Source organism: Argonema antarcticum A004/B2 (assembly GCF_023333585.1).
Taxonomy (GTDB): Bacteria; Cyanobacteriota; Cyanobacteriia; order Cyanobacteriales; family Aerosakkonemataceae; genus Argonema; species Argonema antarcticum.
In genome coordinates, this window is the sequence record NZ_JAIQZN010000065.1 from 1 (window position 1) to 41,713 (window position 41,713).

The 41,713-nt window shown below is 43.7% G+C and carries 29 protein-coding genes and 2 pseudogenes; 18 read left to right on the forward strand and 13 right to left on the reverse strand.

Features of this window, described 5'->3' with window-relative positions:
• The first annotated feature begins 176 nt into the window (after positions 1-176).
• Together LAY57_RS23845 and LAY57_RS23850 are read left to right on the forward strand one after the other, a co-directional pair.
• Positions 177-1,298, forward strand: a complete 1,122-nt coding sequence (locus LAY57_RS23845) for a glycoside hydrolase family protein (protein WP_249069594.1) — start codon at positions 177-179, stop codon at positions 1,296-1,298.
• 36 nt (positions 1,299-1,334) lie between these two features.
• The gene (locus LAY57_RS23850) at positions 1,335-2,789 is read left to right on the forward strand and encodes an ADP-ribosylglycohydrolase family protein (RefSeq protein ID WP_249069595.1); all 1,455 of its coding nucleotides are present in this window, start codon (positions 1,335-1,337) and stop codon (positions 2,787-2,789) included.
• Positions 2,790-2,842: 53 nt separating this feature from the next.
• On the opposite strand, the gene LAY57_RS23855 is transcribed toward LAY57_RS23850, so the two are convergent.
• On the reverse strand, positions 2,843-3,565 hold the full coding sequence (locus tag LAY57_RS23855; RefSeq protein ID WP_249069596.1) for a pentapeptide repeat-containing protein: 723 nt from the start codon (positions 3,563-3,565) through the stop codon (positions 2,843-2,845).
• A 221-nt stretch (positions 3,566-3,786) separates the two neighbouring features.
• Here LAY57_RS23855 and galT point away from each other — a divergent pair, with 221 nt between their 5' ends.
• The 7 genes from galT to LAY57_RS23890 all read left to right on the forward strand — a co-directional run bounded on the left by galT (position 3,787) and on the right by LAY57_RS23890 (position 13,781).
• Positions 3,787-4,917, forward strand: coding sequence for a galactose-1-phosphate uridylyltransferase (gene galT / locus LAY57_RS23860; protein ID WP_249069597.1), 1,131 nt, complete (start codon positions 3,787-3,789; stop codon positions 4,915-4,917).
• A 23-nt stretch (positions 4,918-4,940) separates the two neighbouring features.
• Positions 4,941-6,065 (forward strand): M24 family metallopeptidase, encoded by a 1,125-nt coding sequence (locus tag LAY57_RS23865; protein ID WP_249069598.1) that lies wholly within the window; start codon positions 4,941-4,943, stop codon positions 6,063-6,065.
• A 7-nt stretch (positions 6,066-6,072) separates the two neighbouring features.
• Positions 6,073-7,143, forward strand: coding sequence for a galactokinase (gene galK, locus LAY57_RS23870; protein ID WP_249069599.1), 1,071 nt, complete (start codon positions 6,073-6,075; stop codon positions 7,141-7,143).
• 963 nt (positions 7,144-8,106) lie between these two features.
• Positions 8,107-10,752: an alanine--tRNA ligase gene (gene alaS, locus LAY57_RS23875; RefSeq protein ID WP_249069600.1), complete on the forward strand. Its 2,646-nt coding sequence runs from the start codon at positions 8,107-8,109 to the stop codon at positions 10,750-10,752.
• Positions 10,753-10,914: 162 nt separating this feature from the next.
• Entirely contained in the window at positions 10,915-12,681 is a 1,767-nt protein-coding gene (locus LAY57_RS23880; RefSeq protein WP_249069601.1) for an adenylate/guanylate cyclase domain-containing protein, read from the forward strand.
• A gap of 270 nt (positions 12,682-12,951) precedes the next feature.
• The gene (locus tag LAY57_RS23885) at positions 12,952-13,365 is read left to right on the forward strand and encodes a VanZ family protein (RefSeq protein WP_249069602.1); all 414 of its coding nucleotides are present in this window, start codon (positions 12,952-12,954) and stop codon (positions 13,363-13,365) included.
• Positions 13,362-13,781, forward strand: a complete 420-nt coding sequence (locus LAY57_RS23890; protein ID WP_249069603.1) for a TFIIB-type zinc ribbon-containing protein — start codon at positions 13,362-13,364, stop codon at positions 13,779-13,781. Before LAY57_RS23885 ends, LAY57_RS23890 begins: the two co-directional genes overlap by 4 nt.
• A 126-nt stretch (positions 13,782-13,907) precedes the next feature.
• Here the strand turns inward: LAY57_RS23890 and LAY57_RS36610 are convergent.
• Positions 13,908-14,042: pseudogene (locus LAY57_RS36610) on the reverse strand (IS982 family transposase); the annotation flags it as partial.
• Between the two features lie 413 nt (positions 14,043-14,455).
• Positions 14,456-15,025 carry a Uma2 family endonuclease gene (locus LAY57_RS23895; protein ID WP_249069604.1) on the reverse strand — a complete coding sequence of 190 codons (570 nt, stop codon included), beginning with the start codon at positions 15,023-15,025 and terminating at the stop codon, positions 14,456-14,458.
• 347 nt (positions 15,026-15,372) lie between these two features.
• Here LAY57_RS23895 and cobJ point away from each other — a divergent pair, with 347 nt between their 5' ends.
• The 5 genes from cobJ (at position 15,373) to LAY57_RS23920 (ending at position 25,653) form a co-directional block, all read left to right on the forward strand.
• A complete protein-coding gene (gene cobJ / locus LAY57_RS23900) occupies positions 15,373-17,298 on the forward strand; it encodes a precorrin-3B C(17)-methyltransferase (RefSeq protein WP_249069605.1) in 1,926 nt (641 codons plus the stop codon).
• A 364-nt stretch (positions 17,299-17,662) separates the two neighbouring features.
• Positions 17,663-21,622 (forward strand): PAS domain S-box protein, encoded by a 3,960-nt coding sequence (locus tag LAY57_RS23905; RefSeq protein WP_249069606.1) that lies wholly within the window; start codon positions 17,663-17,665, stop codon positions 21,620-21,622.
• A 173-nt stretch (positions 21,623-21,795) separates the two neighbouring features.
• Positions 21,796-22,689: a PhnD/SsuA/transferrin family substrate-binding protein gene (locus LAY57_RS23910; protein WP_249069607.1), complete on the forward strand. Its 894-nt coding sequence runs from the start codon at positions 21,796-21,798 to the stop codon at positions 22,687-22,689.
• A 312-nt stretch (positions 22,690-23,001) separates the two neighbouring features.
• Complete coding sequence (locus LAY57_RS23915; RefSeq protein ID WP_249069608.1) at positions 23,002-24,891, forward strand: sensor histidine kinase; 1,890 nt, start codon at positions 23,002-23,004, stop codon at positions 24,889-24,891.
• Between the two features lie 114 nt (positions 24,892-25,005).
• Positions 25,006-25,653 (forward strand): type I restriction endonuclease, encoded by a 648-nt coding sequence (locus LAY57_RS23920; RefSeq protein WP_249069609.1) that lies wholly within the window; start codon positions 25,006-25,008, stop codon positions 25,651-25,653.
• 104 nt (positions 25,654-25,757) lie between these two features.
• Here LAY57_RS23920 and LAY57_RS23925 read toward each other — a convergent pair whose 3' ends face one another.
• Genes LAY57_RS23925 through LAY57_RS23935 form a run of 3 tightly spaced genes read right to left on the reverse strand, consistent with a single transcriptional unit; the run spans position 25,758 to position 29,373 of the window.
• Positions 25,758-27,971: a Piwi domain-containing protein gene (locus tag LAY57_RS23925; RefSeq protein WP_249069610.1), complete on the reverse strand. Its 2,214-nt coding sequence runs from the start codon at positions 27,969-27,971 to the stop codon at positions 25,758-25,760.
• An 8-nt stretch (positions 27,972-27,979) separates the two neighbouring features.
• Positions 27,980-28,789 (reverse strand): PD-(D/E)XK nuclease family protein, encoded by an 810-nt coding sequence (locus tag LAY57_RS23930; protein ID WP_249069611.1) that lies wholly within the window; start codon positions 28,787-28,789, stop codon positions 27,980-27,982.
• Positions 28,786-29,373, reverse strand: coding sequence for a methylmalonic aciduria and homocystinuria type D protein (locus tag LAY57_RS23935; RefSeq protein ID WP_249069612.1), 588 nt, complete (start codon positions 29,371-29,373; stop codon positions 28,786-28,788). Before LAY57_RS23935 ends, LAY57_RS23930 begins: the two co-directional genes overlap by 4 nt.
• Positions 29,374-29,537: 164 nt before the next feature.
• Here LAY57_RS23935 and LAY57_RS23940 point away from each other — a divergent pair, with 164 nt between their 5' ends.
• Together LAY57_RS23940 and LAY57_RS23945 are read left to right on the forward strand one after the other, a co-directional pair.
• The gene (locus LAY57_RS23940) at positions 29,538-29,897 is read left to right on the forward strand and encodes a helix-turn-helix domain-containing protein (RefSeq protein ID WP_249069613.1); all 360 of its coding nucleotides are present in this window, start codon (positions 29,538-29,540) and stop codon (positions 29,895-29,897) included.
• Positions 29,894-30,559, forward strand: a pseudogene (locus tag LAY57_RS23945) (ImmA/IrrE family metallo-endopeptidase); the annotation flags it as partial. The gene LAY57_RS23940 and the pseudogene LAY57_RS23945, both read left to right, overlap by 4 nt.
• 339 nt (positions 30,560-30,898) lie before the next feature.
• Here the strand turns inward: LAY57_RS23945 and LAY57_RS23950 are convergent.
• From LAY57_RS23950 to LAY57_RS23975, 6 genes are all read right to left on the reverse strand, one after another.
• Entirely contained in the window at positions 30,899-32,557 is a 1,659-nt protein-coding gene (locus LAY57_RS23950) for an ABC1 kinase family protein (protein WP_249069614.1), read from the reverse strand.
• Between the two features lie 77 nt (positions 32,558-32,634).
• The gene (yidD, locus tag LAY57_RS23955) at positions 32,635-32,937 is read right to left on the reverse strand and encodes a membrane protein insertion efficiency factor YidD (RefSeq protein ID WP_338022475.1); all 303 of its coding nucleotides are present in this window, start codon (positions 32,935-32,937) and stop codon (positions 32,635-32,637) included.
• A 76-nt stretch (positions 32,938-33,013) separates the two neighbouring features.
• On the reverse strand, positions 33,014-34,075 hold the full coding sequence (locus LAY57_RS23960; protein ID WP_249069616.1) for a mannose-1-phosphate guanylyltransferase: 1,062 nt from the start codon (positions 34,073-34,075) through the stop codon (positions 33,014-33,016).
• 48 nt (positions 34,076-34,123) lie between these two features.
• Positions 34,124-34,861: a CHAT domain-containing protein gene (locus LAY57_RS23965; RefSeq protein WP_249069617.1), complete on the reverse strand. Its 738-nt coding sequence runs from the start codon at positions 34,859-34,861 to the stop codon at positions 34,124-34,126.
• Positions 34,862-34,912: 51 nt separating this feature from the next.
• Positions 34,913-38,062 carry an Ig-like domain-containing protein gene (locus tag LAY57_RS23970; RefSeq protein ID WP_249069618.1) on the reverse strand — a complete coding sequence of 1,050 codons (3,150 nt, stop codon included), beginning with the start codon at positions 38,060-38,062 and terminating at the stop codon, positions 34,913-34,915.
• Positions 38,063-38,085: 23 nt separating this feature from the next.
• Positions 38,086-38,346, reverse strand: a complete 261-nt coding sequence (locus tag LAY57_RS23975) for a hypothetical protein (protein WP_249069619.1) — start codon at positions 38,344-38,346, stop codon at positions 38,086-38,088.
• A 303-nt stretch (positions 38,347-38,649) separates the two neighbouring features.
• Here LAY57_RS23975 and LAY57_RS23980 point away from each other — a divergent pair, with 303 nt between their 5' ends.
• A complete protein-coding gene (locus LAY57_RS23980; protein ID WP_249069620.1) occupies positions 38,650-40,059 on the forward strand; it encodes an LCP family protein in 1,410 nt (469 codons plus the stop codon).
• 91 nt (positions 40,060-40,150) lie between these two features.
• On the opposite strand, the gene LAY57_RS23985 is transcribed toward LAY57_RS23980, so the two are convergent.
• Positions 40,151-40,957: a Uma2 family endonuclease gene (locus tag LAY57_RS23985; protein ID WP_249069621.1), complete on the reverse strand. Its 807-nt coding sequence runs from the start codon at positions 40,955-40,957 to the stop codon at positions 40,151-40,153.
• 102 nt (positions 40,958-41,059) lie between these two features.
• Between LAY57_RS23985 and LAY57_RS23990 the strand changes: the two genes are divergently transcribed.
• Positions 41,060-41,593 carry a pentapeptide repeat-containing protein gene (locus LAY57_RS23990; protein WP_249069622.1) on the forward strand — a complete coding sequence of 178 codons (534 nt, stop codon included), beginning with the start codon at positions 41,060-41,062 and terminating at the stop codon, positions 41,591-41,593.
• Positions 41,594-41,713 lie beyond the last annotated feature (120 nt).

Sequence of the window (41,713 nt, forward strand, 5' to 3'; positions counted from 1 at the left end):
GCTATGGTTTTCACACCAAGTAAGCTTTAGCAACCCGCACCAATCAAGCGTTTCTCTAGCTTATCATGATTGCCGCGTTCTCCAGTCAAAACTTGAAAAATCTAGATAATTCTAGATTTTTAGGCTACTGCTTTAAACCCCTGACCGATTTACCAATTACCAATTACCAATTACCAATGAGCATTTTTAAGAGTTTCTTTATAGGTGGGTTTGAATGTTCCACCCATCGCTTGCGTAACGGAAAACGTCTCGACCTAGTTGCAGCTACCGAACACGATCGGTTTCTTGCTGCTGACTACAAACGCTTGCAAGAACAAGGCATATTAACTGTTCGCGAAGGCATTCGTTGGCACCTGATCGAGCCCATACCAGGAAAATACGACTTTTCCAGCGTGCTGCCCACAATCCGCACAGCGCGGGACATGGGTATGCAGGTAATCTGGGATCTCTTCCACTACGGATGGCCTGACGATCTTGATATTTTCAGTCCAGCTTTTATCGAACGTTTTGAACGTATGGTGCTTGCCTTTATGCAAGTGCTAAGTAGCGAAACTGACACAGTACCTTTTATTTGCCCTGTCAACGAGATTTCCTTCGTTTCTTGGGCAGGTGGCGATGCAGCTTATATCAATCCGTTTTGTAAAGGACGGGGAGATGAACTGAAAGCACAATTGGTGCGATCGGCGATCGCAGCCATAGAAGCAGTCTGGCATATTAATCCTAGAGCCAGAATTGTCCATATTGACCCGGCAATCAATATTATTGCCGATCCCAAAAAATTGAAAGATCGTATTCTGGCGGAGGACTACCGCTTATCGCAGTACCAAGGATGGGATATGCTGGCTGGGCGTCAACGACCCGAACTGGGCGGCAAGGAAAAATATCTGGATATTATTGGGGTGAATTATTACGATCGCAACCAGTGGATTCACAATCAAGACCCCATGAAGCTGGACGACCCCCTGTATACCCCCTTCAGGTATATGTTACAGGAGGTTTACGAACGTTACGAACGCCCTCTGTTCATAGCTGAAACGGGGACTGAGGATGATTTTCGTCCTACCTGGTTTAACTATGTATGCAGTGAGGTAGTCGCCGCCATTCAGATGGGTATTCCCATTGATGGCCTGTGTTTGTATCCGATTGTTAACCATCCGGGTTGGGATGACGATCGCCACTGCCACAATGGGCTTTGGGATTATCCTAACGAGGTAGGCGATCGCGAAATCTATGAACCTTTAGCTATTGAGTTGCAATACCAAAGACAGCAAATTGAGCCAATGCTGAGCAAGAGTTAGGACAAACCCTTAAAAAACTCGATGGATGCAGTTATCATGACGGAGTTCATAGTTGTTTTGGAAGATTACGAAGGGCGCATAGCACCAATGCGCGATCGCCTCAACGAGTCTTTCTCAAAATGGTCGCACGTATTCTTCGACAATGCCCCGGATATGATAGAGTGGCTCTCAAACCACTTGCACGACTGCATCCTCATCAGTCTCGATCACGATCTAGGCCCCAACAGAAAACATAATGGGGAAGTATTTGACCCTGGAATTGGTCGTGATGTAGTAGATTATTTAGCATCAAAACCTGCACAATGCCCTGTAATTATTCACTCTTCCAACAGTATTGCTGCCATTGGGATGGAAATGGCTCTCAGTTACGGCCATTGGACAGCTGAAAGAGTGATTCCCTTCCATAACTTGGAATGGATTGACAGCGATTGGGCTTTTGCGATCGCCAGATTATTGGAAACCAAAGATAGAGAAAATCTGAATGAACTGGATATTTTAAATTTGATGGGTACAGCGAGCGCTGACAAAATTCGTGGTATTATTTACGGTCAAGCAATTGGCGATGCTTTGGGTTTAGGGACAGAAGGTTTATCAAAATCCCAAGTTGGAGAATATTATCCAAATGGATTAAGGCGGTATAGTGAAATTGTGCGCGATCGGTATCGTTCGGCGTGGGTAGTAGGCGATTGGACAGATGATACCGATCAAATGTTGTGTATTCTAGATAGTCTTGTGGAAAAACAGCAAGTCGATGTCTTAGATATCGGACTGCGTTTTTATAAATGGGCATCCGCCGCTAATCCCGGCATTGGGAGAACAACTTACGAAGTGCTTTTTTCCCGCCATTTTTTCCAACCTGATGTTTATCGAAACTATTATATAGCCGCCCAAAAATTCTGGGAAGATTCCGAGCAACAAGCAGCTGCCAATGGTGGCGTAATGAGAACATCTGTATTAGGAATTTGGGAATATCCTTTTCCCGAAAAAGTGAAACAAAATGCAGAGCAAGTTTGCCAAATAACTCACTATGACCCCCGCTGCGTTGGCTCATCTGTTGCGGTTAGTTTAGCAATTAGTTACCTATTGCGCGGCGATCTTAATATTGAAGATATGATTCAAGAAATAGCACTAGAAGTAGCACCCTATTCTCCTCTAATTCAGGAGTATTTTGACAAAGCAGCAACAGAATCATTGGATGCACTTGAACTAGGGGAAGCAAACAAAATGGGGTATACTCTCAAAACAATGGCAGCAGGATTTTGGGCGCTGTCTCACGCCGCTTCTTATGAAGATGGGGTGCTGCAAATTATCCATGAAGGCGGAGACGCAGACACCAATGCAGCCGTTGCTGGTGCGTTATTAGGAGCGAGGTTTGGATATTCTAGCATTCCGCAACAGTGGGTGGAGGAGTTGGCATATAAGCAACAACTGGATAGAAAAGTAGAGCAACTAATTACTCTAGTTCAACAGTGGGAAACTACTGGCTGCTAATTACTAATGGTAGGGCAGGTTGGGTTTTCTTACCTCAACCTAACCTACTATGTCTAACTATGGACAAAAAGCGGCAAATTATAAACGAAGTGATTAAACTGGCATGATATTACTGGCTTTTCTGCCTGCATAGTTTCGTCAGGCATGATAGTTTTATCCAGCTTTGTACCAGTCAGATTGGTATTATGAAGGTTGGCTCCGCGCAAGTCAGCCCCCGTTAAATCTGCACCGCTCAAATTTGCCCAACTTAGATCTGCACCAGTCAAGTTAGCTTCAGTTAAATTAGCTTCTCCTAGCCTCGCCCCCCATAGTTTTGCTCCACTCAGATTGGCTGCAAAAAGATTTGCTCCAATCAGCGATGCTTCAATCAGTGATGCTTCTGTTAAGTCAGCTTCGCTCAAATCTGCTTCGCATAGAGACGCTGCCCATAGGTTAGCTTTATATAGTTTAGCCTTCCACAAGGAGGCAGAACAGAAATTTGCCTGCACCAAATCAGCTTCATTCAGCTTTGCTTTAAATAGATTTGCCTCCCGAAAGTCTGTTTCGCGGGCATAAGATAGAGATAAATTCGCAGAACTTAAATCTGCGTAATTCAGTAACGCTCCATTAAGATAAGCTTGGGAAAAATTTACTTGAATAAGTATGGTTCCACTAAAATTGGCTTCTTGCAAATTAAAGCCAGTAAAGTCGGCATTACTTAAGTTGGTACTATTCAAGTTAATCCGGTTGAAAGATTTCTCAGCTAGGATATTATTCAGTAAAGTTGTTTTATCCATTGTTGTTTACCGTCAAGTTTTTGAAAGTGTGTAAGTTGAACTTACATTATAGAAGTGAAAAACTGGTGAATGACTGACACTCAAAGGATTTTTGACTTTTGAATGAGTGACTTCCGCGCTTCGGCACTAGGCATACGCATCTGCGACTCTAGGTAGGGGCAAACGAGAAAGCTGGGCAGTTATACTTTCAGGAGTTGAAGCCGGACGATCGCTAAACGAAGATGTACAGCCAGATACTATTAAAACCCGATGGTCGCCAACTCACCTTATATAGCAGGTATCCTATCGAACAGGGAATTATAGCGCCCAGCCCCAGCCATGAGCCAATTCAAGCAAATCCACACCTGCGTTGGCATCCCTTACGGGGAGAATGGGTTGCTTATGCCAGTCACCGTCAAGGGCGCACCTTCATGCCACCTCCCGAATATAACCCCCTGGCACCTACCAAAGATCCTGAATTTCCCACCGAACTCCCGCAAGGACGATACGATGCCGCCGTTTTCGATAACCGCTTTCCCTCAATGGCGGTGACTGCACACCATCCGCCTGCTAGCGTTGTGGAAACTATCCCGGCAAACGGTGCCTGCGAAGTGGTAGTCTTTACTCAAGACCCGCAAGCTTCTTTAGGTTCGCTGCCACTGGAGCATCTGGAATTGATATTGCAAGTTTGGGCTGACAGAACCCGCGTATTGGGAGAAATTACCCAAATTCAGTATGTATTGCCGTTTGAGAATAAGGGTATAGAAATGGGGGTAACTTTGTTGCATCCCCACGGGCAAATTTACGCATATCCCTTTGTGCCATCAGTTCCAGCAAAGATGTTGGAGATGCAGCAGAGGTATTATCAGGAACATGGGCAGGGATTGTTAGAAGATTTGATTAAAAAGGAGATTGTAGATAATTCGCGAATTATTTATTTAGATGAAGATGCAGTTGCCTTTGTACCTGCCTGCGCCCGTTACCCCTACGAAGTTTGGGTTGCCCCGATACAGCCCGTTGCTACATTTGTGGATCTTAGCGAAAAGCAGCGTCTAGCACTTGCGAAAGCTTTAAAAACTGTTCTTCTCAAGTATGATGGTTTGTGGAATCGCCCTTTTCCTTATTTGATGGCTTGGTTCCAAGCACCTACAGATGGTAATCCGCATCCAGAAGCACACCTGCACGCAGAATTTTATCCACCTTATCGGACAAAAGATCGTTTGAAATATCTGGCGGGAACTGAATTGGCAGCAGGAATGTTTGCTAATGATGCGCTTCCAGAAGAAAAGGCGAAGGAATTGCAGGCGGTAGTCGTAAATATAGTTTCAATCCCCGATCGGGATTTAAGGTTAGATCCTGCTGCTGAAGATTGAATATTAATTATAGATGAGTTGCCATGTCCAATCAAAACGGCGGTGCCCTCATGAATGCTGTAAACGAAGAAGTATCCTCCAAGCTGGAGTTAATCCGCAACTCCGTGAGTAAGATTGGGGCGATGGGTGTCCGTTTAAAGGGCACAGATTGGTTTGCTTGGGCAACTGCTGGCGGTTCAAATACGGTGTTGCTGACAGCTGAAACGGGAATTGCGGAAGTGTTGGTAACTGCTGAGGATGCGTGGGTTTTGACTGATGAAATTGAAGCCCAGCGTTTAAAAGATGAGGAACTTCCGGCAAATTTCAAGTTGCACATCCATCCTTGGGCAGATGTTGCTGCCCGCGAATCTTTTGTGCGAGAAGTAACGGCGGGGGGAAAGATTTTAAGCGATCGCACTACTAACCAAGAAGGTTCGTTGCCTTTATCGCTTTTTAAGCACAAACGAGTAATGATGTCAAGCGAATTGGAGCGATATCGCCGCGTGGGGCGTTTAGCCAGCGAAGCTATGACAGAAGTGCTTTCAAAAGCCAAACCTACATGGACAGAATACCAGTTGGCGGGTATGGGTGCAAAGGCGTTGTGGGCGAGGGGGCTGCATCCGGCGCTGACTTTGGTAGCTGGGGAGAGGCGTTTGCCACTTTATCGTCATGCTACACCCAGCAAGGAGCCGATCGGACAAGAAGCGATGATGGTGTTTTGCGCTAGGGGATATGGTTTGTATGCAAATCTTACCCGATTTGTTTCTTTTGGTGGGATGAAACCGGAACACGCAAAATTGCACGCTTATCTCCGCGAAATTGAAGCGGAAGCGCTGAATTTGTGCCAACCTGGAACGTCTCTTAATACTATATACGATGCGTTCAAACAAGCTTATCAAAAATACGCATATCCGAATGGAATTCACGAACATCATCAGGGGGGAACTACCGGATATCTAGCGCGAGAAATTGTGGCAACTCCTGCTACTAGCGATACTCTGGCAGAAAATATGGCTGTGGCGTGGAATCCCAGTTTACCTGGTGCCAAGATTGAAGATACTTTTGTGATTCTTGAAAATGGAGAGTTGGAAAATATGACTTTCGATCCGAAATGGCCTAATGTTGAGGTTGAAGGAAGATTGCGTCCTTTACCTTTGGAGGTTGGGTAACGAAACCATGACAAACTTTGAAAAAATATTCACTGAAATACCAGAAACAGAAGCCAGTGCTACAGGACGAGTTAACTTACTTGGCGAACACACTGACTATAATGATGGCTTCGTGATGCCAACTGCTATTCCCCAAAGCACGACAGTGCAATTGGGTTTAAGCAATGATTTACAGCATCACTTTTACTCTGAAGATTTAGACGAATTGGTGACAATTTTAGAAACCAATCATACGCCGTCTGGTTTCGGCAGTTATATATTTGGCTGTCTGCAACTTTTGGAAAAAGAAGGACACAAAATACCGCCTCTGAATATATACGTTAAATCTTCCGTTCCTATAGGTTCGGGTTTGTCTAGCAGTGCTGCTTTGGAAGTGGCGACGCTGAGGGGAGTGCGATCGCGTTTCGATCTCCCTATCGATGATATCCAAATCGCGCAACTCGCACAACAAGCCGAAATTATTTATGCTGGCGTGCAATGCGGCATCATGGATCAAATGGCGTCAAGTCTAGCCGATCCCGAACATATCCTATTTTTGGACACCCGCACGCTTGAGCGTCAAGTCTTGCCTTTCCCCAGTGGTGCAGAAATTGTGGTGATGGATAGCGGTGTACCTCGTACTCTAGCAACTAGCGGATATAACCAGCGTCGCGCCGAGTGCGAAGAAGCTGCACATTTACTCAGAGTTAAAGCTTTGCGAGATATCACCGATCCGAATATGGTGGAAGAATTACCCGAACCGCTGCGGCGTCGATCTCGTCACGTTGTCACTGAGAATAACCGAGTGCTGGAAGCTTTGCAAGGAATTTCGGCACAGCGTTTCGGCGAATTGATGAATGCTTCTCACGCTAGCTTGCGCGATGATTACGAAGTTTCCGTGCCAGCATTGGATACCCTGGTGGCGATGTTGCAAGAAACTGCGGGAGTATTCGGCGCAAGACTAACTGGTGCTGGTTTTGGGGGTGCTTGCGTTGCTTTGGTAGAAGCTGGGAGGGGAAATGCGATCGCAATAGACGTACTCCAACGATACAACAGCGCCGGGAACAACGGACGCATCCTAGTTCCACAAGTCACTTAGTCTATCAGTAACAAACAAAGAATTGACATTTTGTATGGTTTAGTTATAACATTAAGAATAACTAAACCAGATTAATCTGGGAAATATTTGTATGAGCGAAGCATTCGGGCAGGAAATTTATTTTAACCGCAGATGAAGACAGATGAACGCAGATAAACGCAGATAAGAATAAGAACACAAATTTTTTAGGTAACCAATGCGTAATGACTAATAGACCTCTCCAGAAATTAAAGGTGCGTTGCCTAGAACCCTTGTAGAGACGTTGCATGCAACGTCTCTACATTCTTTTTTGGAGAAGTCTAATAACTAATGAGCAAAAACGCCGTGTGCCCAACCAAGGTGGTTAGGCACACAAGAACGGAATTATCGGATTTTTCAAGTATCGATCGTCAAGAAACTAGACGAAGAGTGAACAGTTAACTAACTAGGGTGGACAATTATTGCAGCCTTCTATGACGGCTTTTCGCATTATTTTGTCTTACCAGACAGTTGGTTTGGCTTTGCTCTAGAACTAAGAGCGTTGCGCCACTTAATGGGTATGCCTTTTATTTTTGCTGCAACTGGGTCTTTGACCGGGGATACCTTGTCTTGACCCTTTGGGTTGTTTTTTTGGTATCCAATATCAAATTAACATGGCATCTATTGAGTGGGTACAGGTTTTTACGGAAATTTACGAGTCTTTACACTACTTAGTCATTGGTCATTGGTCATTAAGTAGGTGGGTATAATTAAACGTAAAACTGCCAGGCCCTTAGAAACCCGGTTTCTTGGAGAAACCCGGTTTCTTGGAGTTCAGTTTATTTACGCCCACCTACTTAGTCATTAGAAACTCTTGCCAATACCCATTCCCAATCCCTATTTCTTTTGACTTTTGACTTTTGACTTTTGACTTCTCCGAGTCCCCGCATTTTCAACAAAATGTAAAAATTAGAATGTTGACTGACACGATTCCCATATAGATCCATGCCTTCCTCTCCCCAGTACCTCAGCGGTAACGAAATTCGCCAAACATTCCTAGACTTCTTTGCCCAGCGGGGGCATCAAATCCTGCCCAGTGCCTCCCTAGTGCCAGAAGACCCGACAGTGCTGCTGACGATCGCTGGGATGTTACCATTTAAGCCCATCTTTCTCGGACAGAGAACACCAGAATTTCCCCGCGCCACCACGTCTCAGAAGTGTATACGCACCAACGATATCGAGAACGTTGGTAGGACGGCGAGACACCACACTTTCTTCGAGATGCTGGGTAACTTCAGCTTTGGAGATTATTTTAAAGAACAAGCGATCGCGTGGGCATGGGAACTGTCAACCAAAACCTTTGGATTGGCCCCAGAACGCCTCATCGTCAGCGTCTTCGAGTCAGATGACGATGCTTTTGCAATTTGGAGAGACAAAATCGGTATCCCAGCGCATCGCATCCAACGCATGGGAGAGGCGGACAACTTCTGGGTGTCTGGCCCCACCGGCCCTTGTGGCCCTTGTTCGGAAATGTATTACGATTTCCACCCAGAACGGGGCGACGACAACATCGATCTAGAAGATGGCACCCGCTTTATCGAATTCTACAACTTGGTGTTCATGCAGTACAATCGGGATGCCAACGGCGCACTGACGCCGCTACAAAACCAGAACATCGACACCGGGATGGGTTTGGAGAGGATGGCGCAAATCCTCCAAAAAGTACCGAATAACTACGAAACAGATTTGATTTTCCCGATTATCAAAACGGCGGCTGAAATTGCTGGCATTGATTACAACCAAGCTGATGAGAAAACCAAAGTTTCTCTCAAAGTGATTGGCGACCACGTTCGCGCAGTCGTCCACATGATCGCCGATGAAATTCGGGCATCAAATGTGGGTCGCGGTTATGTGTTACGCAGGTTAATTCGTCGCGTTGTGCGTCACGGGCGACTGATTGGAATTGAGGGAGAATTTACGACTAAAGTAGCCCAGAGTGCGATCGCACTTTCGGAATCTGCTTATCCCAACGTGCGACAACGGGAAGCGCAAATCAAAGCAGAACTGCAAAGAGAAGAATCTCGCTTCCTCAAAACGCTGGAACGCGGCGAAAAACTGCTGGAAGAAATTCTCGATCGCGTCAAACAGCAAGGGAAAACGCAAATCGACGGACGCGATGCCTTTACTCTTTACGATACTTACGGTTTTCCAGTAGAACTAACTGAAGAAGTTGCCGAAGAACACGGACTTACTGTAGATAAAATCGGCTACGCAGCGGCGATGGAAGAACAAACGCAGCGTGCTAGGGAAGCCCATGAAACTATCGATTTAACTGTACAAGGTTCTCTCGATAAATTAGCCGAAAATATCCAAGTTACTCAATTTTTGGGTTATAGCCAACCAGTCAGCCAAAGCGTCGTCGAAGCCATACTCGTAAACGGCAAATCGGGAGAAGAAGCGGAAGCAGGAACACAGGTGCAAATCGTCCTAGATAAGACGCCATTTTATGCGGAATCGGGCGGACAAATAGGCGATCGCGGTTACATTAGTGGCGATGACATTTTAATCCGAATTGAAGATGTCAAAAAAGAATCGGATTTCTTCGTACACTTCGGACGCATCGAACGCGGTACGTTGCGCGTTGGGGATACCGTTACCGCCCAAATCGATCGCTCTTGTCGTCGTCGCGTGCAAGCTAATCATACCGCAACCCACTTATTGCAAGCCGCGTTGAAGAAAATAGTCGATGATTCGATATCGCAAGCGGGTTCGTTGGTAGCCTTTGACAGACTGCGTTTTGACTTCAACTGTCCTCGCGCATTAACAGGGGAAGAAGTGCAACAAGTTGAGGAACAAGTTAATACTTGGATAGCGGAAGCACACGCTGCTAAAGTAGAAGTTTTACCGCTAGCTGAAGCAAAGGCAAAAGGTGCGATCGCTATGTTCGGCGAAAAATACGGCGACGAAGTGCGAGTGCTGGATTTCCCCGGCGTTTCGATGGAACTTTGCGGCGGAACTCATGTCAGCAACACCGCTGAAATAGGCGTTTTCAAGATTATTTCCGAATCGGGTGTAGCTTCGGGAGTAAGACGCATTGAAGCCGTGGCGGGGCCATCTGTTTTGGAATACTTGAACGTGCGAGATAAAGTGGTGAAAGAGCTTAGCGCCATTTTTAAAGCCAAACCGGAAGAATTGCCCGATCGCATCAATAATCTCCAAACCGAACTAAAATCAACCCAGAAACAATTAGACGCACTGAAAGCAGAACTTGCGATCGCCAAATCCGACCAATTCCTATCACAAGTCGAAACAGTTGGCGATTACAAAATCCTCGTTGCACAGCTGGGAGACGTTGACGCCGAATCCCTCAAAACAGCAGCAGAAAGATTACAGCAAAAACTCGGCAATGCTGCTGTAGTGTTAGCGTCAGTTCCCGAAGCACAAAAAGTGAATTTTATAGCACTTTTTAGTCCTGATGTCAACAAAAAAGGGTTACAAGCTGGAAAATTTATTGGTGCGATCGCTAAAATTTGCGGAGGCGGCGGCGGCGGACGACCCAACCTAGCTCAAGCTGGCGGACGCGACCCCAGCAAGTTACAAGAAGCCTTAGAATTAGCTCGCACGCAGTTACTTGAGGGTTTGCAGGCGTAAATTTGGACATTGCTAATCCCTGACAATAACTTTTGGGTGAGTTACACTGCGTTAACGCACCCAACTTTTTTTTGCAACGAGTAGCTCAGGGTTTGGCCGTATTTTAAATTAAATTCATCTACAACCTCAAACCTTAAATTTGAAATTACCTTCACTAATTTCATGAAACTGCGTCAAAAGACACTGCTGGTTATTGGTCTAAGCCTCGTAGGGCTAGTTGGGGTTTTGTATGCCACCGCATACATCCATCTCATGAAGCATACCCACGACTTGGAGGTAGATTATACTACCCAGGGAGTGAAACGCGCCTTAGATGCCTTGGATGAGGATGTTAGCAACTTGAGTATCGTGGTTCGTCAGTTAGGTGCTTGGGACGACACCTACAACTTCATGGTAGATTCCAACAACCGCTATCTCAAAACGAATCTTTCTAATCAGACTTTCGCCGATTTTAGGCTTAACACAACTGTATTAATCAACACTTCCGGTCGATGGGTCTTCAAAAAAGGCTTCGATTTAAAGTATAATAAAGAGATTCTCGTATCAAAGGGACTGCAAGAGCATTTGAAGGCTAAGAGTCTTTTGCTACAACACACTACACCAAAAAGCAGTCATAAGGGAATCGTCTTGTTGCCGGAAGGACTCTTGCTGATTGCTTCCCATCCTGTCGTCACCAACAAATTCGACAGCCCAATTCACGGCACCTTGGTCATGGGACGCTACCTAGACGCTGAGGAAATTCAGCGTTTAGCCACTCTGACCCAGTTATCTATAAGTATCCATCCTTTAAATAATGTACAGCTACCTCCCAACTTACAGGCAATGAGTAGCGCTCTGGCAGAAAAAGAGAAGCAAGAGGTGGTGGGAGAAATCCCAAATCCGAAATCCGAAATCCAAAATGGGGAGATTCTCGTCCGACCGCTAGATGAAAATGCGATCGCAGGTTATACCATCCTGAAGGATATCTACGGCAAACCCGCTTTACTAATGGAAGTGAAATTTCCGAGAATTATTTACAATCAAGGAAAAGCTAGCCTAATTTATCTCCTCTTCTCACTCTTGGGAGCAGGGTTTGTGTTTGGTATAGGCAATCTATTGTTATTAGAAAAAATGGTTTTATCGCGGTTGGCTCGTCTCAGCGATGGAGTCAAAAGCATTGGTAAAAGCGGCGATCTTTCCTTGCGCGTATCCAGTGCTGGAGAAGATGAATTGTCCAGTCTTGGAAGAACAATTAACTGGATGCTAGAAACATTAGAATCTTCTTTAAAACAACTCAAATCAGAACAAGAAAAAGCCGAACACCTACTGTTAAATATCTTGCCATCGGCAATTGCAGAGCGGTTGAAAAAAGAAGAATCTATCATTGCCGATAGCTTCGCAGAAGCTACCGTTCTATTTGCTGACATCGTTGGTTTTACCAAACTGGCAGCTCGGACATCTCCGGTTGAACTGGTAAGCTTACTTAACCAAATATTTTCGGCATTTGACCGACTGGTTGAACTACATGGGTTGGAAAAAATTAAAACAATAGGCGATGCTTATATGGTGGTTGGAGGTTTGCCTACACCAAGGCCCGATCACGCCGTAGCGGTCGCTGAAATGGCCATTGATATGCAGGAGGCAATCAAGCAATTCAACGTTGCAAATAATGTGGATTTCAGTATCCGAATTGGCATCAACACCGGGCCTGTTGTCGCCGGAGTCATAGGTATCAAAAAGTTTATCTACGATTTGTGGGGTGACACTGTTAACACTGCTAGCCGCATGGAATCTCACGGTTTGGCAGGCTGTATTCAAATGACAGAAGCAACTTACAAGTGTTTAAAGGACAAGTTCGATTTTGAAAACCGGGGTGTAATCCAGGTAAAAGGGAAAGGAGACATGACCGTTTATCTACTCCTTGCCAAGAAAGCTATAGCTAGGGGCTAGGAAAGTCAAAAGTCAAAAGTCAAAAGTCAAAAAAAAGAAAATTCGGCTCTTCGATGCTTACTATGCTATGGCAGAGGGGCAGGGGTAAGAGGGACAGAGGGACAGAGGGGAGGGGGTAAGAGGGGCAGAGGGGAGGGGGTAAGAGGGGAAAAGAAATAAAAATGTTCTGATTATGAACAAAAACATTACAACTCCGAAACAGCCAGAATTTCAGGAATCATCTCATTTGTCTTTGTAGCTGTAGGTAACTTATCAGCAGACTCAACAAATATGAACTTTTCCTGGTTAAAATCCTCAAAGAAAGGCTGGATTTTTGCTTTTTGGTTCTACTTTGCTGTTTTAATCACAATATCTATCTCAGCATACTTGAAAGTTCTCCCCGTTAAATCCTCTACCATCCCTTATTACGATACGATCGGGCATTTTATATTGTTAGGTATGGCTGCTTTCTTCGGTCATCTAGCCCTAAGCAAACGAAAAATTTCTGTCTGGTCTATTTCAATACCGCTGGCTCCACTTCTAGTGGCAATTTGTTGCATAGCTGATGAGCTGCTCCAGACACTTTCACCTAACCGAAGTGCTAGTTTTTACGATCTAGCGGCTGACTGGGTGGGCATCGCGATCTTTTATTTATTAGCAGAACGAGTAAAATTGAAAAAGTCACTAGGTGAGGAAAAACTATGAAATGTCCTGCTTGTGAAAATCAGTTAACCCAGATAGTTGCTGGAAGTATAACGGTTGATGGTTGTGAAGGTGGTTGCGGCGGAGTTTGGTTTGACAGATTTGAACTTCAAAAGGTTGACGAACCACACGAGTCAGCTGGGGAAATTCTTCTGGAAATTCCCAAAAATGAACAAATAAAGGTCGATGAAGCTAAAAAGCGGCGTTGTCCCAGGTGCATAAATGTTGTGATGATGCGCCACTTTTTTAGCGTTAAAAGACAGGTTTTAGTTGATGAATGTCCTAAGTGTGGAGGTTTTTGGTTAGACAGTGGGGAATTGGCTAAAATCAGGAGTGAGTTTAGTTCTGAGACAGCTAAAGAAGCGGCGGCAGAACAATATTTTTCCGAAATTTTACAGGAATACGGAATGGAAAGTTGACCAGTAAACAAAGATGGGGGAAAGCTGCGATCGCCAAATTCATAAAATATCGCTCAACTAAATAAACTGTTCGGAAATTTTGCTTGCTTTGTTCCAGCTACTATGTTATGTAGTTTGGATTTAGGGCATTACTTGTAATCGGTAAAAGTCTTTAAATGTTCGGTAGCGTGAACCATGAAATCCGATGAGAATTGTCATAATTTCGCTCAAAGTCAAGCGCGTTTTTGGTCGGCTTTGACCCACTACTTCTGGTAACAACAATAGTTTTATATGTGACGTGAATGCAACTTTTGGGCTGGCTCGAGCCAGTCCCAAAAGTCGCTTGTTTGTGGCTCGAGCCAGTCCCAAAAGTCGCTTGTTTGTGGCTCGAGCCAGCCCAAAAGTCGCTTGTTTGTCGCTCGAGCCCTCCATCGAACTCACGTGGGTAAAGGAAAGTGGGGGAGGAAAACACCTTCAAAAGGTTGCTGGATAAGCGAGATAAAACTGATAGAAATATATTGCCAAAAAACATAAATTTGGTTTCTTGCGAGTCAATTATGCTGTAGGGACACGGCATCAGAAAATCATGTCTCTCATCCAAAATTTTAATTACGCCGTGTCCCTACAAAAATGTTCTCGGCACACCATGATAATTCCTCTAGACCCAGAAACCCCATTTCTAATGGTGAATACTTTTAATAAAGGGATAGACTCAAGTTAAATCCAGGTAATACATTTTCACCCGATAATTCTGTGGGAAGATTTCGCACTTCCACATCTTGTCCTTGGCGATAAATTTCTACTTGTTGCTGTTGGGGATTAATCAACCATCCCAATTGCACTCCTGCATCCATATATTCCCGCATTTTGTCACGCAACATTTCTAAATCGTCTGTTGCTGACCTTAATTCTATGATAAAATCGGGTGCGATCGGGGGAAATTTGCGCCTTTGTTCGGGAGTGAGTGCTTCCCAACGTTCCCTGCGAATCCAAGCGGCATCTGGAGAACGATCGGCACTATTGGGCAACTTAAATATAGTTGAGGAACTGAAGGTAAAACCGAGTCGCGTTTGCCGATTCCAGATTCCCAAATCGATAATTAAGTCGGCTTCTCGATTGCCGCTTTCTCCTCCCACGGGTGACATAATAATTAATTCTCCTTTGGCAGTACGTTCAAATTTAAACTCGCGGTTATTTTGACAGATCTCGTAGAACTGTTCGTCTGTCAGGTGAACGGTGTCTAGGTTTAATGTTAAAGCACTCATAATTTTACACCTAGCCTGAATAGCCATAAAAAATATATCATATCAAGTCCGGTGGCATCGTTAGTACATGAGTGATATCGTCAAATTGTCTGTTGTCATCGTTGGTTACATTTTTACCGCAGATGTAGGCGCTTCGCCTGACCGTAGGGTAGACAGATGAACGCTCCGGAACGCAGATAAGAATAATGACCAGAATTTTTTAGGTAACCGATGCGTAAGGACATGATATCATTCTACTCCTTGCTTGAGAACGCCATACTGGTGCGGTTATACAACCAGATATCAAAGCGGATTTGGTATCGGTAGGTTAAGCTACTCTATGCAAGTCGCTAAGTTGTAGTTGTACCTTGAGTAAGTTACTTTTTGAAGAATATCAGCCGCTAGCTGCGATCGCAACCACCCCCACCGCAGCTAAACGCCTATTGCCTCTCACTCAGTCGGTTGGTGCAACCCTCTGGGTGCCAGAATCCCTAACGGGAATAGAGGGCACGCAGGTTTACAACGGTTCCCTGAAAGATCATTTGACTAATATATGGCAGGAAAACCGGGGTTTTATGTTCTGTTTGGCGACTGGTGCGGTTGTGCGGTTGATTGCACCTCTGCTGGAGAATAAATCTCGCGATCCCGCCGTGGTAGTTATTGATGAAGCGGGTAAATTTGTCATCAGCTTGTGTAGCGGACACCAAGGCGGCGCTGATAAACTGGCAAATGCGATCGCACTCCAACTCAACGTCACACCAGTGATCACAGGTGCTTCTGCCGGATTGGGATTACCCGCCGTAGATATTTTAGGGGTTCCTTTTGGTTGGCATAAAGGTGACGGAGATTGGACGAAAGTAGCTGCTGCAATCTCCAGAGGCGAACCAGTACAAGTAATTCAAGAAGTCGGTTCTATTTTGTGGCAATCTCATCTTCCCGAAGAACATCCATTTCATTTTGGATTTCCAGAATATAGCGCTACAACTAAAGAGGAATCTATCTCGTCAAAAGCTAGAATTTGGATTAGTTTTACGCAGCGACAATTCGCACCAGAATCGGATTTGCCAAAAGTGCAATGGCATCCCAGAGTATTGTGGGTAGGGATAGGATGCGAACGAGGAACGCCGAAACAACTAATAGAAAAATCGATCGAACAAGTTTTTCTGGCGAATCATTTGGCTTTGGGTGCGATCGCAGGTATTGCTACGATTGATATTAAAGCCGATGAAGTGGGATTAGTGGAAATTTGTCAAGAAAACAAATGGCCTTTACGCACTTTTTTACCCGAAGTGCTGCGTTCCGTTACCGTTCCCAATCCTTCAGCGGTGGTAGAAGCAGAAGTAGGTACTCCCAGCGTAGCCGAAGCTGCTGCTTTATGTGCGGCAGAAAACGATCGTCTTTTAATTCCCAAACATATTTTCTGCTTTGATTCTGAAGGAAAACCAATCCAAAATCCCCAATCTAAAATTCCAAATCGCATGGGTGCAGTCACAATAGCTATTGCCCTAGCGGAAAAAGAATATACCGATCGCAGCGGTAAATTATTCCTAATTGGGACTGGCCCAGGACAATTAAATCAGATGACGCCAGCAGCGCAAACTGCGGTTAACCAAGCAGATGTTGCGATCGGTTATTCTCTCTATATCGATTTGATTTCTCCTCTGTTGCGTCCCGGTCAAATTGTCGAAGCTTTACCGATTACTCAGGAAGTGCAAAGAGCAAAACGTGCGATCGAACTTGCGAATTGGGGATTAACTGTAGCGGTTGTCTCTTCTGGAGATTGCGGCATCTACGGAATGGCTGGTTTAGTAATGGAGGAACTACAAGCACAAGGTTGGGATGGTAAAATTCCTGGGGTGCAAGTGTTTCCTGGCATTACTGCATTGCAATCCGCTGCATCTCGCGTGGGTGCGCCTTTGATGCACGACTTCTGTGCAATTAGTTTAAGCGATTTGCTCACACCTTGGGAAGTAATTGAGCGCAGACTACGCGCGGCGGCGATGGCAGATTTTGTCACGGCTTTGTATAATCCAAAATCGAAAACCAGAACCGAACAAATTGCGATCGCGCAAGCTATTTTCTTGCAATACCGCGATCCTAATACACCAGTTGCACTTGTCAGAGATGCCTATCGCCAAGATGAGCAGATAACTCTCACTAAACTGGATAAAATGCTGGAAGAGTGCATCGATATGCTGACAACTGTTATAATTGGTAATTCCAATACTCGCACCCACGCCGAATGGATGATTACTCCACGCGGTTACAAAATAAGCAAAGTCATTAGTCAGTAGTCATTGGTCATTAGTCATTAGCTTTGTAGGTTGGGTTGAGGTACGAAACCAAACAAATGCGTTGGGTTTCGCTTCACAAGGGCTAAACCTACAAAGAAATGGCGAAGGTATTATCATGAAATAAGTATGTAATTATAACCGCTTTATTATTAAAATTAATACTTTTAGTTTCAGCATAAATACAGTTGTAATTTTACCAGATTGTAACTAATGTAATATAAAGTTAAATTAATTAATATAAATTAATAACATTTTGCTTAAATTTTTATTAACTATAAAATTACTCAGCATTTTTTAAGTAGTATTAAATCTTATTATAAACCTTACAGAGACTCCTACTAAGTAATAATACATAGGTGAATCGATGCCGGAATTTTTGCGAAGCTTTTTTGCTCAAGGGCCATTTATTCCACATGGCCATTGCTACCTTTGGAAGCCAGGATTGGTGTGGCTGCACATCGCGTCGGATAGTGCGATCGCGTTAGCATATTACTCCATCCCGATCGTGCTTTTCTACTTTGTCCAAAAGCGACGGGATTTGCCATATTCAGGCATATTCTTGTTATTTAGCGCGTTCATAATTTTTTGCGGCACAACCCACATTATGGAAGTGTGGACGCTTTGGCACCCCGACTACTGGCTATCCGGCGTTCTGAAAGCCTTTACTGCTGTACTTTCCGGGTATACATCGATACGACTGGTGTCAATAATTCCCCAGGCACTGGCGTTACCGAGTCCCGCACAATTGGAAGTTGAGATCGGCGAACGCAAACTGGCAGAAGAGGCGCTGCGAAAAGCTTATGATGAGATGGAAAGCAGAGTCCAGGAGCGTACCGCCCAATTAAGCCAAGCGATCGAGCAATTGCAGAACGAGATTGCCCAAAAAGAGCGGACATCTCAAGAATTAAGAGCAAGCGAAGCGCAACGCAAACAAGCTATTGAAGAATTGCGAACCACCAACCAAACTTTGCAAACGTTAATCGCAGCTTCGCCATTAGCTATTGCTACTATCAATAACGATGGAAATGTAACGATGTGGAATCCAGCGGCAGAGAGGCTTTTTGGCTGGAGCGAAACTGAAGTTTTGGGCAAGCCTCTCCCCATTATTCCTCCTGAGCAACAGGAGGAGTTCCGCACTATAGTTCAGACTGAATTGCAGGGCGAAGAACAGACTGGTTTGGAATTACGCAGACAAAGAAAAGACGGTTCGCCAATTGATATCAGCCTCTGGACAGCACCGTTGTTTGATGGCAATGGAGTTGTGACTGGCTGCATAGGTTTATTTGTTGACATCAGCGACAAAGTGAGAGCCGAACAAGCGCTGCGAGAGAGCCAACAGCAGCTTATGGCAATTATGGATAATTCTCCAGCAGTTATCTTTGTGAAGGATACTCAAAGTCGATACAATCTGATCAACCGTCGGTTTGAAACTCTATTTCACATTGACCGTGAGGAAATCAAAGGCAAGACTCAATACGATATTTTTCCTTATGAAATAGCTGATAAATTGCGGGCAAACGATCTTAAGGTACTCGCGGCTGGAACTCCGTTAGAAAGTGAGGAAGTTGTTCTTCAAGATGACGGACTGCATACGTATATTTCTGTCAAATTTCCTCTTTACAACAGTAGCGGCGTCCCTTATGCAATATGCTCCATTTCTACCGATATCACCGATCGCAAACGAGTCGAGGAAACATTGCGGGAAAGTGAGGAGCAATTCCGCATCACATTTGAGCAGGCTGCGATCGGCATCTGCCATTGGGGACTAAACGGTGAATTTATCAAAGTGAACCAAAGGTTTTGCGACATTGTTGGTTACACCGAAGCGGAATTGCTGAAGCTCTCATTTGAGGATATTACCCATCCAGATGATATGGCCGACTTGACGCAGTTTCGATCGCTAATCGCAGGTGAAATTCCAACTTACTCAATGGAGAAACGTTACCTGACTCCGTTAGGCAGAATTGTTTGGGTAAATCTCACTGTGTCGGTTGTACGTTCTCTAGCTGGAGAGCCGAAATATGAAATTGCAGTAATTCAAGACATCAGCGATCGCAAACAAGCGGAGGAGGAACTCAAAAAATCTCTTAAGAACTCATCCGACCTCAAATCAGCTTTGGATCAAGCTGCTATTGTCGCTATCACTAACCGCCAAGGAAAAATCACCTACGTCAACGATAAATTCTGCGAATTATCTAAATATTCCAGAGAAGAAATAGTTGGACAAGACCATCGAATTATCAATTCTAGCTATCATTCCCAAGAATTTATCCAAAACCTGTGGTCAACTATTAAAAGCGGGAAAATTTGGAAAGGAGAAATTAGGAATAAAGCTAAAGATGGGAGTTTATACTGGGTTAATACCACCATTGTTCCCTTGTTAGGTGAGGGAGGAAAACCTTTGCAATACTTGGCGATTCGCTTCGATATCACCGATCGCAAGCGAGCAGAAGAAGAACAACAAAAATTAATAGCCGTTATAGAAAGTTGCTCTGACTTTATTGGCATGGCCACGCTTGACGGGCATCCTATCTTTCTCAACGAGGCCGGTCAAAATATGGTAGGGATTGAGGGGATGGAAGAACTCAAGCAAAGTACGCTATTTGACTATTTTATGCCAGAAGATTTAGCAGAGTTTAGAGAGGAAATTCTACCAGTTGTGATGGCAGAGGGACGCTGGCAAGGAGAGTTCCGCTTTAGGCACTTTAAGACGGGCAACAGCATACCAATTTATGCCAATGTCTTCAGTATCAAAGACTCTAAAACAAGTCAGCCGATAGCTATAGCTACGATTACAAAAGATATTACCGAACAAAAGCGTGCTGAGTCTGAATTACGGCAAAGTGAAGCAAAATACCGAGAATTGGCGACTAGAGAAGCACTGCTCAACCGACTTGCCAGTCAAATTCGCAGTTCTTTGGACATCAACACAATTCTGGAAACAGCTGTGCAAGAGATTCGGAATATGTTGCAGATCGATCGCTGCGTGTTCATTTGGTATCGACCGGAAGAAGGAAAAAGTGAAGAAGAAAAATTGATTCATCCTTCCGGTAGCTGGGAATTTGTTCAGGAAGCTAGGAATTTAGCATTCCCCAGTTTGTTAGGTCACTCGGTTCCTGTGACAGCGCTTGGCTTATTGGCAATTAAGGTTTTTAATAAGGAAATAACTCGTGTGGACAATGCTAGAGCTTTGACCGATCCAGTAGAGCGAAGATTATTTTTTAGCTTAAGCTACACGGCTTTATTGGCACTGCCAATACATACAAAATCCGGCGAAATTGGTATAGTTAGTTGCAGTCACTCTAGCGGTTCTCGACCTTGGCGCGATGCTGAAGTGGAACTGCTACAAGCAGTTGCCGATCAATTGGCGATCGCGATCGATCAAGCCGAACTCTACAAACAAACTCGCATTGCTGCTGTGAAAGCCCAAGAGCAAGCGACTAAGCTAGAACAAACTCTGCGCGAACTTCAACAAACTCAAGCTCACCTCGTGCAAAGCGAAAAAATGTCCAGTTTGGGTCAATTGGTTGCTGGTGTCGCTCACGAAATTAACAATCCCGTTAACTTTATTTATGGCAATATTACCCCTGCTAAAGAGTATGCGGAAGACTTGCTGAAGCTACTTTATCTCTACCAAGAAAACTATCCAAATCCCGTCAAACAAATTCAACAAGAAGCTGAAGCAATTGACTTGGATTTCATCAAGGAAGACTTGCCAAAAATCATTGATTCGATGAAGATAGGGGCCGATCGCATCCGTGAGATTGTTTTATCCTTGCGAAACTTCTCGCGACTGGATGAATCCGAGACGAAAAAGGTGGACATTCACGAAGGGATTGATAGCACTCTGCTGATTTTGAAAAATCGTCTCAAAGCAAAAACGAATCGTCCAGACATTCAAATCATTAAAGAATACGGCAACCTACCGCTAGTGGAGTGCTACGCCGGACAGCTAAATCAGGTGTTTATGAATATCTTGAATAATGCGATCGATGCTCTGGAAGAGGCAGCGGGGCAGCGGGGCAGCGGGGCAGAAGAGAAATCTAAAATCCAAAACCCGGAGATTCGCATTCGTACAGAGATTAATGAGAGCGATCGCGCGATCGTTCGGATTGCCGATAATGGCCCAGGAATGACAGAAGAAGTACGGCAACGGATTTTCGATCCATTTTTTACAACTAAACCAGTAGGTTCGGGTACGGGTTTGGGAATGTCCATTAGCTACCAGATTATAGATAAGCATAAGGGCCAATTGGCGTGTATTTCAGCGCCAGGACAGGGTGCGGAGTTTGTCATTCAGATTCCGATTCAGCAGCAACGTTAGTTATGAATGCAAGCATCAAGCTTGGTAGCATTGTTTTTGTATAGTTGAATATACAGAAACCAATTCTTTATCTGCTCACTAAGTTTAAATTTCCTGTAACCTGTTTTTAACTTTACCTTAATAAAAATACTATAAAATTTTGGTATTAACTTTATAACGCTCACTAAAATAATATGAAACGGCGTCATTTTCTATGGAATTCCCTATTATTAATAGCAGGTTGTACAGCAGCAACTAGCAATCCCAATGGTAGCTCTTCCAATTCAGTTACAAAAAGTTTGCCTGAAAAGCTACGATTTACAGTAACAGATGTTCAAAAACTGGAAGACTTACAGCGGGATTATGGAGCATTGCGGACGGCACTAGAGGAGGTATTGCAGCAGAAAATTGAGTTTGTCCCCGTCGAAAGTTACACAGCAGCAGCAGCAGCTTTGCAGTTAGATCGGTTGGACTTAGTTCTCACCGGGCCCTCTGAATACGTGGTCATGCGTGCCAGGACAAATGCTGTTCCTATTATGGGCATCACACGACCAAATTACCGCACCGTTATCTGTGTTTCTGGAAACAGCAAAATCGCGTCGGTAGCAGAGTTAAAAGGTAAAAAATTGGCAATGTGGAAAGTAGGCTCAACAAGTGGTTATCTTGGGCCTACAAAACTTTTAATTGATGCTGGATTAGATCCTAAATCGGATCTAAAAATCCTCACGTTGGGAAGTGACGGACTATCAGCGTTAAAAAAAGGTGAAGTTGATGCTTGGGGAGGATCTGCTGTGAAATACGAGAAATTTCTCCAAGATGAAGGTTTATCTGAAAGTGCGTTTCCCGCGATCGCAAAAGGGCCACTCCTCCCTGACGATCTCTTTGTTGCCAGCAGCAAACTTGATTCTGGTTTGGTTCAACAAATTAGCTCGCTCATGGTTAAAAATCAGGAGAAACTGCTCCAAAGTCTTTTGTCCGTCGAGGAAGGAAAGTACAAAGGATCTAAGCTAGTTCCCGCGAATGATTCGGATTACAATATGGTGCGGGAGGTCTATAAAGCAATTGGACAAGGCAGTTTCATTCAGTAGAGACTAAAACGCTAATTTTTACTTAAAGTTAAATTTTGTTTTAACTCATTTTAAAATAAAATTAAATTTTTCTTAACCTATTGAGTAGATAGGCATTAAAAGAATATGTAAAATTAGTGTGTAGACTAATTTACGTATAGAATGTTACTGAAAAAACAAGTAGGTCTTTTCTAAGTATCAAGCCTTAATTTATTACGTCAACAATACCCACCCTTTTTAAATGGTAAAAACCCGATCGAGCAGATGGGTTTCAAAAAGGGCAGATAATTACAAGTTGGCGTGGAGCAAGCTTAACAATCGGAAGGTTTTTCTATGCAATTTCATAAATCTAGACTTTCCCCAGAGAGTCTAAAAAGCTACCTTGTCCTGCCTAAATCTAATTCAGAGAAGCAAAGGAATACCTCAAAATTTAACTCAAGCTGGATAAAACGCATTATCCCGCGCTTGAGTGTCGCCAAAAAGATTGGGTACGGCTATTCTTTAGCTATCGGTATAGCAATTTTAGGAACAACTGTGGGACTGGTTATTGGAGATTACTACAGAAAACAGGCTTATGAACAGCTAATCATTGCCGATCAGCAGCAAGATCTTCTGGGTGAGTTAAAAGAGGCTGTAGGCGAAGTGCGATCGCATCCCCAACGACTGGTTACGGTACTGGGAGAATCAATCTGGTTTGAATACGAAAGCGCCAAGTTTTTTGGAGATGTTAATCGGGTTAAAACAACACTCTCTAAATTTATTTTTTTTATAGACAACAACCACCGTAACTTAGTAATAGACTCCACCGATTTAAAGGATTTATTGAAGGGTTACGAAACGAATACAGAATCATACACTCAGTTAGTTAAGTTACTCTGGCAACAAATCGATCCGTCTAACTTGAAACCACAAGAAATTGAGGCAGCACAGCAAAAATTATTGACTTTTCTCAGAGGTAAATCAGCCACTGGTGTAAGCGTTAAGTTCGATCGCCTCTCGGAGAGTTTAAGCCGGATCGAAGAAGCAGCTAAGACTCAACAGCTACAAGCAAATAGCAAACTTGAGCAAGCAGAGTTATTGAGATTGCAAATTATTGTTAGCAGTATGTTTCTGTCAGTAGCAGTCGCCACAGCGCTGGGGTTTTATACCAGTCGTCAGATTGCTCGTCCTATAGAATGGGTGAATCAAGTAGCTCAGCAAGTCACCCAGCAATCAAATTTTCAACTAATAGTTCCCGTCATGACAGAAGATGAAGTGGGATCGTTAGCTACCTCCCTCAATCAGCTGGTAAAATGGGTAGGAGAGTACACTCACGAACTGGAACAAGCTCGTCAGACATTGGAACAACGGGTAGAGGAGCGCACCCAGGAACTTCAGCAAACAGTTCTTGAACTCAAAGAAACTCAATCTCAACTAATTCAAAGTGAAAAAATGTCCAGTTTGGGACAATTGGTTGCTGGAATTGCCCATGAAATTAACAATCCAGTAAACTTCATTTACGGTAATATTGAATATACTAAAATCTATGCAAAAGATCTGCTTGAGTTGGTAAATATGTATCAGCAACATTACCCTAATCCAATCCCGGAAATACAAGACAAAATTGAAGATATCGATCTTGACTTCCTCGCAGAAGATTTGCAGAAGATACTGTCTTCTATGAAGATGGGGACTGAACGGATACGGCAAATTGTTCTATCTTTGCGTAATTTTTCGCGGCTTGATGAAGCTGATATGAAACCAGTGGATATCCATGAAGGAATTGAAAATACGCTGTTGATTCTCAATAGTCGTCTGAAGCGAGACATTGAGGTGATCAAAAAGTATGGGGATTTGCCTTTGGTAGAGTGTTATCCAGCTCAGCTAAACCAGGTATTTATGAATATTATCGCTAATGCGATCGATGCGCTAGAAGAAGTACACAAATCTAGGCAAGAGGAAAAATTTAACTTCTCGCCTCAGATTATAATTCGGACAGAAAAAGTAGATCTTAACTATATTCGTGTGGGAATAAGCGATAATGGATCGGGGATTTCTTCAGCAATTAAAGACAAATTGTTCGATCCGTTTTTTACGACAAAACCAATTGGTAAAGGAACAGGTTTAGGACTGTCTATTTGCTACAATATCATTGAAAAACACAAGGGTAAAATTGAGGTTATTTCGGCACCGGGAGAGGGAACGGAGTTTGCGATCGCACTTCCGATCCAAACACAAAAGTAGTTTCGGCCCGATCGCACAACTTCGGGAATTGGGAGAGGAATACGGCCCGATCGCTAAACTAGAGATACTTGCTACCCATTTTAGATATAATAAAAGAAAAAAGCACGATCAATTATGGTTGAAACTGTTGGAATTACCAAAGCGATTACTAATCTGAACGACATTCGCAGCAAGTTTAATCTCAGCGAGGCGACTGACCCCCAGTTTTTCACAGAATGGTATGAGGAGCTTCCTGAGATCGGCGAGAGCGAAAAACAATCACTGAATCGGCTTAAAAATCGATACCTCTATTATGCAGCAGAGGGACCGATAACAGAAGGCACGGTCAATATTATTATGCTGTCTCCGCTTTTAGAATTAATGGGATTGTGCGATCCGCCTTTTAAGGTTCTGGGAGAGCAATATGTGAAGGTGGAAATTGAAGGGGGAGGCGAAGAGGAACCCATATTAGAAGGGTTTATTGATGCTTTGGTCGTGCGAAATAAACTTTGGGTGGTGTTAATCGAATCCAAACGCTCTAGTTTTAGCGTTTTGCAGGCTCTTCCGCAAACTTTAGGTTATATGATGGCAAATCCCACTTCAGAAATGCCAGCTTTTGGGATGATCACAAATGGTGAGGACTATATTTTTATTAAGCTGAATAAACAGGTGCGTCAGTATGGTTTATCAAATAAGTTCACAGCACCATCTATTGATGAAAACAACAATCTATGCAGGGTGATGCGGGTGATGAAGCGAATTATTGGTTTGGTTCTACAGTAAGGATAGGTATGGGCGATCGATCTTGACCCACAAGTATAATACGATCGGGAAGGCGATCGCAACCGTGAGTCTTTTGGGATGCTGCCAAATATAGAACGATGAGCTTATAGCCAAAATTGGCGATCGCCCTGCAACATACTCGGATAAATCCCGTTTAACCGCAAATAAGCCATGCGATCAGATCCATAAAGTGGCATCGGCAACCGAGGCGTTTGTAGCGATCCATGATGCAGTAACGTCAGTTTAAGAGTGGTTTCTACAACATCTTCAATTGATGCTTGATGTCCATCCTCATGCACTGTCAAACGTAGGGGACGAGCCAACCCAACCTTTTCAGAAACCTTAGTTGTCACTACAACTGCTTCACGAGAGGACAAACGAAACGCTAAGCCTTTTTCCGGTGCTGTGACAATTTTATGATTCAGGTTGTATAGTCGGGGAATACAAGACTTGCGACACTCCACCAAAATAAACTTAGCTTTAATTGCGTTTGCCCATTTCCTTAAATGCTCGACTTCTTGACCACAAAAAGAACCATCCCGATAAATCAAGGTAGTTTTGTCCCTCATTTCACCAGCGGGAAGCAATGTTTCTAGAAGTCGTTGAGGGATTTCTTCACCTTCAATTAAAGCATCTTCGATACGATAGCGAATAAACTTCCCTTGGGTATCATAAAGTCGCACACTAGCACAAGCATTAACTGTTCCGGGCAACCTTTCCTTGGATTCTCTGGAAACATCCAAACCAATGAAATAGTGAGCAATCTTTAAAGGTTCAGCCAGAATGAAAGGCAAATTTCCTAACTTCGCCAAAATTCCTGGAATCACTTGATTGAGTATTTGGCGGGGTTCAACACTGCTCAATGTATGGGCATAAATTACTTGGCTAGCAAGCTGACGGCGGAGCAAGCGTGAGTAAACCCAATAATACAGGCTGCCTCCGTCGTCCTTATCAGTGTTGCGATCGCTCTGAGGTAAAAATGTCAATACAATGTCAGTCGGAATTTCCATTAATTCATCAACCGATCTCTCTACTTCTGCTCTAGCATCAGCCCCTATCAAATTGTTAACCACTACTGCTTTTCTGGTAACTATCTCACTATTAAAACCATAGCTTTTTAAACGTTTAATAACTTCGTCTAAAAAATAATTTACACTTAAATCGCAAAGCTTTACAGCTGCAATGCGAATTGGTCTTGAGGGATCGCGATAATCATTGTGACGGCTATAAACACCACCGTTGCGTTCAGAGAGTCCCTTGAGAACATCTCCTCTTTTGCCAATGAATTTCTTTCCAAACTCCAGTGGTGTTTCATCAAGCGGCTTCAGCGGTTGCCAAAATAATTCTGGATATTGACGGCTGTTGATACTACGCTCCATTTGAAATCCATAAGCATCTAGAGCCATTTCAGCCGTTTGTTTGTAGGAAGCCAGGAGGTCTGTTCGTTCTTTATAACCAATCTTTGTCCCCTTAAGCAACTTTCCATAGTCTACTTCAAATCTGTCAGCTGTTTCAGATGTAACGCAGGGGCGAAGAAAGGCCATAGGATAGTCACGTTGCTCTCTGTTTCTGAACTGTACGGTAACTAGAGTTTGGTCGTCTGGAGCGTTCAATAAAGCTTTTTTGCTGCTTTCACGGTTTGCTTTCTTGATTAGTTTTTCTCTATGTTCACCCACATTCCCCGGAAAATTACTAATAGTACCGTAACTCCAATCAAATTCAATATCTCGAACTTTTAGACCTTTCAAAAGGGTTTTAAAGTTTTGCCGATAAGGATGATTTTCATAGAAATCTTCCAAATTGCTCCGATAGAGTATACTGCTATGAACTGTTAAAGCCAGAGCAGGCTGTAAACTATTTTGCAGTTCGATAGTTTCTGGCCAATAATCTATTTCTCGCCTAACTTCAACCTTATTATCAGACAGAATTAGCGGTTCTTCAAATTTAGTTCTCCTCAAAACCTGAAAAGCTAGTTGCGCCTTGATAAAAGGTGTCAAGTGTCGCTGGCGCACCAATTGGACTGAGTAGTAGCGATCGCCAAAACCCTTTAATTTTTCTTGAACATCCGCTAGTATATCTTTCCACTCTTGTAGGGAAGGCAAGGATATATTCGGCATTCCCAGAGCATAGAAATATGGGTCATTCCAGATAACAACTATACTGGTTAATTCCCGACTGAAATGAAAACTCAAGCGGTTGCCATCCTTCCGTTCAATTTCAGGACTCAGCCGGAAGCACATGAAATTAGGCTGTGAGATGTCTAGCGGGAAAATCTCGCTCAAAAATGTGGGAGTTTGAGTAGCTTGAAAATTAGTCATGGCCTCACCTAAGAGACAGAAAATTCACAAATTGAGTTAAATGGGCAGTATTGGCAGTTAATACCCGAATTGGGTGGAAAGATTTGGGCAAAATCGTCTGGATTTTGCCTGTAACGTTTTTTTTCCAAGTCATGCAGCTGGGCTATCCGCGCTAACTCAATCTGGATGGCATTAAGCTGGGCAGCGGTTGCAGAAATTGGCTCTGACCACTTACCGGATTCCAAGTTATAAAATGAGGCAATAGCTTTAGAGTGCGGGTAGAGATAGTTAGCTGCCAGTAGGTAAACAAATCCCTGTCGGCGATCGAAGTCAGATTTACCCGTCTTGAAATCTAAAATGTGCAGTGTACCATCTGGCTCTGTAAAAATGCAGTCGATAGCAGCAAAAAAGTTGAAAATATAACTCCCCTGCTGGATAGTAATTGGTGTAGGAAATCCCTCATCCCCTCGGTTCAGATGAATGATTGTCTTTCCAACTAAAATTGGATTAGTCTGGTAATTTTTCAGAATTGAAATCACTCGCTCCTGAACTTCATCCGACTCTTGGTACAATTCCAAAATCTCTGCCACTCGCGCCACACCGTCTGACTGATTTAACAGGTAAGTCTCTTGATGAAATTCGTAGACGACCCTTTGCGCTAAATGACCAATCCGCTGGGGTGTGTTGTCTTGCTCTAAAAGAGCTGCAACAGATGGTTCTTTCTTTCGAGCCTTTTGGAAACCCCGCTTCATGTCACAATGCCAGCGTTCTTGGCCTACAGGTGGAGCAAATAAAGACCAAAGATTATAGCTGGCAAACGGTCGCCAAATAGTCTTCACTGTAATACTCCAGGAAGGGATAGTTGCAAATATTTTGTTGGCTCTTTCCAGCCTTGCTGAATTGCCTCCTTTTTCAGTGCAGGTTTGATGAATTGCGGGGAAGCCGAAGACATCAAGATACTGGGGTAGACGGCATTACCCCAGCTAGGGTGAGTTATTATAGAGCAGTTACCAGTAGTGACTGGGAAGCCCAGTAACGCCGTAACTACAGCTGTGTCATCGTGAGGGATTTCTCCTCGACGTGAAAGCCAGGGATAACCATCGCGAGGATCTATCAGATCGGCCAAGAATCCTTGGTCGCGAAGATGGGAAACCACCGTGCAGCCAAAGCGCATGAACCTTTCCCGCAACCGATCTTTCTCTCTCTCGATGTGAGTTGCAGTCTCCCCTAGTGCAAATCGGGATTGCTGCAACACAACCACAACCCAGGCAACAGGCAAAGTCCAATCCGGTAAGACTCGCTCTAGGTTTTTAGACATGAACGAACTGGGTTGGTGAATAGAGATCTGAACTTCTTGCCCCGTTTCTGTGACTAGCTCGATTGGAGAGCTTTGCTGAAATGTATAAACTTTTGGAGAAGTCATAAGGTTCTATAGTGTTTTTGGGACTCTATGTTCTACATGATATCCGCCAAATCGACGCTTAATAGAAGTTGATTTTTTAGTCAAAGTTGCCTATTTAGTCAAGCTAATTGCTATTTTTTTTCGTAGTTTCAGGGTAAGATAGTACAAAAATACTAACTAAGAATATGAACCAAACAAGCTTCGGTAAAGTTATCCGAGACGCTCGTAACCAAAAGGGGTACAGTCAGAAAGAACTGGCGAAGGAAATCAACGTGCATTTTACCTACTTGTCGAAACTAGAAAACGATCGCCCTGACAACCCCCTCAACGAGGAATACATTCGATCTTTAGCACACCACTTGGATCTGGACGCCGAAGAGTTAACTTACCTCGCTGGTCGTATCCCCAAGCGTGATGAGGATTTTTTTAAGCAAAACCACAAGCAGATGCCTGCTTTATTCCGTCGATTGCAGGAAGATCCTAATTTTGCTCAAAAAGTCTTTCAGGAAGCTGCACAACCAGAAGATGAGGAGAACCAAAGTTGAGCGTAATCAAACCGCATCAATATTATCATAAGGAAGAAATTGAGAAGCAGGCCAATGACCTTCTCAGGCGGATGCAGGAAACGCCCAAGTTCTCTCCCAGATGGCCTTTAGATGTCACTCGTGTAGCAGACTTTCTGGATCTGGCTGTTGTTTGGGACAGCATACCTCCTGAAAACGGAGAGCCGATATCGGCTAGGATTCTGCCGTTAGAACGTCTAATTGAGATTAATGAAGATATTCTAAACCTATCCGAAGGATATGCAGCATCGACCATCGCCCATGAAATTGGTCACTGGGTACTTCATGTTGACCAAGATAAAGCTGATTGTCTTGTAGAACAGATGGAGCTAGGTCTACTAGATAATGAGTTAACTGTAGAGCCGTCCTTGTGCCGCCATACTAGCGTTGGGCTTAATAAAAGCAGTGTTAACAATCAGATTGATTGGAGGGAATGGCAAGCTCAGTATTTCGCTAGCTGTTTGCTAATGCCTCGACACATCTTGGAAAAGAAACGAGTGGGGCGTGATTTAACCAACTGGCGTCACCTATACGCAATGGCAGATGAGATTGGTGTGACAATATCTAATCTTACAAATCGATTACAAAACCTTGGCTGGATTCACATTCCTGAAGGGTCTCGGCAAATTTATCTGGGTAGTGCTGCACCCAGTCGAAAGAAGTCGAAAGAAATAGGCGTTGGGCTAGAGAGCGATCGCTCCTCATTCACTGAACTACCCATACTTGGATTTAATGAATATGGAGTTAATAATAATCATCATTGCGATCGTACTGATTTTTCAGTTTTTTAGAACAAATCACGACAGCGATTCTGGTTCTACCCAGGTTCGCAGCTATAGACGCCGGGATGGAACTCCCGTTCGATCGCACTACAGGCGTAAGCCAAGAAAGTAAATAGATGATTAATAACCAATGGCCCGATCGCTCTAAATAGTTACGAATGGTTTAAAATTTTATTTCCTCATACAACCTCTGTTAATCAACTAAAACCTCTTCCGCCAAGAACGCAGAATACTAATAATTAACCACAACCCCAAAAAACTGGCCGCAGCAAATAAGCCCGTACTCAAAATAGATAGCTGACTCCCCTGCGCGTTAGCAGAGATAGTTGCCGCCCCCATAATCAGCGAACCAACCAAAATACTAAACGAAAGCCTATTAGCAGAATCATCCAAACTGCGGCGCAACGGTTCCAGTTCTTTTATCGTTATATTCCATTTTATAGTTTCAGATGTTACCCGTTCTAACAATAACTCAACCTGGCGCGGAGATTCCAGCGACAAACTTTTGAGATCCAAAGCAGTTCTCAATAAAGTTTGCAGCGGATTATCTCCAAACAATTGCCTGCGGAACAAATCTGTCAGCAACGGCTTAACTTCGTCTAACAGGTTAATCCCTGGGTCGAATGTACGTCCAGCGCCCTCCAAATTTGCGATCGTCTTCGCATATAAACCCATATTGCTGGGCAATTTAATTTTATTGTCGCGGGCAATTTGCAGCACTTCATAAAATACCTGACTAAAGTTGATTTCCGACAAACTCCGGTTATAATACTTTCTTAGCATCCGGTCATAATCATTTTCCAACTTAGCCACATTGCCAAGCTGATTAGACTCCGATAGTTGCAGAGTTAACTGACTGCAACGTTGAGCATCAATATCGACAATTGCTAACATCATTTCCGTCAAAATTCCCTGAGTGCGCGGGTCTAAACGCCCGACCAAACCGCAGTCAAGCAAAGCAACTCGGCCATCTTTTAGATAAAATATATTGCCGGGATGCGGGTCTGCGTGAAAAAATCCATTAATAAAAATTTGCTGAATGAAAGCGCGGAATAAAAGTGTTGTTACCTGGCGTCGGTTTAGAGCCGTAGAAACACCGCTTTTACCATTATTTTCGCTTGTGAAAGTTGCTGACAAAAGCGGCACTCCATCCAGCCACTCTAAAACCAGTAACTTTTCCGTCGTAACATCCCAAAAAACTTCTGGTATTACCAATTGCTTGGGGTCAAACCAGCGACTGGTAGACATATTCCGCCGCAGTAGATCTGTGTAGCTGGCTTCTTTGGTAAAATCCAACTCATCCCGCAGCGCATTAGTAAATTCTTCGGCTAAGCCTTTGAAATCGTAGGTTTGACCGAAGTCGGTGCGAGCGGCTAAATCCGCTACACCCCGGATTAAACTGATATCTTGGTCAACAATAGTATCAATTCCAGGACGTTGAACTTTTAATGCTACTTCCCGTCCATCTGCTAGCGTCGCTTTATGAGTTTGTGCGATCGAACCTGCCGCAACTGGTCTAGGATTAATAGAGGCAAAAACTTCTTCTAAAGGCTTTCGCAATGCCTGCCGCAGGACAACTTCGATATCTACCCAAGCAACTGGCGGCACATCATCTTGGAGAGTCGATAATTCTTCAATGTATGATGATGGCAGCAAGTCGGGACGAGTACTCAGCAACTGTCCCAATTTGACATAAACGGGGCCTAATTCTATTAATATTTTCCGTAGAACTGCTGGCGGCGGTAACTGAGGTTCATCGGCTTTGCTACCAGTCAGCAACCGTCGCATATAGTCCCAGCCGTTGCGTAAGAAGACTTCGATAATATCGCGCTGACGAGAAACGTTTTGAGTTAAAAACATAGTTGGTTAGTTGTTAGTTGTTATTGGTCATTAGTGATTTGGAGAATTAGCCTAATGACTAATGACCAATTACATAGTTAAAGTGGAAAACAACAAGGAAGAACGATACACCTAAAACCGGCGTTAGTATGTGCGGAAGTTAAGGTTTTGCTGGCTAAGGCGCAATTCCTGAATCTTTGGATCGAAGATTCCAGGGCGGAAACTAAACTTTGTTCTGTGAGGATGTTTTTGACATAATCAGAACAAGATTCACCACCATGCAATAGTCGATGAGGACAAGCAAAACCTTTTTTGGGGGAAATGGACTTTTGATAACCGCTAATCAAATTAATTAGTGTTATCTGGGTTACCGATTCAAAAGTGCTGGTTTGCATAACCATCTATCTACAAAAATGAAGCACAGTTAATGTGTAGCTAAAAAAGTCACGATCGCGCATCTGCCAATAGTTTTAATTTTCACAACAAGTCGGTGAATTTTGGATCGTCTTGCAGTTTTTTAAGTACTTGCTTAATCTCCTGGGTGCGGTCTTTTTTGACAATTAGGGTGACGTTTCGATCGCGCACGATCACCACATCCTCCATCCCAATGGTAACAATCACCTCCGACTCATCGGCGGCGTAGAGAATTGCCCCCTGCGTATCTAACCCAACATGAGTAGCTAATTCTACATTCTGGTTATCGCCTTTGAGTAAACGTTCGATCGCATTCCAATCCCCCAAATCGTCCCAACCGAAAGAAGCAGGTAACACATACGCCAGGTTCGTTTTCTCCATCAAAGCGTAATCGATACTCTTTTTCGGCAACTGGGAATAAGCAATTACGCCTTTTTCTTCTAGCGGATTCATAATTTCCGGTGCGTGGGTACGGAGTTCTTTTAGCACAACCCCAGCGCGAAACACGAACATTCCGCTATTCCAACTAAAACGATCGGTTGCTAAAAACGCTTCTGCCGTTTCGCGATCGGGTTTTTCCGTAAACCGACTCACCTGGTAAGCAGGTAACTCCCCAAACGTGGCAATTTGTTCCCCTTGCTCAATATAGCCGTAGCCAGTAGACGCATAGCTTGGCTTAATCCCCAACGTTACGATCGCATCTTTATCGGCGGCTAGTTGAGTGGCGGCGGCGATCGTTTCCTGAAAAGCCGCCTCATCTGCAATCCAGTGATCAGCCGGGAAAAAGCCCACTACAGCGTTCTCGCCATAGCGTCTGGCGATTTCCAGGGTTGTCCAAGCTACAGCTGGCGCGGTGTCGCGTCCCTCCGGTTCTACCAGCAGGTTGTCAGCTGGAAGTAGGGGTAATTGCGATCGCACTCCATCAGCCAACTGACTGGACGTACAAACCCACAACTTCTCCCAGACTCCCGCCATTGCCAAAAGTCGGTCAGACGTGGCTTGCAGCAAGCTTTTGCCACTTCCATCTAAACTTAAAAACTGCTTAGGCCGATGCTTGCGGCTGAGGGGCCAGAAGCGTTCCCCTTTCCCACCAGCCAGAATAACAGGAATCAAAGAGTTATTCATTGTTTATTTTTTTGCCATTTCCCCATATCGTACAAGGTTTTTCCTTGTTCAGGGTAACACTTGATTTTGGGGTTTGGTGATTAGATTGAGGACAGGTGTTAATTCCTCTGAAATACCTGCTAACCTAATGGCAACGCAGCCATGCTGATAAGCAACTTCAACGGTTTGCCCATCGCCTAAAGCTTTGTAAAATCCCTCTGCAAACTTAATCGCCGCTTTATCACCAATTGCCCGATTCATACCGACGACATAGTTGATGTATTTGGCGATCGCCTTTGCTTGTACCTCCGAGTAACAGCCGTTAAGAACAACACAATCAAGCTGGTCAGCAAACAGTTTAAACAATCCCGCTAGGGCTTCTCCATCGACTAACTTTGCTTGCCCAGTTTCATCCTCAAATACCAGACCGTCATCTCCCGTACCATGCCCAGAGAAATGAACAATTTGGGGATTGTGCTCCAGCATTGCCTGCTGAATATCTCCTGGTCGCACTGCCCACTTCTGCACTAGAATAAACCGATCGCGATTTTTAGCTTGCTGTAGGCTTTCATCGATTTCACGGACTTCCTCACCCAAACGCACTGGTGTTGTGCCTTTTGGGTTAGCTGCTAAAATCAAAATCTTTCGCTTTATCTCGCCTTTGTTAACTATACCTTCGTTAACGTCTGGTTTGGCTATTACACCGATTGTTGATGTTTGATTGATTCCTTCTCCTACAGCAAATTGTCCGCTATTGTTACCAGAAAAATTGATATTGTAACTGGTTGATTTTGGTTGTTCGTTCATGGTGTTTTCCTGATAAAAGTAAAATGAACTAAGTTAAATTGTTAACCATCATTATCGAAGGGATATGCCAGGTGTTGATGTTTCAGGTTTCGGTTCCTCTACGGTAATAGTAACTGTGGCAGTAGCTTCTCCGCCTTTACTATCGCTAATCCTGTAGGTAAATGTATCTGTACCAGAAAAGCCCCGCTCAGGTGTATAAGTTATAGTTTGATCGTCATTAATTTTCGCCGAGCCTTTTTCACCTTGAGAGGTGCTTATAATTGTGAGTGAATCGACGTCGGGATTATCGTTTTTTAGTACATCAATAAGTATTCCTTCTCTGAGAGCAGAACTGTTAATATTTATGCTGTCATTATTTGCAACTGGTGGTCTATTTTCTGGTGGTTTCGGTTCCTCTACAGTAATAGTAACTGTAGCAGTAGCCTCTCCACCTTTACCATCGCTAATCGTGTAGGTGAATGTATCTGTACCAGAAAAGCCCCGCTCAGGTGTATAAGTTATAGTTTGATCGTCATTAATTTTCGCCGAGCCTTTTTCACCTTGAGAGGTGCTTATAATTGTGAGTGAATCGACGTCGGGATTATCGTTTTTTAGTACATCAATCAATAAGTATTCCTTCTCTGAGGCAGAATTGTTAATATTTATGTTATCATTATTTGCAACTGGTGGTCTATTTTCTGGTGGTTTCGGCTCCTCTACAGTAATAGTAACTGTGGCAGTAGCCTTTCCGCCTTTACCATCGCTAATCGTGTAATCAAACTTGTCGCTCCCAAAGAAATCAGGATTGGGAATATAAGTTATATTTGTACGGTTACGGTTAATTTCTACTTTTCCATGTTCACCTTGAGAGGAACTTGTAATTGTAAATGGATCGCCGTTGGGATCTGTATCATTAACAAGCACCTTAATCTGAATGGGCGTATTCACTTGAGTGGTTATTGTATCATTTTTCGCTACTGGGGATCGATTGATTCCAATTCCACTCAAAAGTAAGGATTTCACTTCTTTACCTTCGTTGTCGGTGATAGTCAATCTGGCACGGTGTTCTCCTTCTGTTTTAGGATAAAACTTGATTGATATTTGGCAACTATTTTCCGGAAAAATAGTATTAGGACACTTATTAATCTTCTCAAAGTCGCCTTTATTGTCAATGGGGGTAATCTCACCAACCTTTAAAGGTGCTGTACCTTGATTGATAATAGTGACTGGTTTCGATTGCCATCTATTTACTGATTGTTCTGCGAATTCCAAACTGTTAGGATTTAAACTAACTTTAAGTATCGCTGTTGGTGATGATGGCGGCGGTGTAATTATCGGTGGTGATGATGGCGGCGGTGTAATTATCGGATCTGGAACGACCTTTGGCCAAATAGACCAAATCAGCGATCCACCGAATATTAAAACTAAAATACTAATTGCACTTTTAAACACAACTGAAAAATCTGATTTTGCAGGAGGATTTGGCTGGGGTGTTACTGGTACTAAGTTTAGGTTATGGCGGGTAATTTCTGCCCCAATTTTGTCACCTAATGATTCTCGGATTTGCAATGCTTGATTGAGAAAATTGTCAGCAGTCACATAATCTTCTAAACAGAGAGCACGAGTTCCAATTTGATGCAAAGCCCAAGCTTCAGATGGTCGATCTTTCAATCCCTGTGCGGCTTGCAATCCCCATTGCAAAAATTGCTGCCATAATCCCCATTTTTTACTCAAAGCTAATCTGCTTTCTACTACTTTTACTAAGTACAATATTTCTGTCCAACGCCCAACTCCAATGGCCCACTTTATGGTTAGCAAGAGCAGATTAATTTCCAATAATAAACGACTAGGCTGTTGAGCAGAAAAAGTTGTAAAATAAGTAAGAGATTTTTCTAACCAGGTTGTTAAATCCCACTCCGTTTGCAAAACTTCAGCTAAACTGTGGTTGATACTATAGCGATCGCCATCAGTTTCAACTAAACGCAATTGCACTAATTTATGCAAAATAGTTTCTATATTATCTGTAATTTCTGTCAAAGCAGCCGCCTGTTGTGGTAGGATAAATATTCCACCTAAAGCAGCTAACAGGTGCAAAATTTTTTGTTCTGATTTCGACCGGAAAGATAAGATTTTATTTAGTAATGACTTGGTTGGAATAGTAGGTTGGATTTGACTGACTATTTCTGCAAAAGATTCCCCTTTTTCCCTAACTCTTGCTGCTGCTAAAAGTAACTGTAAAGGATGTCCTTTTAAAATATTACAAAGAGTTTGTGCAACAGCAATTTCTTCAGAAGTTAATGCTCTTTGCAATTCAACTTCTAATAAAGATAAAGCATCTTTTGAAGTAAGCCCTGGCATTAGAATAGCTTTCCCTTCTCCCCACAAGCAACGTTCTGATGAAGCCATTAAAAAAGTGCTATTTGGAACCGCATCCATCAGTTGTTGGAGTTCATTTTGTGCGAGGTTATTATCATCTAAAAGAATAAGAGCTTGTTTATTTTGTAGCGCAATACGAATTTGGGTTTCCGTAGGTTTAAACGTAATTTCGCTTTCGTAAAATGCGTCAAAAAAAGATTGTAGGAAATCGCTTACAGGTAAATAGTTAGTGGAAAAGCTGATCACTCCATCTCGAAATGATGAGGAGGCTTGAGGATGATAAGCTAGATGACGCAAAAGGACTGTTTTACCTAATCCAGCTTGGCTGTAAAATTCTACAGATTGGTTAGATTGAAGGCTGGCGATCGCATTTTCAATCTGTTCTTTCCTTCCCACTAAATTAGGAAAAGCACGCGGACGCAAAAATACAGGTGTGGGGCGTAATTTGGGATTGGATTGCTGTTCGTTGGAAGCAATATTTACTATACCGCCGTGAACTGAACCGATCTGAATGATACGACTTCCGATCGCTAACTGACCGCTATTTTCTCCTTCAAAGTTAACATTAAAACTGGGAACTGGCGGCGCGACAACTTTCAGATTTAGTTCTTGCTGCCAAACGGGATTGCTATTTCCTACTTGCCGTCCGGAAATTTTGGCAACTTCGATCGACTCATCTTGCAATTTTATTATTTCTTGACGAATCAATTCAACTAGAGTCGATCGATCGGGAACTTCAACTGATACAAGGGATACGTACAAACAACCATCTTTTAACCCAACATAGGCAGTAATACCTAATGGTTGTAAAGATTGGTTAAGCGGGGTAGCGATCTGCTGGAACATAGTTGCAGCCTTACGAGTTAGTTTTATTTCTCTCTGTCAGCCGTCGCACCCTCACTCATCACCAGCCGGAAATATACCTTCACAACTTCCCAGAAGTCCCTCACTGGTGATGAGTGAGGATGGGTTAATTGCTTGGAAAAATCAGATACTTCATTATCAGAAGCCGGTGAGAGAAACTGCTTCACCAAAACGGGTGACTTTATTCGATATTTGCCAACTGAGGAAGAAATTTTTAATGCTGAGTGTTTACCCTCCGCACCCTCCGCACCCTCCGCACCCTCCACACTCGCAGCAGAGCAACAGCCCTATATGGAGTTCGTGAATCTCCAGGGGAATGCAACGGTAGGGTACTTTAAGCTGACCCACGACGGCGAAATAAAAAACTGTTATCTCGGATGCTCCAGCCATCGCCTAGCAAACGAATGGGCAAAGATGATTTCTCTATTCTGCTTGTCAATGCCTTTCTCTATATGATATTCAAACGAATTTCACCATAGTAGAGATCCCAAGTTATAATCACCTTGACTTGTGTGTAGATAAAGATACACTCAAGCTGTGGGTTTTCTGGTGTGGTAGGAGTGTGACGAGTGTTAGACGGAGTAGAATCGATTAACGGTGGGTCAGAATCTCAACCATCGAATTTTTCTCAAAAATCTCAAGAGTATTCTGGGACAGTTTTTAGACAGCTGCAAGGCTTGACAGGTCGTTTGCTGAATACCTTCAAACGCCCTCCCATACCCAGGTGGTTGTTTTGGAGTTTGGCTTTAATTGCCACAACGACGGTTTCTGCTACTTTTGGGGCAACTGTGGCGCTGCTTGCACCCCTATCGCAGCAAATGCTTCAGGATCGAAGTCTGTCGCTGCACGAGTTATGGCGCAACGCTTTTGTGTATCGCCTGTCACGACCTGTCAATATTTTAGTGATGGGGATCGATCGCGTTCCCGATGTATCGTCAGACTCAGCCGCCAGCATGAACGGTCGCAGCGATACGATGTTGCTGTTACGAATAGATCCCAAAGCCAATTCGGTCAAAATGCTTTCGATTCCACGAGATACCCGTGTAGAAAATGCCGAATTGAGTATCAAAAAAATCAACCAAGCCAATGCTGATGGAGGCCCTTCTTTGGCAGCAAAAATTGTCAGCAATACGCTTAATGATGCGCCGATCGATCGTTACATTCGCGTCACTGCTGATGCTTTTCGAGAATTGGTAGATCTTGTGGGCGGCGTTGAAGTTTTTGTTCCTTATAAAATGCAATATGCGGACGAAACTCAACATCTAAAAATTGATTTGGAACCGGGATGGCAAACTCTAAATGGAGAACAAGCTGAGCAGTTTGCGCGGTTCCGCCACGATGATAAAGGCGATATAGGTAGGGTGCAGCGACAGCAGTTTTTGCTGAAGGCTTTGCAGTCACGTCTGACGAGTCCAACTATGTTACCGCGCTTGCCTCAAATGATGCGGGTAGTGCAAAGATACGTTGACACTAATATCAGTTTGGAAGAAATGCTGGCCTTGGCAAATTTTGCCCTTAAGCTGGATAAAACTGATATCAAAATGGTGATGTTGCCCGGTCGTTTCAGCAATCCAAAGGAATACAGCGCTAGCTACTGGGTTATGGATAAATCTGGGCGCGATCGCATCATGCACGACTATTTCGGTCTGGACTTAAAGGATGTTGCCACAAATGCCAAACCTTCCGATAATTCTGTTCGCATTGCCATTCAAAATGCTTCCGGTAAACCTCAAATGAGTCGTCACGTTGCCGACTATTTGAAAAGTTTGGGCTTTCGCAATATCTATCTAGTAAAGGATTGGCCAGAACAGGAAAATCGAACTCAAATTATTGTGCAACAAGGTGATTTAAAAGCAGCCGAAAGACTAAAAACGGCTTTGGGTTGGGGCAATATTGAGGCGGCTTCTACTGGTGATATCGAATCGGATTTGACGCTTCGTGTGGGTGAAGATTGGCTTAATTCTTTGACTGGTAACTGAATTATACTGAGAGGTTATACAGACCAGAAACCCGGTTTCTGGTCTGTACCTCACTCATCTGAAAGGCGCTGTATTTACGCCGACCTACTTTTCACAACTGTTCTGGCTCGATTCCCATTTCTCTTAATCGAGCTAATAAGGATTGCGATCGCACTCTTTCCTGTTCCAGCAACTCTTCCGCCGACTGGGCTCGTTGGCGTTCCTGTTCAGCGCGTTGGCGTTCCTGTTCAGCGCGTTGGCGTTCCTGTTCTACTTGTTCTTCTGACCATAGCAGAATATTCCCTTGGCCATCCCACCACCGCAACCAGTAGCCTGTTCTCCCGTCGTGGGTTCCCTCCCAGACTCCCAGAAATAAGTCTAATCCGGGTATCCAATAATGCCCAAACTCGTCCGGTGTTTGGATACGATAACGCTCCGACTCTAAAGCATAGACCTCAACGCGCCCCGTATTCGGTCGAAAAATAACGTAACGGGGAACTTGAATTACTCGCTCATAAAAGAACCATTTCCCAACACTCTCACTAAACTCGACCGAGTATTCTTCCCCATAAGTTGCAGAGAGAAACTCCATTACCACTTGAGGAACAGTTCCTTCTGTATGTGGGGTGTAACTGCGACGAGGTTGGGTTGATTGCCAAGGTTGCACTGGTCGCACGTACATCCAATCCGGCGCTTTGCAGATAGTTCGATCGTCAATTGCAGCACACAAAGCAAAATTAGAAACAATCAGCGCGTCTTCGCACAGTTCGGGAAATGCCATTAAAGGCTGGCGCAGTGCGGCTGCGAGTAAAGGCTGGTCGGTATTTTCCACAGGGTCATCGGGTAGTATGAAGTCATCTGGCAATAGAGGCCAGGTAATTGACATTTGTGGGACTGGTGTTTGAGCGATCGTCTGCATTATCTCGCCTCACTGTCGCCTATACTTAAACAGTTAATATATATCTTAGTCCAATGCTGTGCGAACATTAATATATAACTCTCGATTTATTCCCATCTTAGTATGCTTTCACAGTTTCCCATTACCGTAAAAACAATTTGGCAGCGTTTCTTAGCTCTAATTATAATGTTGAGTCTGGCATTTTTGTGGATAATGCTGGGTGCAACACCTCTCGCTTTTGCACAGTCAAATACAGTTAATTACACCAAAACGAATCTAGAATATCGCGATTTTTCCAACAGTGACTTAAATGGTGCCGTTTTCGCGGCTGCCCAAATGCGGGGTGCTAACTTACAGGGGTCTAATCTAAGCAATTCTATTTTGACGCAAGCAATTCTATTCGAGGCGAATTTAGCAGGTGTTAACCTTTCAGGTGCATTAGCAGATCAAGTGATATTCAATGATGCCAACTTGACTAATGCTATTTTCAGAGAAGCACTGATGATTAGCTCAAGATTCAACGGTGCAACGATCACTGGGGCTGATTTTACGGATGCGCTGATCGATCGCGCTCAGGTGAGACAGATGTGCCAGCGTGCAGATGGTGTCAACCCAATTACCGGCGTTTCGACGCGGGATAGTTTAGGATGCCCCTAACAGCCCCACAAGGGTGTGGTCTCTCACCAGTTGGTGATGTAGGGGACAAGGAGGACAAGGAGGACAAGGAGGACAAGGAGGACAAGGAGGACAAGGAGGACAAGGAGGACAAGGAGGACA

What these genes read in the sequence shown, in the direction of transcription:
- LAY57_RS23960 (WP_249069616.1), bottom strand. Translation starts at nt 34,075, where the DNA reads ATGAATAACTCTTTGATTCCTGTTATTCTGGCTGGTGGGAAAGGGGAA.
- LAY57_RS23940 (WP_249069613.1), top strand. Translation starts at nt 29,538, where the DNA reads ATGAACCAAACAAGCTTCGGTAAAGTTATCCGAGACGCTCGTAACCAA.
- galT (WP_249069597.1), top strand. Translation starts at nt 3,787, where the DNA reads ATGTACAGCCAGATACTATTAAAACCCGATGGTCGCCAACTCACCTTA.
- yidD (WP_338022475.1), bottom strand. Translation starts at nt 32,937, where the DNA reads ATGGTTATGCAAACCAGCACTTTTGAATCGGTAACCCAGATAACACTA.
- LAY57_RS23990 (WP_249069622.1), top strand. Translation starts at nt 41,060, where the DNA reads ATGCTTTCACAGTTTCCCATTACCGTAAAAACAATTTGGCAGCGTTTC.
- galK (WP_249069599.1), top strand. Translation starts at nt 6,073, where the DNA reads ATGACAAACTTTGAAAAAATATTCACTGAAATACCAGAAACAGAAGCC.
- LAY57_RS23910 (WP_249069607.1), top strand. Translation starts at nt 21,796, where the DNA reads ATGAAACGGCGTCATTTTCTATGGAATTCCCTATTATTAATAGCAGGT.
- LAY57_RS23985 (WP_249069621.1), bottom strand. Translation starts at nt 40,957, where the DNA reads ATGCAGACGATCGCTCAAACACCAGTCCCACAAATGTCAATTACCTGG.
- LAY57_RS23935 (WP_249069612.1), bottom strand. Translation starts at nt 29,373, where the DNA reads ATGACTTCTCCAAAAGTTTATACATTTCAGCAAAGCTCTCCAATCGAG.
- LAY57_RS23905 (WP_249069606.1), top strand. Translation starts at nt 17,663, where the DNA reads ATGCCGGAATTTTTGCGAAGCTTTTTTGCTCAAGGGCCATTTATTCCA.
- LAY57_RS23855 (WP_249069596.1), bottom strand. Translation starts at nt 3,565, where the DNA reads ATGGATAAAACAACTTTACTGAATAATATCCTAGCTGAGAAATCTTTC.
- LAY57_RS23890 (WP_249069603.1), top strand. Translation starts at nt 13,362, where the DNA reads ATGAAATGTCCTGCTTGTGAAAATCAGTTAACCCAGATAGTTGCTGGA.
- LAY57_RS23865 (WP_249069598.1), top strand. Translation starts at nt 4,941, where the DNA reads ATGTCCAATCAAAACGGCGGTGCCCTCATGAATGCTGTAAACGAAGAA.
- LAY57_RS23950 (WP_249069614.1), bottom strand. Translation starts at nt 32,557, where the DNA reads ATGTTTTTAACTCAAAACGTTTCTCGTCAGCGCGATATTATCGAAGTC.
- LAY57_RS23920 (WP_249069609.1), top strand. Translation starts at nt 25,006, where the DNA reads ATGGTTGAAACTGTTGGAATTACCAAAGCGATTACTAATCTGAACGAC.
- LAY57_RS23970 (WP_249069618.1), bottom strand. Translation starts at nt 38,062, where the DNA reads ATGTTCCAGCAGATCGCTACCCCGCTTAACCAATCTTTACAACCATTA.
- LAY57_RS23925 (WP_249069610.1), bottom strand. Translation starts at nt 27,971, where the DNA reads ATGACTAATTTTCAAGCTACTCAAACTCCCACATTTTTGAGCGAGATT.
- LAY57_RS23965 (WP_249069617.1), bottom strand. Translation starts at nt 34,861, where the DNA reads ATGAACGAACAACCAAAATCAACCAGTTACAATATCAATTTTTCTGGT.
- LAY57_RS23880 (WP_249069601.1), top strand. Translation starts at nt 10,915, where the DNA reads ATGAAACTGCGTCAAAAGACACTGCTGGTTATTGGTCTAAGCCTCGTA.
- LAY57_RS23845 (WP_249069594.1), top strand. Translation starts at nt 177, where the DNA reads ATGAGCATTTTTAAGAGTTTCTTTATAGGTGGGTTTGAATGTTCCACC.
- alaS (WP_249069600.1), top strand. Translation starts at nt 8,107, where the DNA reads ATGCCTTCCTCTCCCCAGTACCTCAGCGGTAACGAAATTCGCCAAACA.
- LAY57_RS23850 (WP_249069595.1), top strand. Translation starts at nt 1,335, where the DNA reads ATGACGGAGTTCATAGTTGTTTTGGAAGATTACGAAGGGCGCATAGCA.
- LAY57_RS23915 (WP_249069608.1), top strand. Translation starts at nt 23,002, where the DNA reads ATGCAATTTCATAAATCTAGACTTTCCCCAGAGAGTCTAAAAAGCTAC.
- LAY57_RS23885 (WP_249069602.1), top strand. Translation starts at nt 12,952, where the DNA reads ATGAACTTTTCCTGGTTAAAATCCTCAAAGAAAGGCTGGATTTTTGCT.
- LAY57_RS23895 (WP_249069604.1), bottom strand. Translation starts at nt 15,025, where the DNA reads ATGAGTGCTTTAACATTAAACCTAGACACCGTTCACCTGACAGACGAA.